Below are 57671 nucleotides of genomic sequence, written 5' to 3' on the forward strand. Positions count from 1 at the left end.
GCACCGTGGGGGAATTTGCCTGCGCCGCCGCGAATTGCTCCTGGTACTTACGGATCGTCTTCCGGTCAACGCCCGTAATCCGGGCGATCTCCCGCTGACGTTTGCCCGCTGCGACGAGCGTGGCGATGGTTGTTTGCAGATGCGGCTTCAAGACATTCACTCCAACAACCCCTCTTCTTCATTCGAGGGGTGCAAGGTAACGTCCTGCCAGACCGCGCCAGCATCATGCTCCGCGTGTCTCTAGGTGGGGGATTTTGAGGTGCCCACAGGTGGGGGAATTTGCCCGCCCATCGGGGGCGTGAACGCGCAGCGAAAGCAGCGTAAACTATAGGGCTAAGCAACGTGTGAGCCGGCCCTCGTGCCGGCAGGAAGTGAGAACAGCATGGCCCTGATGATTACCGACGAGTGCATCAATTGCGACGTGTGCGAGCCCGAGTGCCCGAACGACGCGATCTCGATGGGTCCGGAAATCTATGTGATCGACCCGAAGAAGTGCACCGAATGCGTCGGCCATTTCGATGAGCCGCAGTGCATCCAGGTGTGCCCGGTGGAGTGCATTCCCAAGAATCCGGAGCATGTCGAGTCGCCCGAGCAATTGATGCAGAAGTACCACGCGCTGACGGCGGCGAAGAACAACGCCTGAATCGCGGAATCCTCCAGCAAATAAAAAACGCGCCAACTGGCGCGTTTTTTATTTCATCTTGCCGTCTTCTTACGCGACGATAGCCTTCAACGCCTCGACGAGCGTATCGCACTCGGTATCGGTGCCGATCGAGATGCGCAGATGCTGGTTCACGCGCGGCGCGTTGAAATGGCGCACGAAGATCTCTTTTTCGCGCAGTTTGGCGGCAATTGCCACCGCGTCGTGCGCGGGATGCTTCGCAAACACGAAGTTCGCCGCCGAAGGCACCACCTCGAAGCCGAGCGCCGTGAGCGCGGCCGTCAGGCGCTCGCGGCTTGCGATCACGCGCACGCTCGTCGTCTTGAGCCACTCGGCGTCTTCGTAAGCGGCTGTCGCGGCGGCTTGCGCGAGGCGGTCGAGCGGGTACGAGTTGAAGCTGTCCTTCACGCGGTTGAGCGCATCGATGAGATCGGGGTGACCGAACGCGAACCCCACGCGCATGCCCGCGAGCGAACGCGATTTCGAAGTCGTGTGCACGACCAGCAGGTTCGGATAGCGGTCGATCAGCGCGATCGCCGATTCGGCGCCGAAATCCACATACGCTTCGTCGATCACCACGACAGATTCCGTATTCGCCGCGACCAGCCGCTCGATTTCCGCGAGCGGCAGCGCGTGCCCCGTGGGTGCATTCGGATTCGGGAAGATCACGCCGCCATTGGGCTGGCGGTAATCGTCGACGCGAATCGTGAACTGCTCCGTGAGCGGCACGTTGCGGTACTCGACCTCGTAGAGCCGCGCGTAGGTCGGGTAGAAGCTGTAGGTGATGTCGGGAAAGAGGATCGGCTTGTCGTGCTTGAGCAGCGCCTGGAACGCGTGAGCGAGCACCTCGTCCGAGCCGTTGCCGACGAAGACCTGCTCCGCGCGGATACCGTGATGCGCGGCCACGGCGGCGCGCAGGCGCTTCGCGACGGGGTCGGGATAGCGGCGCAGCGACTCGCCCGTCTCGCCGAGCTCGTGGCGGATCGCCTCGAGCACGCGCGGGGAGGGCGCATACGGATTCTCGTTGGTGTTGAGCTTGACCGGCTTTGCGAGCGCGGGCTGTTCGCCCGGCACGTAGGGCACGAGCCGGTTGACGATGTCACTCCAGTAACGACTCAAGACGCTCTCCTTGTTTCAACCGTTGCGATGCAGCTGCATCACCGCACGTTCGGCCTCGCCCTTCACGAAAATCGGCATCACCGCGAGCGCGCGTTCGATCGAGGCGTCGATCACTTCCTGCTCCTCGCGGCGCGGCGGCTTGAGCACGAAGTTCGCGACGTCGGGCTTCGCACCGGCGCGCGCGCCTTCGGGAATCAGGTCGCGCGGATGGCCGATGCCGATGCGCAAACGCCAGTACTGCTGCGTCGACAGATGCGCGGAAATGTCCTTCAGGCCGTTGTGGCCGCCGCTGCCGCCGCCGAGCTTGAGCTTGACGGTGCCGGGCGGCAGATCGAGTTCGTCATGCGCGACGAGGATCTGATCGGGCAGGATCTTGAAGAAGGCCGCGAGGGCGACGACCGATTGCCCCGAGCGGTTCATATAGGTCTGCGGTTCGAGCAGATGCACTTCCTCGCCGTACAGGCGCGCCTTCGCATAGTGGCCGTGGAAGCGCCGCTCGTCGCGCAGCGTCGTGCCGGCTTCGCGCGCGAGCTGGTCCACGAGCCAGAAGCCCGCGTTGTGGCGCGTCGCCGTGTATTCGGCGCCCGGATTGCCGAGCCCGACGATCAACCTGATCATTGTGGTGTTCCGCTTGCGTAAATCGTTGAACTGACCCGCAAGTGTACGAAAAAGTGCGAAAAAAAACCCGCCGGGGCGAACCGCGGCGGGTCACGTCGTCCGTTTCAGGGAAACGGATCGAGAGGATCGGCTCGTTGAAGCCGCTGCGATTACTCAGCAGCCGGTGCTTCTTCTTCGCCTTCAGCTGCCGCCTGGGCGCCAGCCGGCACGGGTGCCGACGCGACGACCGGGTTTTCGCTTTCCACGTGCGAGACGAGCGTCACGCCGGCGGGCAGCGTGATGTCCTTGGCGTGCAGCGACTGGCCAGCTTCGATCTTGGCGAGGTCGACTTCGAGGAATTCCGGCAGTTGGCCCGGCAGGCACTGGACTTCGATTTCAGCCAGAACGTGCGAGATGATCGCGCCGCCCAGCTTCACGGCCGGGTTGGTTTCCTGGTTCATGAAGTGCAGGGGCACCTTCGTGTGGATCTTCTTGCTCGGATCCACGCGCTGGAAGTCCACGTGCAGCACGAGCTGACGGAACGGGTGGTATTGCACGTCGCGCAGCAGAACTTGCTGCGACTTGCCGGCCACTTCGAGGTCGAGGATCGACGAGTGGAAGGCTTCCTTCTTCAGGGCGTGCCACAGCGCGTTGTGGTCGAGTTCGACCAGTTGCGGCTCGGCGCCGACACCGTACACGATGCCAGGGGTCTTGCCAGCATTGCGCAGGCGGCGGCTCGCACCCGTACCTTGCAGGTTACGCTCGAAAGCGATGACTTTCATTTGATTCTCCATTGCACTGCCCGCGACCAGGCAGTAAAACGGGGCCTTTTCAGCAGAATGCCTGCCTTTGGGCCCCCAGCGATGCAGCGCGAACCTTCGTCCGTTCGCGCCGATTACGTGCAAAAGCGCGGCATTCTTTCGAACACCGCGCCTTGCGCGTCAATTCTTCTTAGCTTTCCGCGAAGAGCGACATGACCGAGTCGCCGCGACGGATACGCGAGAACGTTTCGGCGAGAAGTCCTGCGCTCGTGAGCGAGCGGATCTTCGCGCACGAACGCGCTTCGGCGCCCAGCGGAATCGTGTCGGTCACAACCAGTTCGTCCAGAGCCGAAGCGGCGATACGCTCGCCTGCGCCACCCGAGAGAACCGGGTGCGTGGCGTAAGCGAACACCTTCTTCGCACCGCGTTCCTTCAGCACTTGCGCTGCCTTGCAGAGCGTGCCGGCGGTGTCGACCATGTCGTCCATGATCACGCAGGTGCGGCCTTCGACTTCACCGATGATGTTCATCACTTCGGCGACGTTCGCCTTCGGACGACGCTTGTCGATGATGGCGAGATCGCAATTCAGTTGCTTGGCGAGCGCACGGGCGCGCACCACGCCGCCGACGTCCGGCGAAACGACCAGCAGGTTCTCGTGATTCTGCTTGCGCAGATCGCCGAGCAACACGGGCGTTGCGTAGATGTTGTCGACGGGAATATCGAAGAAGCCCTGAATCTGGTCGGCGTGCAGATCCATCGTGATGATCCGCTCGACACCGGCGATTTCCAGCATGTTCGCCACGACCTTCGCCGAAATGGCGACGCGCGCCGAACGGGGGCGGCGGTCTTGACGGGCATAGCCGAAGTAGGGGATAGCTGCGGTGATCCGGCCTGCAGATGCGCGCTTGAGCGCATCGACCATGATCATCAGTTCCATCAGGTTGTCGTTGGTCGGCGCGCAGGTCGACTGAAGGACGAAGACGTCCTTGCCACGCACGTTTTCCTGGATTTCGACCTGGATTTCACCATCGGAAAAGCGGCTAACCATAGCCTTACCGAGGGGAATACCGAGGATCTTGACGACTTCCTGGGCAAGCGCGGGATTTGCGTTGCCAGTAAAAACCATCAGGCCGTCATGGCTGCTCATCATGCACCTGCTGCGGACTTTGGGGGGCGAGAGGAACTACTTAGGCGAACTGCTCTGGGTAACCCACAGAGCGAACTGCCTGGAATTTTTGGCAGGGGAGGAAGGACTCGAACCCTCGCATGCCGGAATCAAAATCCGGTGCCTTAACCAACTTGGCGACTCCCCTACACTCAACTTTGAGCCTGACTGATCGGTAGGACGATCAACCACGCAAAACTATGCCGCGAAAGCGAAGAGTGGATGCTTGTTCAGACTCGAGGCTACCGCGCTTCTCCAGTCCGGTTGTTCCGCAAGCAGTTTGGCTTGTGCCGATTCTGCTTCGGACCGACTGGCGAATGCTGCAAAAACGCTGGCACCCGATCCGGTCATCCGCGCTGGTGCGATGCTGTTCGAAACACTTTCAAACCATCGAAGCACCTGCGCTACTTCCGCGTATTTTCCTGCGACAACCGCTTGCATATCGTTATGACCGAAGCTATCTGGCCATCCCTGCTGCGTTGCTTGCTGTGCAAGAAAGACTGCTATTGTGCAGGTCTTTGTGTCCCTTGTCAACGATTTTTCTGAAAAAATCTCGGCAGTAGGAACATGAACCCGCGGCGTCACTACCAAAAAATGACGCGGGGGCAATTGTACAGCCTCCAATGCTTCTCCAACACCCTCCGCGAACGCATTTTTCCCGAACACGAAGAAGGGCACGTCCGCGCCCAGTTTGAGTGCGAGCGCCTGCAATTCTTCGCGCTGCAGGTTGAGTTTCCAGAGGCGGTTGAGCGCGAGCAGCGTCGTGGCCGCGTCGGAGCTGCCGCCGCCGAGACCCGCGCCCATCGGCAGGCGCTTTTCGATATCGATCTCGACACCCTCGCTCGTGCCCGTGTGCTCCTTGAGCAGCGTCGCGGCGCGCACGGTGAGGTCGTGCTCGGCAGGTACGCCTTCCACTTCCACGGTGCGCGTGATGCGGCCGTCCCGGCGGCGCGTGAAATGCAGCGTGTCACCCCAGTCGAGCAACTGGAACACGGTCTGCAGATCGTGATAGCCATTGGGACGGCGGCCCGTGATGTGCAGGAAGAGATTGAGTTTCGCGGGCGCGAGGCAGTCGCGCAGCGAGTCCTGGGTTTCGATCATGATGCTCTTGGGATGATGCCTGGATCCTGGCCGGCGCGTGCCGGCCAGGTATTGCTGATGAGAGACAGTAACCGGCCCGCTTACTGGTCGAGCACGAGCTTGATCTGAAGCGGCGGGACATCGCGCGTGAGATTGACGCGCTTCACGCCAGTGGCCGGCGCGTCCGCGTAGGCGACGTAATCGATGGTCCAGCCGTCCTGCTCGATCTGCGAAGGCCGCTGCGGATTCCGCGGGTCGGGTGTGGTGCGCGCGTGCGATGTGGGCGCAACCGAAGGCTGCAGCCAATAGCGCAGTCCTTCCACGGGCAGTTCGAAGCCGAGCGCCTGCTGCATGAGCGTACTCACGTTGTCAGCCGTGAGCGGCTGACGGTTAGGCAGCTCCAGCGTGGCTTGCGACGGCGCGGAAGTGACGAGCGCGAGCGTTTGGCCAAGCGGATTGAGCAGTTGCAGTGTCACCGTCGAATCGGTCTCGCGCCAGTCGAAGTTGCCGTACGCGTTGCGCTGCTGGCCGTTCTGGTCGACGTACTGCACGGCGAAGCGGCCATGATAGGCGCGGTTCGTCTGCGTACTGAGCGAGGTCGTGGCGTTCGAGGTGGACGGCTGGCGCGGCGGTTGTTGCGTGGCGCAGCCCGCGAGCACGAGGAGCGCAGCCGCCGCTGCGCCGAGCGACGCGCGCCGTGCAAAGCGGGCGGCGCGCGCGACGGGGAGGGCCTTGGGGGAAACCGAAGTGAAAAAATCTGCCATCAGAGATCGTTGACCTGGAGGCGCTTGAGCGTCTTCAGGAGCGTGTCGTTGTCGGGTTCGAGCTTGCGGGCCTCGCGCCAGGCAGCGCGTGCGCCGTCCTGGTCGCCGTTTTTCCAGAGCACTTCGCCCAGGTGCGCGCCAATTTCCGCGTTCGGCTGGAGGCTGTAGGCCTTGCGCAAGAGCTTGATCGCGTCGGCATTGTCGCCCATGCGGTACTTCACCCAGCCCACGCTGTCCATGATGAACGCGTCGTCCGGTGCGAGCGACGAAGCTTTTTCGACCAGTTTGTCGGCTTCCTGCAGGCGCTGGTTGCGGTCCGCGAGCGAGTATCCGAGCGCGTTGTAGGCCTGCGGATTGTCGGGCTGCGTCTTGATCAGCTTGCGCAACTGCGTTTCCATGATGTCGTAATGGCCGGTTTTTTCCGCTGCCATTGCGTAGTCATAGGTGAGGTCCGGGTCGTCCGGGAAGTCGGTGGTCGCCTTCGCAAGGCGTGCTTCTGCCTCCGGATAGCGCTTCGCGTCGAACAGGATCGCGGCGTCGGTGCGCGCGATCAGCGCCTGGTCGCGCGGATCGTCGGCCTGAATGCTCGCGAGCTGACGGCGTGCGTCGTCGGTCTTGCCTTCCTTGTCCAGGATCTGCGCGCGCGTGATCTGGGCCGGCACGTACTGCTGGCTGTTGGGCTGGATCTTGTCGAGCCACTTCTGCGCGCCGGCGTCGTCCTTCTGCTCGACCGACAGTTGCGCGAGGTAGATATAGGCCTGACCGGGGTCGGCGGCCGGATTCTTCTCGGCAACCTGCGCGTATTGCGTCAGATACTTCTGCGCAGCGTCGAACTTCTTCTGCTGCACGCTGATGAGCGCGAGCGCCATGAGCGGCATCAGGTCGGTCGCGTTGTCCTTGTGCAGGATCTCGAACTGCTTCTGCGCGTCGTCGAGGCGGTCGGCAGCGAGATAGGTTTGCGCAAGTGCAAGGCGGCCTTCACGCGACTTCGGGTTCTGCTGGACGTACTTTTCGATCGACGCAATGCCTTCGGCGCGCTCGTCCGGCCCCATCTGCGCGAGCATCAGCGCGGCGGGAAGGTAGTCGGGCTTGAGCGTGAGCGCCTGCTCGAACGACTTGCGCGCGCCGGGCACGTCGTCGGCGAGCAGTTGCTGGCGGCCGATCGCGAGCTGCGTCTCGGGACGGTTCATGTCGTCCTTGAGCAGCGCTTTGAGCACATTCAGGCCGCCCACGCGATTCGGGCCGCGCGAAAGCAGAAGCTGCAGCGAGAGGATGGCCTGGCCGCGGCTGTCGGCCGGGACTTTCGCCAGTTCGCGCGCAAGCAGCGGCTGGGCGTCGTCGGGCTTGCCGGCGAGCACGAGCAGCGAAGCGTCGAGTTGCGCCGCGCGCTCGGAGTCGGGGGCGTACTGCTGCCAGAGCTGGACCGCAGTCAGGGCGTCGGACGGGCTCTGCGCCGCGAGCGCGATTTCCGTTGCACGCTGCGCCATGCGCGGGTCGTGCGTGTCGCGCGCGAGCGCGAGATACGTTTGAAAGGCCGGGGCAGGCTGGTCGCGTTGCAGCGCGATTTCCGCGGCGAGCACCTGGAAGACGATCTGGCTCGACAGCGGAACGGCCGGCAGATCCTTCTTCTCGTCGGGCGAGGCGGGACCGAAAGCGTCCGGCATGGTGACGGAAGTGTCGTCCGTGTCGGGGGACGGATCCTGCGCATACGCGCTCGACGTGGTCAACGCCCAGGCGGCGAGAACCGCGGCGCCAACGAGGCGACGCGCGAAGGCTGCAGGCACGCGGGGCGTCGCGGGACGCTTCGCGAACAGCTTAACGAAAGACAGTTCCATGGAATTCCGTCGAATGTTTCGGTCGATTGTAACGCGCTGGCTACAATACGCGCACAACGCGCACACACGTTTACGCAAGTTGCAGACCAACCCGGACCAGCATCCGAATCAGGCCGCCAGACATGCCAGAGTTGCCAGAAGTTGAGGTTACCCGAAGGGGGATCGAACCGTGGGTCGCGGGCCGCCGCGTCGAGCGTGTGGAGGTGCGCAACCCCGCATTGCGCTGGCCCGTGCCGGCCACGCTCGCCCGTACGCTGCGCGGCCGCACGATCCGTTCCGTCGGGCGGCGCGGCAAATATCTGCTGTTCGAGGTCGATGAGGGCTGGTTCATCGTGCACCTGGGCATGACCGGCACGCTGCGCGTGCTGCGTAATCTGCCGAAGCCACCTGCCGCGGAAAAGCACGGTCACGTCGACTGGTTCTTCGACGACTTCACGCTGCGTTTTCGCGACCCGCGCCGGTTCGGCGCTGTGCTCTGGCATCCGCGCGAGGCCGGCGACGTGCTCGGCCATCCGCTGCTGGCGGGCCTCGGCATCGAGCCGTTCACGCCGGCCTTCGACGGCGCGCTGCTCTTTCGCGAGACCCGCGGCCGCAAGGTCTCCGTCAAGCAGGCGCTGCTCGCGGGCGATATCGTGGTGGGCGTTGGCAATATCTACGCATCGGAAAGTCTGTTCCGCGCCGGTATCCGGCCGACGACTCCGGCGGGCCGCGTTTCGCTTGCGCGCTACGAACTGCTCGCGGACGCCGTGCGCGCCGTGCTCGCCTCGGCCATCGAGAAGGGCGGCAGCACGCTGCGCGACTTCGTCGGCAGCAACGGCCAAAGCGGCTATTTTCAGCTCGAATACTTCGTTTATGACCGCGCGGGCCAACCCTGCCGCGTATGCGGCACGCCGATCAAGCAGATCGTGCAGGGCCAGCGTTCCACTTATTTCTGTCCGCGCTGCCAGCGCTGAGCGCCAGGCTTTTCCATGTACCGAACGTCATCTACTTCCGCGCCGCTACCGGCTGGCGCCTATCCCGCTGAACTGCTCACCGGTTTCGCGCCGCGCCTGATCGCCTGGCAGCGCGAGCATGGCCGTCACGACCTGCCGTGGCAGAACACGCGCGACCCGTACCGCATCTGGCTCTCGGAAATCATGCTGCAGCAGACCCAGGTCTCGACCGTGATTCCGTACTACACGCGCTTTCTCGAGCGCTTTCCCACCGTCGAAGCACTCGCCGCCGCGCCCGACGACGACGTGATGGCGCTCTGGGCCGGCCTCGGCTATTACTCGCGCGCGCGCAATCTGCACCGCTGCGCGCAGGTCGTCGCCGATACCCACGGCGGCAAGTTTCCGTCGACGGTCGAGGCGCTCGCGGAGCTGCCCGGCATCGGCCGCTCGACGGCGGCGGCGATCGCGTCGTTCGCGTTCGGCGCGCGCGAAACGATCCTGGACGGCAACGTGAAACGCGTGCTCGCGCGCGTGTTCGGCGTGGAAGGCTTTCCTGGCGAAAAGCGCGTGGAGAACGCGATGTGGACGCTCGCCGAAACGCTCGTGCCGGGTCCCAAAGCGAGCGACGCCGACGTGAGCGCATACACGCAAGGCTTGATGGATCTCGGCGCGACGCTGTGCGGGCGTGGCAAGCCCGATTGCGCGCGCTGCCCGTTCGCTGACGACTGCGTGGCGAAGACGACGGGACGTCAGCGCGAACTGCCCGCCGCGCGCCCGAAGAAGGCCGTGCCCACGCGGAGCACGTGCATGCTCGTGCTGCTCGACGGCGATGCAGTCATGCTGGAGAAGCGGCCGCCATCGGGTATCTGGGGCGGACTGTGGAGCCTACCTGAAGCCGCGGACGAAGCCGCGCTCGCCGAGCGCGCGCGAGACTTCGGCGTGACGCCAGAGCGCGCAGCGTCGAGTTCCGCGCTCATGCCGCTCACACATACGTTCACGCATTTCAAGCTCGACATCGAGCCGCGCGTGATCGAACTCAAGCGTAATGGCGCGCCGCTGGAAGCCAACGATGGACAGACCGCATGGGTGCCGCTTCGCAATATCGACGCGTATGGCGTGCCCGCGCCGGTGCGCAAGCTGCTCGATAGTTTGCGTGGACCGCTGATCTGAGTGAGCGAGCAAGCGGCATCAAGGCGGCATCAACGCTGCATCAAAGCAGCTGATGCTGCTGCATGTAGTGATGCACGATCTCGATACGCGCGCCGGCGTCGTTCAACTCCATGAGCTTCTGACGCGCGCGCAATGCGATTGGCAGCACTTCGGCCAGACGGTTCGATACCCATGAGGGATCGTCGAAGCGGAACGGCTCCGCAAACGGCAGGCTCGCGGGGTCGCGCTCGCGGATCGTCGCGATGATGCGCTCGAGCACTTCCGCACATGCGCCGAATTGCGCAAGCTGTTTGCCGCCTTCCAGTGGAATGTCTTCGGGGATCAGTTCGGCCATGCCCACGAGCAGGCCGTCGGCTTCGACGCGATGCGAGAGCAGGTGAAAGCGCTGTGTGCCGTGAGCCCGGATGTGCAGCATGCCGACGGTCTCGACGTCGCATTGCTCGATGAGCGCGAGGCAGCCAACGGATTCGGGTACTGCAGTCGTCTCGTCGGGCTGTGCGACTTCCGCGCCGCTTTTGAGCAGACACACGCCGAACGGCGTTTGCTCGCGCAGGCACTCGCTCGCCATGTCCAGGTATCGCGCTTCGAAGATCTTGAGCGGCAGCAGGCCGCCGGGGAACAGCACCGTATGCAGCGGGAACAACGGTAAATCGGCAAGCACGGCAGGAGACGAGGACATGGCGCAACGCTTTCGGTTAAGGGCCGCGCGATGCGCAGCCGGTTAGGCGATCAGCCGTGACGACTCTCCGACATCGAGAGGCGCGTCGCGGTGACGCACGATAACGTTCGACTCGCCGGCAAAGCGCGTAGCGAGCGTCTGGGCGATGTACACCGATCGATGTTGTCCGCCCGTGCAGCCAATCGCAACGGTGAGATAGCTGCGGTTATCGGCGCGAAAATGCGGCAGCCACTTCGCGACGAACGCATAGACATCGTCGATCATTTCGTGGACGGCCGCCTGCGCATTCAGAAAGTCGATCACGGGCTGATCGAGGCCGGTGAGCGGCCGCAGACGGGCGTCGTAATGCGGGTTCGGCAGCGTGCGTACATCGAACACGAGGTCCGCGTCGAGCGGCACGCCGCGCTTGAAGCCGAACGATTCGAACGTGAGCATGAGCGAGCCGCGCTCGCCTTCGACGAACACCTTCACCCACTGGCGCAGCGCGTTCGAACTCAGGTTGCTCGTATCGACCTGATGGCCGAATTCGGCGAGGTTCGAGACGAGTTCGCGCTCGTGCTCGATCGCTTCTTCGAGTGACTTGAGCATGCCCACGTTCGCGTCGTGCGCGGCGGAGCCCGAAAGTGGATGGCGGCGCCGCGTTTCCGAGAAGCGCTGGATGAGCGACTGCGTACTCGCGTTGAGGAAGAGCACGCGCACGTCGTGACGAAGCGCCAGGTCGCGGATCATCTCCGGCATGTCGTCGAACGACGAACTCGAGCGCGCATCGATAGCGACGGCGAGGCGTTCGTAGCCGTCGTCGCTCAGATATTGGGCGAGTTGCGGTAGAAAGCGCGGTGGCAGATTGTCGACGCAATAGTAGCCGACGTCTTCGAGCGCATTGAGCGCCACTGACTTGCCGGAACCCGAAATGCCGGTGATCAGGATGATACGCATGGGAGAGTCGATGAACCCGATTGGGTCATCATAGCATCCGATCCGCGCGCCTGTATTGGCTCTCCGGGCCGCAGGCGCTCGTTTCGAGGGCGCGCGCGCCTGGCCGGCCGCGCCTGGCCGGCCGTGCCTCGCGGCCCGCGCGGCTCGGGAGTCAGATCAGCTTGCCGGGAAACTGGCTGTCGGGGTCCTGCATCGCGAGACGCTGGCGGTCCATGAAGTCGCGCAGGGTGTCGATGCCGCGCAATTGCAGGATCGTGTTGCGAACGGCGGCCTCGACCAGCACGGCGAGGTTGCGGCCCGCGGCCACCTGGATCGTGACCTTGCTGATGGGCAGGCCCAGCACGTCGACGGTCTGGCTCTCCAGCGGCAGACGCTGGAACTCGCCGTCCGGGCGGCGTACGAGCTGCACGATGAGCTTGAGCTTCATCTTCCGGCGCACGGCCGTTTCACCGAAGATCGTCTTGATGTCGAGCAGACCGAGGCCGCGCACTTCGAGCAGGTTCTGCAACAGCGGCGGGCAACGGCCCTCGACGAAATCGGGGCCGAGGCGCACGAAGTCCACAGCGTCGTCGGCCACGAGACCATGCCCGCGGCTGATCAGCTCCAGACCCAGCTCGCTCTTGCCGAGACCCGAGTCGCCCGTGAGCAGCACGCCCATGCCGAGAATGTCGAGAAACACGCCGTGCAGCGTCGCGCGCGGCGCGAGTATGCGCGACATGTAGAGGCGCAGGCTGTCGATGACGGTGGCCGCCGACATCGGCGTGGTGAAGAGCGGCGTGGAAGAACGCGTGCAGCGCAGCACCAGTTCGGGCGGCGCGGTCATGCCGTCGGCGACCACGAGGAACGGCGGTTCCAATGCGATCAGCTCGGCCATGTGGCGCGAGCGGTCTTCGTCGGTCTGGCGCTGGTAGTAGTGGATTTCGGCGTCGCCGAGCACCTGGATGCGGTTCGGGTGAATGAGGTTCAAGTGGCCGACGAGGTCCGCGCTCGCCGTGGCCGTGGCCACCGTTTCGGTCGAAAAGCCGCGTTCCCAGCCTTCGTGCCCCGTCAGCCAGCTGAGTTTCAGCGTGGTGGCGTTGTCGTCGAAGATGCTTTGGGCGTTGATGCTGGAAGTGTCCATGAGTCGGTGACTCCGCGAGATGACTCGCTTAACGGCTGACTGAATTGCTGGCTAAATAAACCGCGCGACCTGAATGCGCTACCTGGATGGTTCACGGCTGCCGGCACCCGGCGCTTCACCCCTGCAGCGGGCGTCGAGCGCGCGCTTATCGGCCGCGCGAACCGCGCCCCGCAAGACGCCGCACATTACATCAAGGTTGCCACTGGGTGAGCAAGCGATGCAACGTTTCGCGGTCTTCTTCCGTATGGAGCCGCTCACGCGTTTCGCGATCCGACAACAGTTGTGCGATCTCTGACAGGATTTCAAGGTGCTGCTGCGTGGCCTGTTCGGGCACGAGCAGGAAGATGAGGAGCGAGACGGGCTGACCGTCTGGCGCTTCGAAGGCGATCGGCTCGGCGAGGCGCACGAAGGCGGCCTGCGGCTGCTTCAGGCCCTTGATGCGGCCGTGCGGGATCGCGACGCCTTCGCCGAGGCCCGTTGAGCCGAGGCGCTCGCGCGCGAAAAGATTGTCGGTAACCGTGCTGCGGGCGATGCCGTTCTGATTTTCGAAGATCAGGCCAGCCTGTTCGAAGACGCGTTTCTTGCTGGTGACGGACAGGCCGACGACGACGTTCTCGATGGGAAGTATTTTGGCTAAACGATTCATGTTGGCAGGCGAAAACGTGGCCTGAATGCTCCACACCCCGACAAGCTGCCCGCTTTGGCGCAAGCTCTGGATCTGGCGACGAAGCCCGGTGCCGGGACCGTGGGGACCTGTTTGGTGCGTTAGACCCCGTAATACGACTGGACCATTATAGAACAAGCGTCCACGCGGATGGTGCGATGCGCCACGCATGAGCGCAACCCTCGTTGCCCGGTTGCACCCAGCGGTAAAACCCTGCATTGCACGCATTCACGAAAAAGCCGCCCGGTTCGGGCGGCTTCGCTTCGAGGGGCGGAGGATGAACTATCGACTCCAGCCCCGGTTCATGGCGTGAATCGCCACATCGGACATTGTGGGATCACTGCGGCGGGATTTCGATGATGGGCGCAGGCTGGTGCTTGATCGCCTCATGTTGATGTCCCTGCACGCGGTCCTTGTGACGTACGACCTGGCGGTCCAGCTTGTCGACCACTAGATCGATGGCGGCGTACATGTCGCCGTTCGCGCTCTCCACAAATATGTCCTTGCCTTTCAGATGAAGGTTCACTTCGACCTTCTGTCTCTTATCCTTTTCCTTATGGTTGTCGACCGAGAGGACCACATTGCCATCGATTACCTGATCGAAATGTCTTAGCACCCTGTCCAGTTTGGTGATCACGTATTCTCGCAACGCTGGCGTTACTTCGAGATGGTGTCCACTGATCTTCAGATTCATAGTGCTTCTCCAGGCTAATGGCCGCGTGACGCGTGAAGTGCGGCAATGCCGGTCGACTGTCTGCCTGTGCGCGGCTCCCCGAAAGGCCTGCGACGGCGGGCTAACTCGGCCGGCCATGTCCGCCAACGGGCGTAGCGGCCGGAAAACGCCTGCTCCGAAAAAGCCGGAACAGGCTAAAGAGACTTGCGCAGATTGACTGCCGGAATCTTCAGTGCCTCGCGATACTTCGCAACGGTACGTCGCGCGACCACGAAGCCCTGTTCTGCCAGCAGTTCGGCTATGCGGCTGTCTGAAAGAGGAGATTTGGTGTTCTCGGCTCCTATGAGTTGCTTGATGAGGGCGCGGATGGCGGTGGACGATGCAGCGCCTCCGGTGTCAGTCGATACATGCGATCCGAAGAAGTACTTAAATTCAAGTGTCCCGAATGGAGTCAGCATGTATTTACCGGTTGTCACACGCGAGACAGTTGATTCGTGTAGGCCCAGCGTATCAGCAATCTCCCTCAAAACCAAGGGGCGCATGGCGATTTCGCCGTGCACGAAAAAGTTCTTCTGACGCTCGACGATAGCCTGCGCAACACGCAGGATCGTCTCGAAGCGCTGCTGGATATTCTTGATGAGCCAGCGCGCTTCCTGCAGCTGTTGGCGCAGCGAACCGCTGCCCGGATCGCCACGGTTGTTGCGCAGGATATTCGCGTAGAGATGGTTGATACGCAGCTTTGGCACCACCTCGGGGTTCAGTTCCGCATGCCAGTTCTGGCCGGTCTTCTTCACGATGATGTCCGGCACCACGTAATCGGCTTCGGCCTTGCCATACGACGCACCCGGGAACGGTTCGAGCGAACGGATCAGCGCATGCGCCTCACGCAGCTCGTCGTCGCCAGTTTTCAGTTGCTTGCGCAACCGCGTGAAGTCGCGCGCGGCGAGCAGTTCGAGATAGTTCGACACGATCTCGAGCGCGAGCGTGCGCGTGGGCGACGAATTGACGCGCAGCAGTTGCAGCTTGAGGCACTCGGAGGCCGAGCGCGCGCCCACGCCCGCGGGGTCGAAGCTATGCAGCAGCGCTAGCGCCGCATTGAATTCGTCGGCGTCGACTTCGAGTTCTTCGGGAATGTCGGCAAGAATTTCCTCGCAGGTTGCGCTGAGGTAGCCGTCTTCGTCGAGCGATTCGATGAGGAAGGTGATGAGCGCGCGGTCGCGCTGGCTCGCGTTCGTTTCGCGCAGCTGCGCCATGAGATGGTCGCGCAGCGTGGTGGTCGATTCGTGGATCTGCAGCGGCGGCAGGTCGTCGTCGTCGGAGGCGTTGCCCGAGCGGCCGTAATCGTCCAGGTTCCACTGGCTCGCGTCGCCGTTCGCATCGCCGCCAAGTCCGTCGTATTCGTCAACGCCTCGCGGCTCGCTCTCGCTGTTCTCGCCGCTGCCGTTGGACGCTGACGTGGAACTGTTCGCGCCCTGCATTGGCTCTACGCCGGAGGGCGTGGGCGGCTGCGCGATGACCGAGCCGTCCGCGGCCACGCGCAGTGGGCTCGCGATCCAGTCGTCCTCGTTCTCGAGCAGCGGGTTCTGCGAGATCGCCGTCGCGACCTCCTGCTGCAGTTCGAGCGTCGACAGCTGCAGCAGCCGGATGGACTGTTGCAGTTGTGGCGTGAGCGCAAGATGCTGCGAGAGGCGGAGTTGGAGGCTGGCTTTCATGGCGGTGTGCGGACCATTGTAAAGAGTTTGCCACGCGGACGAAACCACGGAGCATTCGCAAAAACGAGCGTGCGCCACGCCGGTGCGCGCCCGGAATTTGGTGCGCAAACAGGGACGTTCCCCGGCCTGCCATGCACCGTTTTGGGGGCAAAGCCGATGCCGCGGGGTTACACGGGGAAATGCGAAAGATGCGACGGGAAAAACGCGAAAGCGGATCGCGAGCGCCCGGGTGGGCGCTGCGGGACTGCGGTGAGCGGGCGCGCGAGGCGCGCCCGGGGGCTTACATGCGGAAGTGCTCGCCGAGATAGACGCGGCGTACGTTCTCGTTCTCGATGATCTCGCCGGGTGCGCCGGCCGCGAGCACGCTGCCGTCGCTGATGATGTACGCGTGATCGCAGATGCCGAGCGTCTCGCGCACGTTGTGGTCGGTGATCAGCACGCCGATGTTGCGCTGCTTCAGGAACTTCACGATCTTCTGGATTTCCAGCACGGCGATCGGATCGACGCCCGCGAACGGCTCGTCGAGCAGGATGAAGCTCGGATCGGTTGCGAGCGCGCGCGCGATTTCAACGCGCCGGCGTTCGCCGCCCGAGAGCGACAGCGCCGGATTCTCGCGCAGATGCGCGATCTGAAGCTCGTCGAGCAGCGCTTCGGTGCGCTCGGTGATGACGTCTTTCGACAGACGTTTGCCGTTGCCGTCCACCTGCAGTTCGAGCACCGCGCGGATGTTCTCCTCGACGGTGAGCTTGCGGAACACCGAAGCTTCCTGCGGCAGATACGAAAGACCGAGCGCCGCGCGCTTGTGGATGGGCAGAAGGCTGATGGACTGCCCGTCGAGGTCGATCTCGCCGGCGTCGAGCGGGACGAGACCCACGATCATGTAGAACGAGGTGGTCTTGCCGGCGCCGTTGGGGCCGAGCAGCCCGACCACTTCGCCGCTCTTCACGTCGAGCGACACGTCCTTGACGACGGTGCGCGAGCCATAGCGCTTCTTCAGGTTGCGCACGACGAGCGTGCTCGTCTTGCCGGCCAGCTGGCGGCCGTAGCTTTGGGTGGCGGTGGCGGTATTCACTGTGGCGGCGCTTCCTGCAGCTTGGTGGACGGCGTGAGGGCGGCCGGGGCGCCGGCGGGCGGCTGTGCGCCGGTAGTGGTGTTGCGCGGCGAGAGCATCGCGCGAACGCGGCCGCTGGGGTTGCCGGGACCTGCGACGTCCTTGCCGGAGCGTGCCGTGTAGAAGTCGTTCTGGCCGTCGTACGTGACGACGCTGCCGTGGACCTGATCCACCACCGTCGAGAGACCCTGCAGACGGCGCACCGTGGCGCGCGTCGTGAGCGTGGTGAGGTCCTGCTTGCCGTCGTAGTCGATGCGCTCGGCCGTGCCGTCGACGTATTCGTCGAGGCCTTCGCGCTTCTGGCGGAAGTAGGCGAGCTTGTCGGCGGGCGTGCCCGGCGCGACGGTGCCGGTCGCGAACTGGTAGCCCTGCGGGTCCTGCGTGACGACGAGCTTGTCGGCCTTGATGAGGATCGTGCCCTTGGTGGCGACCACGTGGCCCGTGAAGACGGTCTGCTGCTTCAGATCGTCATACGTCATGTTGTCCGCTTCGATATTGAGCGGCTTGTCCTTGTCGGCGCGCTCGGCGTGGGCCGCGGGCGCGAGGCCGGCGAACAGCAGCGCGCTGGCGAGCGCCATCAGCGCCGCGAAGCGTGCGCGGCGGGCGTCAGGCGAACGGCCGTTCAGTGGACGGGGAAGCGAATCGTTCATGCAATCGTGCCTTGCGTGGACGGCCCGGCGTTCAGGACGAGCCGCCGGAGTCAGCCGGGGCGATGGCTCCACGGACGTTGCCGAAGAGCTGGATGACCCGGGAGACATTGTTGTAGTTCATGCCGCTGGTGGCCGTCATGACCGACTGGCCGCGTCGAAGTTTAACCGGCTTTTCGGTCAGGATCACATCGTCGTTCACAAGCACTTTGAAATGCTCGGAATCAGCCTGCATTTCGGGGTCGCCGGCGCCAGCCGCGCGCAGAATGCGCGCGTTGTCGTACAGATTGACGATCGAGGCGTCGGCGTTGACCGTGCCGCGCAGCCCAGTAGCCGTGACGATCGGCTTGCCGGGCTGGAACGCACGCACGGCCGGATTCGTGAGGTCGCTGTTCTCGTCGTCCTCGTAGTGAACCATGTGCGTGGCCGTGAGCCGGTACTGCGTGGCGCCCGACTGGTCGAGCTCGGACACCGAGAAGTTGTCGGCGAAATAATCGGGCGAATGCGTGAGCGGACGCGGCGCCGCCTCCTTCTCGCGCGGCTGGACGGCCTGCAGCAGCCACCACGTGAAACCGGCGAGCGCGGCGACGCACACGAGCGGCACGAGCGAAGTGAGGCGGAACTTCTGGTGGTTCATCGCGGCATCCCGGCGAGCGGCGCGCAGGCCGCGGCGAGCAGGGCGTCGTAGCGGTTCTGCGCGCGCAGGATCAGGTCGGTGACTTCGCGCACGGCGCCGTGGCCACCGACCTTGTCGGACACCCAGTGGGCGCGCGAGAGCACGTCCGGATGGGCGTTCGCGGGCGCGGCCGCAAAGCCGCACTGGAGCATCACGCCGAGGTCGGGCCAGTCATCGCCCATGTAGCCGCACGCTTCGGGTGCAATGCCCGTTTGCGAGAGCAGCTCGGCGAACGCGACGCGCTTGTCTTCCACGCCTTGCCACAGGTGCGTGATCTTCAGTTCCTTCGCGCGCACGGCGACGATCTCCGAACGGCGCCCGGTGATGATGGCCGTGTCGATGCCGGCTTCGCGCAGGAGCTTCGCCCCGTGGCCGTCGAGCGAGTTGAACGCCTTCATCGTGTCGCCTGCGCCGGTGAAGAGCAGGCCGCCGTCGGTGAGCACACCGTCGATGTCGAAAATCATGAGGCGCACACGCGCGGCGCGCGCGGTTGCGTCGAGTGGGCTAGCCATCAGATCACCTTCTTGGAGAACAGGTCGTGCATGTTGAGGGCGCCGATCAGCGTGCCCTCGGCATCGACGACCAGCATCTGATTGATGCGATGGCGCTCCATCAGTTCCACAGCTTCGACAGCAAGTTGGTCCGGGCCGATGGTGCGCGGGCCTTTCGTCATGACCTGAGCGATCGGCAGAGCGCGGAAATCGCCCACGCGCTCGAGCACGCGGCGCAGGTCGCCGTCGGTGAAGATGCCTTGCACGTGGTCGTCGGCGTTGACGACCGCCGTCATGCCCATGCGCTTGGCCGTGAGCTGGAAGAGGGCGTCGCGCACGGTGACGTCGTCGCGCACCTTCGGGATTTCGTCGCCCGTGCGCATCACGTCGCGCACGTAGGTGAGCAGGCGCCGGCCGAGCGCGCCGCCCGGATGCGAGCGCGCGAAGTCGTCGGCGCCGAAGCCGCGTGCGTCGAGCACCGCGACCGCGAGCGCGTCGGAGAGCGCGAGCGCCGCCGTCGTGCTGGCGGTGGGCGCGAGGTTCAGCGGGCAGGCTTCCTTCTCCACGCCGGCGTCCAGATGCACGTCGGAGAGCTGGCCGAGCGTCGATTGCGGGCGATTGCCCGTCATGCCGATGAGCTTCGCGCCAATGCGCTTGACGAGCGGCAGGATCGCCACGAGTTCTTCGGATTCGCCGGAGTTCGACAGGCCGATGAAGACGTCGTCGGCCGTGACCATGCCGAGGTCGCCGTGGCTCGCTTCCGCCGGATGCACGAAGAACGCGGGGGTACCCGTGGAGGCCAGCGTAGCCGCGAGCTTGCGGGCAATATGGCCCGATTTGCCGATGCCGGAAACGACCACGCGTCCGCGGCAGCTGAGGATGAGGTCGACCGCGCCGACGAAGTTGTCGTCGAGCCGGTCGCGAAGCCCGCGCACGGCGTCCGCTTCGATGTCGAGCACGTTGCGAGCGAGCTTCAGCGCCCGATCGCCATTGATTTTCGCTATCATCCGCGGAGTATAGCAAAGGCGTCTGCGCGCCGCGCCAGCGCCCCCAGCGCCCAAACCCCGTGCGCGCACCGCCGGGCTTGCCCAGCCGTTTCTCCGTAGCCCTTCCCATTTAGCCCGTTATTAATGTAAACAGGCCCTAGCCGCCTTTGCGTCGATCATTGACACGGCGCGGGGCAGAAATTGCATCGCCGGTACCGCTGACGAACGAGGACGCTTCACACGATGATCTCCCCGCTGGAAATGACGCTGTTCCTGCTGCTCGCCTCGGTGGTTGGCGTCGTGCTGTTTCGTTATCTGAATTTGCCGCCGATGCTCGGCTACCTCACGGTGGGCATTCTCGTGGGCCCGCGCGCGCTCGGCATCGTGCCGGACACGCATGGCGCGCAAAACCTGGCCGAGTTCGGCGTCGTGTTCCTGATGTTCTCCATCGGCCTCGAGTTCTCGCTCTCGAAGCTGCGTGCCATGCGCCACGCGGTGTTCGGCCTCGGGCTTTCGCAGGTGCTCGGCACGATTCTCGTGGCGCTCCTGCTCGGGCTCGTGCTGGAGCCGTGGGTGCACATCACCTGGCAGGCCTGCGTGGCGCTGGGCGGCGCGCTCGCCATGTCGTCCACGGCCATTGTCAGCAAGATGCTGTCCGAGCGGCTCGAGATCGAATCGGAGCATGGCCGCAATATTCTGGGCGTGCTGCTGTTCCAGGATCTGGCCGTGGTCCCGCTGCTCATCGTGATCGCGGCGTTCGGCGGTTCGTCGGCTTCGCTCGTCGAGTCGCTCGGCACCGCCGCCGTGAAGATCGTGCTCGCGCTCGGCATCCTGCTCATCGTCGGGCAGAAGTTCATGACGCGCTGGTTCAACGTGGTCGCGCGCCGCCGCTCGCAGGAGCTGTTCGTGCTCAACGTGCTGCTCGTCACGCTGGGCGCCGCGTTCATCACCGACAAGTTCGGCCTCTCGCTCGCGCTCGGCGCCTTCATCGCGGGCATGCTGATCGCCGAGACGCCGTACAAGCATCAGGTGGAAGAGGACATCAAGCCGTTTCGCGACGTGCTGCTTGGCCTCTTCTTCGTGACCACGGGCATGCTGCTCAATCCGCACGTGATCTGGCAGCACCCGATCATGGTGGCGGCATTCTTCCTCGGGCCGGTCGTGATGAAGGCCGTGCTCATCACGGCGCTCACGCGTATTTTCGGCGCCTCGCCGGGCGTGGCCATGCGCACGGGCCTCGGACTCGCGCAGGCCGGCGAGTTCGGCTTCGTGCTGCTGAACCTCATTCTCGACAAGCATCTGGTCGACGCCACGCTGCTCCAGGCGATCCTCGCGGCCATGCTGCTGTCGATGCTCGCCGCGCCGTTCCTGATCCAGAACGCCGACCGGATCGTGCTGCGCCTCTCCTCGACGGAATGGATGCAGCAGTCGCTGATGATGACGCGCATCGCCACGCAAAGCATCAAGCAAAGCGGCCATGTGATCGTGTGCGGCTACGGCCGTGCGGGGCAGAACCTCGCGCGCATGCTCGAATATGAGGGCCTTTCGTACGTCGCACTCGACCTCGACCCCGATCGCGTCGCGGCGGCGGCGGCAGCGGGCGAGTCGGTGGTATTCGGCGACGCCGCGCGGCGCGAGTCGCTCGTCGCGGCGGGCATCCACCGTGCGGCTGCGGTGGCGATCACCTATGCCAATACGCAATCGGCGTTTCGCGTGCTCCATCACATTCACGAGCTGGAGCCTACGTTGCCCGTGATCGTGCGCACGGTGGACGACGCCGATCTCGAACGCCTGCTCGCCGCGGGCGCAACCGAGGTGATTCCGGAGATTGTGGAAGGCAGCCTGATGCTCGCCTCGCACATGCTGGTGCTGATGGGCGTGCCGATGCGGCGCGTGGTGCGCCGCGTGGAAGAGTTGCGCGACGAGCGCTACAGCCTCCTGCGCGGCTACTTCCACGGCACCGACGATGTGGGCGAGGACGGTCACGAGCAGGTGCGGCTACAATCCGTACCGGTCGACGAACGCGCCGACGCCGTGGGCCGCACGCTCGCGGAACTGGGCCTGTCCGAACTCGGCGTCGAGGTAACGGCGATCCGCCGCCACGGCATTCGCGGCGTGGAACCGGACCCATCGACCAAGCTGCGCGAGGCCGACATCGTCGTGCTGCGCGGTTTGCCCGAGCAGCTCGCGCTGGCCGAGGAGCGGCTTTCGCGGCATCGCAAGCCGGGCGCGGCCGGCGCGGGCGCGGCGGCGGCCTGATGCGCCGTCGTTGTCACCGTCGCCGCCGCAATAGCGAGACCGCCCAAGGGTTCCGCCCCGTTTAAATAGCTCTACCGTTCCTTATCCAGCCACTACCCGGAGAAATCATGTCCAACGCACCTGCGAACCCGAGCGCTGAAGCCGCCCAGTTCGTGAAAAGCCTGATCCGCACGGTGCCCGACTGGCCTCAGCCGGGAGTGCAGTTCCGCGATATCACGCCGCTCATCGGCCATCCGAAGGGCCTGCGCGTGCTGATCGACCTGTTCGTCGAGCGCTATGTCGATGCGAAGCTCGACTACGTCGCCGGGCTCGATGCGCGCGGTTTCATCATCGGGCCGATCGTTGCGTATGAGCTGAACGTGGGCTTCATTCCGATTCGCAAGATCGGCAAGCTGCCGTACAAGACCGTTTCCGAGACCTACAAGCTCGAATACGGCGAAGCGACCGTCGAGATTCATGAGGACGCCTGCGGCAAGGGCGACCGCGTCGTGATCGTCGACGACCTGATCGCCACCGGCGGCACCATGATGGCCGGCAAGCTGCTGCTCGAACGCCTCGGCGCGAGCGTGGTGGAGGGCGCCGCAATCATCGACCTCCCGGATCTGGGCGGCTCGAAGCTGCTCACCGATGCAGGCCTGCCGCTCTTCACCGTGACCGCCTTCGGCGGCCACTGACACCCGAACGCACACCGCCACGAGTCGATCTCATGCCGAATTTCGCGCTCTTTCTCGCCACCTCCATCGCCATCACGTTCGCGCCCGGTCCAGACAATCTCCAGGTGCTCGCGCGCGGCATTTCGCAGGGCCGCGCCGCCGGCCTCGTGGCCGCGCTCGGTTTCGCCGCGGGCGTGACGTTCCACACCACGCTCGCGGCACTCGGCGTGGCCGCCGTGCTGCGCTCTTCGCCGCTCGCGTTCCAGATCCTCAAGCTCGCCGGCGCCGCGTATCTCGTGTGGATCGGCGTGAAGGCGCTGCGCAGCCAGGGTCTCGCCGCCGCCGGCGACAGGCCGCGCCAGCCGCTCTCCGCGATCTTTCGTCAGAGCGTGCTCGGCAACATCATGAACCCGAAGGTGACGCTGTTCTTCGTCGTGTTCCTGCCGCAGTTCGTCGACCCGCATGGCGCGCAGCACGTGACGCTGCAGATGCTCGAGCTCGGCCTCGTGTTCATGGCTCAGACGGTCGTGGTGTTCTCCGTCTTCGGGCTGTGCGCGGGCACGATCGGCGGCTGGCTGAAGCGCCGGCCGCGCGCGGGTGTGTGGCTCGACCGCCTCGCCGGCATCACCTTCATCGCCATCGGCATTCGCGTCGCCCTGCGCGACTGATCTACGGAGTCCTGATCGATGACCTTGCCTTGCATTATCGACGCGCGGCGTTTCGATGCCGGCGTGCATCTGCCGTTTCACATCGGTGACGAGCGCGTGGGCTGGATACGCGAGAACGATGTGGCGCTGCTCGCACGCTGGCCCGACGTATTCGAAATCGACGGCGATGCGGATAGCGCCCGTGTGACGCTCGCCGCGCACTTCGATAGTGTCGATGCACGCAGCGCGGCCCTCGCCTCAGTGATCGGCGCACTTGCGGCGGAAGGGCACATTCCGGGCTGGCGCAACGAAACCTACGCGATCCGCAATGCCTTCGACGCGCCGCCGCTCGCCTTTATCGAACGCGCGGCCTCGCGCTTCTTCGGTACGATGACGTACGCGGTGCATCTGAACGGCGTCGTAGAATACGCAGATTCAGTGTCGCCCGGCGCGCCGCAATTGTGGATTGCGCGGCGCAGCGACACCAAGGCCACCGACCCCGGCATGCTGGACAACGTCGTGGCGGGCGGCATCGGGTGGGGCTTCGGCATCGAGGCCACGCTCGTGAAGGAATGCTGGGAAGAGGCGGGCATCCCCGAGGAGCTGGCGCGCAAGGCGCGCGCGGGCCGCACGGTGCACGTGCTGCAGTCGCTGCCCGAAGGCACGCAGGCCGAGCAGATCTTCATCTACGATCTCGTGCTCCCGGCCGACTTCGTGCCGCACAACCAGGACGGCGAGGTGGGCGAGCATCGCCTCGCGCGCATCGACGAAGCCGCGCGCTGGATCGAGGAGGGCGCAATGACGGTGGACGCGAGCCTCGCGACGCTCGACTGCCTGCTGCGCCGCCAATGGATTGACGAAGACGCGTGCGAGGGCATTGCCGCGATCTTCGAACCGCCGACGCTGTGAAAGGGCGCCGGTTCTTTTAGCAAAGCCCCAAAGCCCTTTTAGAAACACCAAGTCTTGACGGGAGTTACCAAGGTCATGTCGACCGATCACAGCTTCATCCTCAAACTGTCGTGCGCCGACCGGCCTGGCATCGTGCACGCCGTGTCGGGCTTTCTGTTCGAGCGCGGCAGCAATATTCTCGACTCGGCCCAGTTCGGCGACAGCCACACGGGCGAGTTCTTCATGCGCGTGCACTTCCAGCAAGTGGGCGGCGACCCGGGCCTCGACGGCCTGCGCAGCGCGTTCGAGCCGCTCGCGCAGGAGTTCGGCATGCGCTGGGAAATGCATGACGCGAACGTGAAGCCGCGCGTCGTCATCATGGTCTCGAAGATCGGCCATTGCCTGAACGACCTGCTGTTCCGCTATCGCACCGGCCAGCTGCCTATCGAGATTCCGGCGATCATCTCGAATCACAAGGACTTCTATCAGCTCGCCGCGAGCTACAACATTCCGTTCCATCACTTCCCGCTGCTCGGCGGCACCGAGGCCGACAAGGCGGCGCAGGAAGCGCGCGTGCTCGAAGTGGTGAACCGCGAAGGCGCCGATCTCGTCGTGCTCGCGCGCTACATGCAGATCCTCTCGCCGCAGCTGTGCAAGGCGCTCGAAGGCCGCGCGATCAACATCCATCATTCGTTCCTGCCGAGCTTCAAGGGCGCGAAGCCGTACTACCAGGCGTTCGATCGCGGCGTGAAGCTGATTGGCGCAACGGCGCACTATGTGACGTCCGATCTCGACGAAGGCCCGATCATCGAGCAGGAAGTCGAGCGCGTGGATCACAACATGACGCCGGACCAGCTCACCGCCATTGGCCGCGACGTGGAGTGCGTGACGCTCGCGCGCGCGGTGAAGTGGCACGTGGAGCATCGCATCGTGCTCAACGGGCACAAAACGGTCGTGTTCCGTTGATCTTTTATTGATCGCGTGCGACACCATGCCGTAGCGTGTTTCATGACACGCTACGGCTTTTCGAACTAATCTTATTGCTCTCCGGCGCGTTCGCATGCATGCGATTTTTCTTCTGCGCCAACTCACTCCCGCGGTACTACTCCTTAAGTTCTAGTGGCGCATCGTCGCGCACTCCCTGCGGAGAATAGTCCGCACCTTTCGTCTTTCCTACTCTTGTCACGTCAACTAAACGACAAGAGGGAAATTCATGAAAGCGGCCTTATCCCCGCAAGCGGAACCCGTCGCCGATAGCCGTGCCTGGCGCGTGCTGGGTTCGAGCACCTTCGCGTTCACGATCTGCTTCGCCGTCTGGATGATGTTCGCGATCCTCGGCATTCCGCTCAAAAAGCAGCTCCACCTCACCGATACCGAATTCGGCCTGATTGCCGCGATGCCCGTGCTCACCGGCTCGCTCGCACGCGTGCCGCTCGGCATCTGGACCGACCGCTTCGGCGGGCGCATCGTCTTCTTCATCACCATGCTCGCGACCGTCGTGCCGATCTGGCTCGTCTCGTATGCGACGCAACTCTGGCAATTCCTCACGCTGGGCCTGTTCGTGGGGTTCGCCGGCGCATCGTTCTCGGTGGGCACGCCCTATGTCGCGCGCTGGTTCCCGAAGTCTCGCCAGGGGCTCGCCATGGGCATCTTCGGCGCGGGCAATTCGGGCGCCGCGCTTAACAAGTTCGTGGCACCGGTGCTGATCGTCGCGGCCGGTACGTGGACCATCGTGCCGAAGGTCTACGCCGTCGCCATGCTCGCGACTGCGCTGCTGTTCCTGTTGTTCTCCGCGAGCAACCCCGCGCACCGCGTGGGCGGCACGGCGAGCGTGGCGAGCCAGATGCGCGTGCTCGCCGACCCGCGTGTGCTGCGCTACGCGCAGTACTACTCGGTGGTGTTCGGCGGCTATGTCGGCCTGTCGCTGTGGATGCCGCAGTACTACGTGAATCAGTATGGCTTCGGCATCGAGCAGGCTGCGTTTCTCGCGGCGTGCTTCTCGCTGCCCGGCGGCGTGCTGCGTGCGGTAGGCGGCTGGCTCTCCGACCGCTACGGCGCCTATCGCACGACGTGGGCCGTGATGTGGGTCGCGCTCGCGTGCTTCTTCCTGCTGAGCTATCCGCCGACCGACTTCACGATCCACAGCGCGCATGGCCCGCTCGGCCTGCATATCAGCACGGGGCCGGTGTTCTACACGGTGCTGATGTTCGTCGTCGGTATCGCGATGGCGGTAGGCAAGGCCTCGGTCTTCAAGTTCATCGGCGACGAGTACACCGACAACATCGGCGCCGTCTCCGGCGTCGTGGGGCTGGCGGGCGGCCTCGCGGGCTTCGTGCTGCCGATCCTGTTCGGCCTGCTCGTCGACCTCACGGGCGTGCGCACGACCTGCTTCATGTTGATGTTCGGCGCCACCATCGTAAGCCTGCTTTTCATGCACTTCTCGTTCCGCCCCGAAGCGCTCGCCCACGGCAGCGCGAAGCTTGCACGCAAGGTTCGCACCGCGACGCCGGCGCCGAAGGAAACCACGTACTCCGAATGATCCAACTTGCGCCGCGCGTGCGGCGCCTACTGTACGAGCACAATCATGTCCAAATATCTCCTGACCCAATGGGAGCCCGAGAACTCGAAGTTCTGGCAGGCTTCCGGCGAGCAGATCGCCACCCGTAACCTGTGGATTTCGATTCCCGCGCTGATGCTGGCGTTCGTGGTGTGGTCGCTGTGGAGCGTCACGGTCGTCAATCTCGACAAGGGCGGCTTTCACTTCACGAAGAACGAACTCTTCTGGCTCACGGCGCTGCCCGCGCTTTCGGGCGCCACGTTGCGCATCTTCTATTCGTTTCTCGTGCCGATTTTCGGCGGCCGCCGCTTCACGGCGATCTCCACGGCGAGCCTCCTGATTCCGGCCTTCGGCATGGGCTTCGCACTGCGCGATCCGTCCACCTCGTATTCGACGCTGCTCGTGCTCGCGCTGCTGTGCGGTCTGGGCGGCGCGAACTTCAGCTCGTCGATGGCGAACATCAGCTTCTTCTTTCCGAAGGCGCGCAAGGGTTTTGCCACCGGCCTCAATGCGGGCATCGGCAACCTTGGTGTTTCGCTCGTGCAGTTCGTCACCCCGATCGTCATCTCGACGGCCGTGTTCGCGGGCCTGCTCGGCGACGGCCAGACCTACGTGAAGGACGGCGTCGAGCACAGCATCTGGCTGCAGAACGCGGGCTTCGTGTGGATTCCGCTCATCGTCGCCTCTTCGTTTGCCGCATGGTTCGGCATGAACGACATCGCCGATGCGAAGGCCTCGTTCAGCGAGCAGGCCGTGATCTTCCGCCGCGCGCACAACTGGATCATGTGCTTCCTCTATGTCGGCACGTTCGGCTCGTTCATCGGTTTCTCGGCCGGCCTCGCGCTTCTCACGAAGGCGGAGTTTCCCGCCATCAACCCCACTGCATGGGCCTTCCTCGGGCCGCTCGCCGGCGCGCTCACGCGCCCCGTCGGCGGCTGGATCTCGGACAAGCTCGGCGGCGCGCGCGTCACACTCTGGACTTTCCTCGCGATGATCGTCGCGGTGATGGGCGTGATCGCGTTCCTGCCGGGCGGCGCGCTGGGCGGCGCACAGGGCAGCTTCGCGGGCTTCCTCGCGATGTTCGTCGTGCTGTTCGCGCTCACCGGCATCGGCAACGGCTCGACCTTCCGCATGATCCCCGTGATCTTCCTCACGCAGCATCAACGCGCCGCGAAGGGCAAGGGCGATGAGGCGAAGCGCAGCGCACTTGCCGAAGCGGGCAAGGAATCGGCGGCGGTGCTCGGCTTCGCGGGTGCAATGGGCGCATACGGCGGCTTCTTCATTCCGAAGAGCTTCGGCACGTCGCTCGACATGACCGGCTCACCGGTCGGCGCGCTCGTGTGCTTCATCGGCTTCTATGTGGTGTGCGCGGTGGTCACGTGGTTGTTCTACGCGCGCCGCAACGCGTCCATGCCTTGCTGATCGGATTAGTCCTTTGGGAGTAGTGCGGCGCATGGGGACTCATCCCATTGCGCTGCGTGAACTCTCCCCTTGATGAATGGGCAGGCAAGCGCCTGCTCGCCATACTCGGAACGATACGAGCGCCAGGCGCCACGCAGGCAACGCAAGCGGGCGGCGACAGGCGCGATCGATCGATTCCAGCAGCAGTCCCGGAGAACCTGATGAGTTATTTTCTGGACCGGTTGAAGTTCATGTCGCGCGTGAAGTCGACGTTTTCGAAGGGCCACGGCGCGGTGGTGAACGAGGACCGCAAGTGGGAAGACGGCTATCGCAGCCGCTGGCAGCACGACAAGATCGTGCGCTCCACCCACGGCGTGAACTGCACGGGCTCGTGCTCGTGGAAGGTTTACGTGAAGAACGGCCTGATCACGTGGGAAACGCAGCAGACCGACTATCCGCGCACGCGCGCCGACTTGCCCAATCACGAACCGCGCGGCTGCCCGCGTGGCGCCTCGTATAGCTGGTACGTCTATTCGGCGCAGCGCGTGAAGTATCCGATGATCCGCGGGCGCCTGATCGAGATGTGGCGCGAGGCGCGCCAGACGCTCGACCCGGTCAAGGCATGGGCTTCGATCGTCGAGGACCCGAAGAAGGCGGCGCACTACAAGAGCGCGCGCGGCCAGGGCGGCTTCGTACGCGCCGGGTGGGACACGGCCACCGAAATGATCGCGGCGGCCAACGCCTACACCATCGGCAAGTACGGTCCCGATCGCGTGGTGGGCTTCTCGCCGATTCCGGCAATGTCGATGGTCTCGTACGCCGCGGGCGCGCGTTATCTGAGCCTCATCGGCGGGGCGTGCCTCTCGTTCTACGACTGGTATTGCGACTTGCCGCCTTCCTCGCCGCAGGTGTGGGGCGAGCAGACCGACGTGCCCGAATCGGCCGACTGGTACAACTCCACGTACCTCATGGTGTGGGGCTCGAACGTACCGCAAACGCGCACGCCCGACGCCCACTTCTATACCGAGGTCCGCTACAAGGGCACGAAGACGGTGGCCGTGTCGGCCGACTTCGGCGAGATGGTGAAGTTCGGCGATATCTGGCTCGCGCCGAAGCAGGGTACCGACGCGGCGCTCGCGCTCGCGATGGGCCACGTGGTGCTCAAGGAGTTTCACGCAACGGCGAAGTCCGCGTACTTCCGCGACTACGTGAAGCAGTACACCGACATGCCGATGCTCGTCACGCTCGCGAAGCGCGACGGCTCGCTCGTGCCGGACCAGTTCCTGCGCGCGTCGCAACTCGCCGCGAATCTCGACGAGGCGAACAACCCGCAGTGGAAGACGCTCGCCATCGATTCGACCACAGGCGACATCGTCGCGCCGAACGGCTCGATCGGTTTCCGCTGGGGCGAAGGCGAGCACGACGGCGGCAAGAAGGTGGGCCGCTGGAACCTCGAAATGAAGGACGGCGGCAGCGGCCGCGAAATCGATCCGCGCCTTTCGCTCGTCGATCAGCATGACGAAGTGGTCGAGGTGGGCTTCCCGTACTTCGGCGGCGAACATGGCGCGCTGCTCGCGCGCCGCGTGCCCGTGAAGCGCGTGGCGCTGGCGGACGGCACGAGCGTGCTGGTCGCCACCGTCTACGACCTGCAGATGGCCAACTACGGCGTCGACCAGGGGCTGGGCGGCCCGAACGTCGCATCCTCGTATGACGACGACGTGCCCTGCACGCCCGCATGGCAGGAGAAGCACACCACGGTGCCGCGCAAGCTCGTGATCCAGGTGGCGCGTGAGTTTGCCGACAACGCCGACCGCACGCGCGGCAAGAGCATGGTGATCGTGGGCGCGGCGCTCAATCACTGGTACCACAACGACATGATCTACCGCGGCATCATCAATCTCCTGATGATGTGCGGCTGTATCGGCCAGAGCGGCGGTGGCTGGGCGCACTATGTGGGCCAGGAAAAGCTGCGTCCGCAATTCGGCTGGGCGCCGCTCGCGTTCGCGCTCGACTGGTCGCGCCCGCCGCGCCAGATGAACGGCACGTCGTTCTTCTACAACCACACGAGCCAGTGGCGTCACGAGAAGGTGAGCCTGGACGAGATTCTTGGCCCGGGCGCGGACCGCGAACGCTACAAGAACCTCTCTATGCTCGACCTCAATGCGAAGTCCGAGCGCATGGGTTGGCTGCCTTCGGCGCCGCAACTGGGCGCCAATCCGCTCGACGTGGTGGACGCCGCGCAGCGCGCGGGCGTGCCGCCGGTGCAATACACCGTCGATCAGCTGAAGTCGGGCGCATTGAACTTCGCCTGCGACGACCCCGACAACCCCGCGAACTTCCCGCGCAACATGTTCGTGTGGCGCTCGAACATTCTCGGTAGTTCGGGCAAGGGACACGAGTACTTCCTCAAGTACCTGCTCGGCACGCAGAACGCGCTCTTCGGCGATGAAGCCGATGCGATCAAGCCCTCCGAAGTGAACGTGCGCGAAGCGGCCGAAGGCAAGCTCGACCTGCTTACCGTCCTCGACTTCCGCATGAGCACCACGTGCCTGTACGGCGACATCGTGCTGCCTACGGCCACGTTCTACGAGAAGGACGACCTCAACACGTCGGACATGCATCCGTTCATCCATCCGCTGTCCGAAGCGGTGCAGCCGCTGTGGGAGAGCAAGACCGACTGGGAGATCTACAAGGCTATCGCGAAGAAGTTTTCGGAGATCGGCGGCGCGCATTTGGGCAAGCGCACGGACCTCGTGTGCACACCGCTCATGCACGACACACCGGGCGAACTCGGTCAGGCGTTCGAGCCGAAGGACTGGCGCCTTGGCGAATGCGATCTGATCCCGGGCAAGACCGCGCCTTCGATGACGCTCGTGGAGCGCGACTATCGCGAGATCTACAACAAGTTCACCTCCGTTGGGCCGTTGCTCGAAAAGCTGGGCAACGGCGGCAAGGGCATCAACTGGAACACGGTGCACGAGGTGGGCGAGTTCGCACAGCTCACGGGCATCCAGCAGAACCGCGGCGCGGCCGAGGGACGCCCGCGTCTGGAAACGGCCATCGACGCGGCCGAGATGATTCTCACCTTCGCGCCGGAAACCAACGGCCATGTAGCGGTGAAGGCATGGGACGCGCTCTCGAAGATCACGGGTCGCGATCACACGCATCTGGCCGAAGGCCGCGAGCACGACAAGATCCGCTTTCGCGACGTGCAGGCACAGCCGCGCAAGATCATCTCCGCGCCTACGTGGTCGGGCCTCGAATCGGAAGAGGTGAGCTACAACGCGGGCTACACGAACGTGCACGAGCTGATTCCATGGCGCACGCTCACGGGCCGTCAGCAGTTCTATCAGGATCACCGCTGGATGCTCGACTTCGGTGAGGGCCTGTGCAACTACAAGCCCGCCATCGACACGAAGACGACCTCGCCGATGCTCGGCGCGAAACCCAACGGCGAGCAAGAGCTCGTGCTGAACTGGATCACGCCGCACCAGAAGTGGGGTATCCACTCCACGTACACGGACAACCTGCGCATGCTCACGCTTTCGCGTGGCGGCCCGCACGTCTGGGTGTCGGAAGCCGAGGCGAAGGAAGCGGGGCTCGTCGATAACGACTGGGTCGAAGTGTTCAACGTGAACGGCACGCTCACCGCGCGCGTCGTGGTGAGCCAGCGCGTACCGCGCGGCATGTGCCTCATGTATCACGCGCAGGAAAAGATCATCAACGTTCCCGGCGCGGAAACGAGCGGCATGCGCGGCGGCATTCACAACTCGGTCACGCGCACGGTGCTCAAGCCCACGCACATGATCGGCGGCTACGCGCAACTGGCATATGGCTTCAACTACTACGGCACCGTCGGCAGCAATCGCGACGAGTACGTGATCGTGCGCAAGATGAAGAAGGTCGAGTGGCTGGAAGGCCCGATGAAGGAAGGAGCAGCATCATGAAAATCCGCGCCCAGGTGGCGATGGTCCTGAACCTCGACAAGTGCATCGGCTGCCATACGTGTTCCGTCACGTGCAAGAACGTGTGGACGTCGCGCGATGGCGTCGAGTACGCGTGGTTCAACAATGTCGAGACGAAGCCCGGCATCGGCTATCCGAAGGAATGGGAGAACCAGGAGAAGTGGAACGGCGGCTGGGTCCGCAACCCGAACGGCAAGCTCGAGCCGCGCCAGGGGCCGAAGCTCAAGGTGCTGGCCAACCTATTTGCCAACCCGAACCTGCCTGGTATCGACGACTACTACGAGCCGTTCACGTACGACTACGAGCATTTGCAGAAGGCGCGCCTCTCGCAGACGCCGCCAACCGCGCGCCCCGTGTCGGTCATCACCGGCAAGAAGATGGACAAGATCCATTGGGGTCCCAACTGGGAAGACGACCTGGGCGGCGAGTTCGCCTCGCGCAGTCGCGACAAGCTGTTCGAGAACGTGCAGAAGGAGATGTATTCGACCTTCGAGAATACCTTCATGATGTATCTGCCGCGCCTGTGCGAGCACTGCCTGAATCCGGCGTGCGTGGCGTCGTGCCCCTCGGGCTCGGTGTACAAGCGCGAAGACGACGGCATCGTGCTCGTCGACCAGGACAAGTGCCGAGGCTGGCGCATGTGCATCTCGGGTTGCCCGTACAAGAAGATGTACTTCAACTGGAAGAGCGGCAAGGCCGAGAAGTGCATCTTCTGCTATCCGCGTATCGAGGCGGGGCAGCCTACCGTCTGCTCGGAAACGTGCGTGGGCCGTATCCGCTATCTGGGCGTGATGCTGTACGACGCGGACCGCATCAGCGAGGCGGCATCGGTCGAATCGACGCAGGATCTGTATCAGTCGCAGCTCGACGTGTTCCTCGATCCGCACGATCCCGCCATCCAGGCCGAGGCGCGCCGCCAGGGTGTGCCGCAGAGCTGGCTCGACGCCGCCGTGCGTTCGCCCGTGTATCGCATGGCGGTCGAGTGGAAGATCGCGTTCCCGCTGCACCCCGAGTACCGCACGCTGCCGATGGTCTGGTACGTGCCGCCGCTTTCGCCGATCCAGTCGGCCGCCGACGCGGGCCATATCGGCATGGATGGCGTGATTCCCGACGTGGCGAGCCTGCGCATTCCTATGCGCTATCTCGCCAACCTGCTCACCGCCGGCGACGAAAAGCCCGTGATTTCGGCGCTCAGCCGCATGCTGGCGATGCGCGCTTACAAGCGCACCCAGGCTGTGGACGGCGTGAACGACAACGCGGTTCTCGCGAGCGCGGGCCTCACGCCCGAACAGGTCGAGGACATGTACCGCACCATGGCGATCGCGAACTACGAGGACCGCTTCGTCGTGCCGTCGTCGCACAAGGAAATGGTCGAGGACTCGTTCAACGAGAAGGGCAGTTGCGGCTTCTCGTTCGGCAACGGGTGTTCGGGCGGCGTCTCCGAGGGCTCGCTGTTCGGCTCGAAGGTCGAAGGCAGCGTGGTGTATGTCGATATGCCGAAGTCGCGTCGCAAGACGCCTTCTGAAGCTTGAGCGGGAGGACACCATCATGTCGATTTATCCGGTTCTCTCGGCGCTGCTCGATTATCCCGAGCAGCCCTTGCTCGACGCGCTCGACGAGATCGAAGCCGTGCTCGGAGCCCTGCCGAACGGCGCATTCGCCGTGCGCGAACTGGCACCGCTCATCGCGGCGCTGCGCGAGCAGTCGCTCGTCGAGTCGCAGGAAACGTACGTGGCCACGTTCGACCGCAATCGCCGCCACTCGCTGCATCTGTTCGAGCACGTGCACGGCGAGAGCCGCGCGCGCGGCCAGGCGATGGTCGATCTGCTCGACGAATACCGCAGCCATGGCCTCGACGTCGCGACGAGCGAGTTGCCCGACTACGTGCCGCTCTTTCTCGAAGTGCTCGGCCTGATTAGTGAGGATGAGGCGCGCGCGCTGCTTGGCGAGGCGATTCACGTGCTCGCAGCGCTTGGCAATCAGCTCGAGACGAGTGAAAGCCCCTACGCGGGCATCTTCACGGTGCTGTGCGAGCTGACCGACGTCGAGCCGCTGCCGCTCGTGGGCGCGCCCGTGCGCGACATGGACGAGGCGCTCGAACGCTTCGGCACCGGCGCCGACGGTGTGGAGCCGCTCGTGCACGCTTTCGGCGAGAGCAACTCACCGCAGGTCGTTCAATTCCACCCGCGAGCGCAGTTTGCCGCGGCCACCGCGACCACTTCGTCTGCGTGCGCAAAGGAATCGCCATGAACACGTTCAATCAGTTTTTGTTCGGCATCTACCCGTATATTGCCGCCGCCATCTTCCTGTTCGGCAGCCTCGCGCGCTTCGAGCGCGAACAGTACACGTGGAAGGCGGACAGCTCGCAGTTGCTTTATCGCGGGCATTTGCGGCTTGGCAATATCCTCTTTCACGTCGGCGTGCTCGGGCTTTTCTTCGGGCATCTGTTCGGTCTGCTCACGCCCGTCGCCGTGTGGGACTGGCTCGGCGTGCCGCACGCGGTCAAGCAGCTCGTGGCGATGGTCGCGGGCGGCGTGATGGGCTCGATGTGTCTGGTGGGCCTCGCGATCCTGCTGCACAGACGGCTTTCGAACGCACGCGTTTCGGCCGTGACGCGCGTGGGCGACAAGGTGCTGCTGTTGTGGCTGCTCGTCACGCTGCTGCTCGGGCTGAGCACCATCGGCGAATCGGCGAGCCACATGGACGGCGCGATGATGGTGCGGCTCATGACCTGGGCGCAGCACATCGTCACGTTCCGCGGCGACGCCGCGAGCCACGTGGCAGACGCGCCGCTCATCTTCCGCATGCACCTCTTCATGGGCATGACGCTGTTCGTGATCTTCCCGTTCACCCGGCTCGTGCACGTGTGGAGCGGGTTCGCTTCGATCACCTATCTCTCGCGCGCCTGGCAGCTCGTGCGCAGCCGCTAGCGGCCAACGTTTGCCTCTGGACGGCCGTGGGGATGGTCGTTCATTGCGGGGAGCGAGGCACACTCGCATTCCCCGCTTTTTTTCGCGATGCGCACGAGCAAGGGGCGGCGCAACGTGGTTCGCCGGGACTCTCCTGTGAGGCAGTCGGACTGTCGCATAGTGTCGCAGTTGGCCGCGCAGACCGCGACATAGCGCGCGATCGGCCGCGCTCCGTCAGATAATGTTGGGTATAGGCGCCGCCGTTTCGGCGCAGCCGATTTCCGGTCCCGGCCATGACTCCGTCTTCCGATTTCGCAACCGCATCTGCCGTATCTTCCGACGCGCAGGAAGCGCCGTTCCCGAAGCGGCTCTCCACGCGCATCGTTGTGCTTTCCACGGTCGCGCTCGCGCTCGTGCTCGCGATGATCAGCGGCACGCTCTGGCTTTCCTGGCAGCTCGAAGGCGGCGGCGCTGCGATCAACGACGCGGGCAGCCTGCGCATGCGCGCGAACGCGGTGGCGATTGCACTGTGGGAAGCCCGCACCGGGCAGCCCTCGCAAGTTGACGCCCAGATGCGGCAGCTCGACGACACGCTGCGCGAATTGCGCGACGGCGATCCGGCGCGGCCGCTCTTTCTTCCCTCCGATGCCGGCATCCACGCGCAGTTCGAACGCGTCGCGACCGCCTGGAACCAGACGCTCAAACCCGCGGCGCTGAACGACCTCGCTGTCAGCGGGGGCGAGCCCTTGAAGTACATCGGCCTGCTGCCGGGCTTCGTCGACGAGGCGAACCAGCTCGTCAGCCTGATCGAGCGCGAGAATGCGCGCAAGACCGCGTGGCTGCGCATTTCGCAGGTCGCGCTCGCGGCGCTGTCGTGCGTGGGCACGATGGCGATCGTCTATCTGCTCTACCAGTGGTTCGTGGCGCCCGTGCAGCGTTTGCAGGACGGGCTCGCGCGCATCGAGGCGCGGGAGTTCGACACGCGGCTGCCGGTCGAAACGTACGACGAATTCGGGCATCTCACGCAAGGCTTCAACCGCATGGTCGCGGAGCTGCAGGCGCTATACCAGGACCTGGCCGAGCGCGTGGACGCCAAGACCGCGCAACTGGCGGCGCAAAACCGCGAACTCGCCACGCTCTACGAGATGGCGGCGTTTCTCAACACGCCGGGCCCCGCGGAAAGCCTGTGCCACGATTTCCTCACGCGCGTGATGCGCGAATTCGACGCCGACGGCGGCACGGTGCGCGTCGTTTCGCCTGACGACGGCAATCTGCATCTGCTCGTCTCGGAAGGCATGCCCGAATCGATCACGCGCGCGGAGCAGTGCATGCCGGCGGCGGACTGTGCGTGCGGGGGCGCCACGGCCGAGGCGCCGGTCATATTCGGCCTGATGGCGCCGCCAGGCATGCGCGCGGCCGGCGGCGAGATTGGCGAAAGCGTCGAAAGCATCGAAAGCGGCCATGGCGGCGCTTTTACGCAGCGCTGCCTGAAGGCGGGCTTCGTGAGCGTCGCGGTGTCGGCCATCGTCGCGCAGAACGAGACGCTCGGCACGTTCTCGCTGCACTTCCGGCGCGAGCGGGAGATTCCGCCGTCGGGCGTCCAGTTGCTGCAGACGCTCGGCCGCCATCTCGGCGTCGCGCTCATGAACCGGCGGCTCGTGGCGCTCGGGCGCCAGCTCGCCGTGTCGGAAGAGCGCAATCTCGTCGCTCAGGGGCTGCACGACAGCATCGCGCAAGGCCTGAGCTTCCTGAAGATGCAAGTACACCTGCTCGATGGGGCGGCGCAGCAGGGCGACCTCGACGAGATTCGCGAGATCGTGCCGCTGCTCGCGGGCGGCGTGGAGGAAAGCTACGACGACGTGCGCGAACTGCTGCTGAATTTCCGCACGAAGCTCGGCCCGGGCAAGCTGCGGCTCGCCGTGGAGGACACCGTGGCGCGCTTTCGCCGCCAGTCGGACGCCGAGCTGACGCTCGATTATCGGGACGAAGACGGTCCGCCGCTGCCGCCCGACCAGCAGCTGCAGGTACTCTTCGTGTTGCAGGAGGCGCTCTCGAATGCGCGCAAGCATGCGGAAGCGCTGCACGTGCAGGTGAGCGTCGTGAACGCGCGCGACTTCCGCCTCACGGTCGAAGACGACGGCGTGGGCTACGATCCCGCCGATATCGCCTCGCGCGGCGAATCGCACGTGGGGTTTCACATCATGCATGAGCGCGCGAGACGTCTTGCCGCCGTGCTCACGCTGCAGAGCGCGCCGGGCCGCGGCGCGCGCGTCGAACTGGTGCTGCCCGCCGCGAGCCGCATGGCGGCGTAAATGGAGCCAATGAACCCGGCCGATGGCGTTACGATCAAAATCAGAAGACATCGCGACAAAACAACGATCCCCATGACCATACGCATCCTGCTCATCGACGACCACACGCTCTTTCGCTCGGGCGTGAGTGCGCTTCTGCAGCGCCAGCCCGACCTGGAAGTGGTCGGCGAGGCGTCGGACGGCGTGGAAGGCGTCAAGCGCGCGAAGCAGCACCTGCCCGACGTCATCCTGCTCGACCTGAACATGCCGGGCCTCTCGGGGCTCGAAACGCTGCAACTGCTGGTGGAGGACCTGCCGGACACGGCGGTCGTGATGCTCACTGTCTCCGAGGAAGCCGACGAACTTACCGCCGCGATGCGCGAGGGCGCGCGCGGCTTCCTGCTCAAGAGCATCGACGCCGACGCGCTGGTGGCGGCGATCCGCAAGGCCGCTAGCGGCCAGCCGGTCATTACCGAGCACATGACGGCGAAGCTCGTGGAGCAGATGCGCAAGCCTGCGCATTCGGCTGGCGCGACCGCCACAACTGGCGCCACAGGTGCTGCGCGCGCGAGTGCGGAGACGCTCACGGCGCGCGAGCGCGACATCGTGCGCGAGCTGGCGCGCGGCGCGAGCAACAAGGAGATTGCGCGTACGCTCGACCTGGCGGAGAGCACGGTGAAGATTCACGTGCGCAATATTTTGCGCAAGCTCAATCTCACGAGCCGCGTGCAGGTGGCGATCTACGCGATGGGCCACGACGGCATGGCCGACGTGCCCGGCGAGCCGCGCGGGCGCTGAGGGCCGCGCACGGGCTCGGAAGACAGCGGCTCAGACGAGCCGCAGATAGATCAGTTCGCGCTTGATATACGCGTAGAAAATCGGCGCGGCAATCACGCCTTGAATGCCGAATGCGGCCTCCATCACGAGCATGGCGACGAGCAGCTCCCACGTGCGCGCCTCGATCTGGCCGCCCACGATGCGCGCGTTCAGGAAGTATTCGAGCTTGTGGATCAGGATGAGGAACACGAGCGCCGTGACCGCCGCGGGCAGGCTCACGGTGAGCGCGATGGCGACGATCAGCGTGTTCGAGATCAGGTTGCCGATCACGGGCAACAGGCCTACGACGAAGGTCACCACGACCAGCATCTTCGCGAGCGGCAGCGGCGCGTGAAACACGGGCAGCGCGAGCAGGAGGAAGAGGCCGGTGAACACCGTGTTGATGGCCGAAATCTTCACCTGCGCGAACACGATGCGGCGGAACGCGTCGGCGAAACGGGACACGCGCGTAACGAACGCCGTGGAGAGCGGCAGCCGCGTGGCGTTCTTCTGCGCGCCGATGGCGATGATCGCGCCGATGATCATGCCGATCACGATATGCCCGAAGATGCGCGCGGCGTTCTTGCCGCCCTGGCCGAGCTGCGTGGCGTGCTCGTGCATGAGCGCGAGCGCCTTGAGCTTCATCTGGGCGACGTCCACGGGCAGATAGGCGGCGATGGACTCGGGAATGCGCCCGCGCGCCTGGTCGACGAACGTCATCATCTGCGCCATGACTTTCTGCACGCTCGGCACATCGCTTTCGAACTGCTCGATCACGCCGACGGTGAGCCCCGTGAGCACGCCCACTATCACGATAGAAACCAGCACCACGGAGAGCCAGCGGGCGCGGCTGCTCGACATGCGCCGCTCGATGAGCGGCGAAATGGTATGAACGAGCTGGAAGACGAGCATACCCGCGAGCAGCGCGCCGAGCAGGTTCAGGTGCAGCACCGCCAGCATGCCGGCGAGCGCGGCCACATAGCTGCCGATTTCCACTGCCGAAAGCTTCGGCAGGCTCATGTCGCTCGTGAGCCTGACCGGGCGTGGCCGCAGGTCGCGCACCTGTTTATCTTCGGTCGCTTCGTTGCGCTTGACCATGTTGGGTATTTTCCGTCTCCAAACTTCGGGGGCGCACGCGCCCCCGACCCGTTGTTGCTGCAGCTATTTCTACTGCTAAATTTCCGGCCCGGTTGTCAGTCCGCCTGGCGGGTTACTTGCCCGAGGCCGTGTCCAGCGCGGCGATCTGGCGCTTGAGCAGCGGCGCGAGATAGCGGCCCGTGAAGCTTGCCTTCGACTTCGCCACCTGTTCGGGCGTCCCCTGGGCCACGATCTGCCCACCGCCCGCGCCGCCTTCCGGTCCCATGTCCACGACCCAGTCGGCGGTTTTGATTACATCGAGATTATGCTCGATGATGACCACCGTGTTGCCCTGATCTCGAAGCCGATGAATCACTTCGAGCAAAAGCGCGATGTCGTGGAAGTGCAGACCCGTGGTCGGCTCGTCGAGTATATACAGCGTGCGGCCCGTGTCCCGCTTGGAAAGTTCGAGCGAAAGCTTCACGCGCTGCGCTTCGCCGCCCGAGAGCGTGGTGGCCGACTGGCCGAGGCGAATGTAGCCAAGGCCGACATCCAGCAGCGTCTTGAGCTTGCGCGCCACTACCGGCACCGCCTTGAAGAACTCGTAGGCGGCTTCCACCGTCATGTCGAGCACTTCGCTGATGTTCCGGCCCTTGTATTGAATCTCCAGCGTCTCGCGGTTGTAGCGCTTGCCGTGGCAGACGTCGCAGGGCACGTACACGTCGGGCAGGAAGTGCATTTCCACCTTGAGCACGCCGTCGCCCTGGCAGCTTTCGCAGCGCCCGCCCTTCACGTTGAACGAGAAGCGGCCCGACTCGTAGCCGCGTTCCTTGGCGGCCGGCACGCCGGCGAACAGTTCGCGGATAGGCGTGAAGAGGCCCGTGTAGGTGGCCGGGTTCGAGCGCGGCGTGCGCCCGATCGGCGACTGGTCGACGTTGATGACCTTGTCGAAGTGCTCGAGGCCCTCGATCGCCTCGAACGGCGCCGGTTCCGCCGACGATCCATACAGATGCTGCGACACGGCGTGATAGAGCGTGTCGTTGATGAGCGTGGACTTGCCCGAGCCCGAGACGCCCGTCACGCAGGTCAAAAGACCGACGGGCAGGTCGAGCGTCACGTGCTTGAGGTTGTTGCCGTGGGCCTCGACGATGCGCAGGCGGCGCTCGCCGGGCTCGATGCGCTCATCCGGATAGTCGATGCGGCGCGCGCCCGAGAGGTACTGGCCCGTCATCGAGGCCGGATCGTGCTCGACTTCCCCGGGCGTTCCCTGCGAAATCACCATGCCGCCGTGCTCGCCCGCGCCCGGACCCATGTCGACCACGTAGTCGGCCATGCGGATCATGTCCTCGTCGTGCTCGACGACGATCACCGAGTTGCCGAGGTCGCGCAGATGCTTGAGCGTGGAGATGAGGCGGTCGTTGTCCCGCTGGTGCAGGCCGATGGACGGCTCGTCGAGCACGTACATCACGCCCGTCAGGCCCGAGCCGATCTGCGAGGCGAGGCGGATGCGCTGCGCCTCGCCGCCGGAAAGCGTCTCGGCGCTGCGTTCGAGCGAGAGATAGTCGAGCCCGACGTTGTTCAGGAACATGAGGCGCGCGACGATTTCCTTGACCACCTTGTCGGCGATCTCGCGCTTTGCACCTTCGAGGTGCAGCGTCTGGAAGTAGCCGAGCGTGTCGCGCAGCGGCCAGCCGCTCACTTCATAAATGGCGCGCGCCTCTTCGCCCGCGCCGATGCGCACGAAGCGCGCTTCGCGGCGCAGACGCGTGCCTTCGCAGTGCGGGCAGGCCTGGTTGTTCTGGTACTTCGAAAGCTCCTCGCGCACGGCGGCCGAGTCGGTCTCGCGGTAGCGGCGCTCGAGGTTCGGGATGATCCCTTCGAATACGTGCTCGCGCACCGAAGTGCGGCCGCGCTCGTTGATGTACGAGAACGGAATCTCCTGTTTGCCCGAGCCGTAGAGCAGGATCTTGCGCACTTTCTCCGGCAGGTCCTCGAACGCGGTGTCGATATCGAAGTCGTAGAACGCCGCGAGGCTCTGCAGCATCTGGAAGTAGAACTGGTTGCGCCGGTCCCAGCCCTTCACGGCGCCCGCCGCGAGCGAGAGCGACGGGTGCGCGACCACGCGCTTCGGATCGAAGAACGTGATCTGGCCCAAACCGTCGCACTCGGGGCACGCGCCCATCGGGTTGTTGAACGAGAAGAGGCGCGGCTCCAGCTCCGGCAGCGAATACGAGCAGATCGGGCAGGCGAACTTGGAGCTGAAGAGGTGCTCGCGGTTCGTGTCCATTTCGAGCGCGATGGCGCGGCCGTCGGCCAGACGCAGCGCGGTTTCGAACGACTCCGCGAGGCGCTGCTTCATGTCGGGGCGCACCTTCAGGCGGTCCACCACCACGTCGATGGTGTGGCGCTCGCTCTTCTTGAGCTTGGGCAGCGACTCCACCTCGTAGATCTTCGCTTCCCCTTCGTTGGCCGTGCCGCCGCCCGAGCGCACCCGAAAGCGCACGAAACCCTGCGCCTGCATGTCGTCGAAAAGCTCGGCGTGCTCACCCTTGCGGTCCACGATCACGGGAGCCAGGATCATCAGCTTCGTTTCTTCGGGCAGGGCGAGCGCGGCATCCACCATCTGTGAGACGCTTTGCGACTCCAGCGGAATTTCGTGGTCCGGGCAGTAGGGCGTGCCGATGCGTGCGTAAAGCAGTCGCAGGTAGTCGTGGATCTCGGTGACGGTGCCGACGGTGGAGCGCGGATTGTGCGACGTGGCCTTCTGCTCGATGGAAATAGCCGGCGACAGACCCTCGATCAGGTCGACGTCGGGCTTCTCCATGAGCTGCAGGAACTGGCGCGCGTAGGCCGAGAGGCTTTCCACGTAACGGCGCTGGCCTTCCGCGTAGAGCGTGTCGAATGCCAGAGAGGACTTGCCCGAGCCGGAAAGCCCAGTGATCACCACGAGCTTGTGGCGCGGCAGGTCCAGATTGACGTTCTTCAGGTTGTGGGTTCGGGCCCCACGGATACGGATCTGTTCCATGAACCTGCGGGAGAAAGGGAAACCAAACCTGCTACTATAACGACTTTTCCAGACCGCCGTTACGGCTTGCTGACGGTCTTTGAAAGGGCCCGGAGCGGCAAGTGCAAGGGCCTCGAAAGAGGCGCGTCAGGGGGCGTCCCGGTCAACAAACGTGCGGGCACTTGCGGTCCAAACACATAACGCTCCGATGTCCTCCAATTCACCCGCTACATCCTCGCGCATGAGCGCGCCCGAGTTGCGCGCGACCGTCTCGCTGGCGGCGATCTTCGCGCTGCGCATGCTCGGTCTCTTCATGATCATGCCGGTGTTTTCGGTCTACGCGAAAACTATTCCCGGCGGCGACAACCTTCTGCTCGTCGGCATTGCGCTCGGCGCGTACGGCGTCACGCAGTCGCTCCTCTATATTTTCTACGGCTGGGTTTCGGACATGGTGGGCAGAAAGCCCGTCATCGCGGCTGGCCTCGTCATTTTCGCGATCGGCAGCTTCGTCGCGGCGGGCGCGCACGACATGACCTGGATTATCGTCGGGCGGGTGATCCAGGGCATGGGCGCGGTATCGTCGGCCGTGCTGGCGTTCATCGCCGACCTGACCGCCGAGGAGCACCGCACCAAGGCCATGGCGATGGTGGGGGGCTCGATCGGCATGTCGTTCGCCGTTGCCATCGTCGGCGCGCCGATCGTGTTCCACTGGGTCGGGATGAGCGGTTTGTTCACGCTGGTCGGGGTGTTCTCGATTCTCGCGGTGGGCGTGGTGATCTGGGTCGTGCCCGACGCGCCCAGCAAGCCCGTGCACGTGCGCGCCCCGTTCGCCGAGGTGCTGCACAACGTGGAGCTGCTGCGCCTGAACTTCGGCGTGCTCGTGCTGCACGCCACGCAAACGGCGCTTTTTCTCGTCGTGCCGCGCCTGCTCGTGGACGCGGGCCTGCCGGTTGCGTCGCACTGGATGATCTATCTGCCGGTCATGGGCCTCGCGTTCGTCATGATGGTGCCGGCCATCATCGTCGCGGAGAAGCGGGGCAAGATGAAGGCCGTGCTCGTCTCTGCGATCGGTCTTATCCTGATCGGCCAGCTTTTGCTCGGCTCGCTCGCGCATACACTTGTCATCGTGTCGGCCGTGCTGTTTGTGTACTTCCTCGGCTTCAACATCCTGGAGGCTTCGCAGCCTTCGCTCGTGTCGAAGCTCGCGCCGGGCAACCGCAAGGGGGCGGCCACGGGCGTGTACAACACCACGCAGTCGATCGGGCTTGCGCTCGGCGGCGTGGTGGGCGGATGGATACTCAAGCACGAAGGCGCGAGCGCGGTCTTTTACACATGCTCGGGGCTCGTCTTGTGCTGGCTTATAATCGCGGCCAATATGAAGGCGCCGCCCAAGCGGGCAGAAGCCAAGCGGGCTTGACCCAGGCGGGCCTGAGTTAGAACCAACGGTTCACAGCAACGCAATTCGCGGAGGCGGTGCGCGACCGGCGAAGGCGCATGAGACACATCAGGCGCTCGCCGGCGCGCACCGCGCGGCCGCTCCTCGCAACGGAATCAAACAGGAGAAATTCATGGCATCCGTGAACAAGGTGATCCTCGTCGGCAACCTCGGCGCCGAACCGGAAGTGCGCTATCTGCCGAGCGGCGACGCCGTGGCGAACATTCGCCTCGCCACGACCGACCGCTACAAGGACAAGGCGTCCGGCGAGTTCAAGGAAATGACCGAATGGCACCGCGTGTCGTTCTTCGGGCGCCTGGCCGAAATCGTCTCGGAGTACCTGAAGAAGGGCTCGTCGGTGTATATCGAAGGCCGCATCCGCACGCGCAAGTGGCAAGCGCAGGACGGCACCGACCGTTACTCGACGGAAATCGTCGCCGACCAGATGCAGATGCTGGGTGGCCGCAGCGGCGGCGCCTCGGCGGGCAGCGACATGGGTGACGACGGCGGCTACAGCCGTGAGCAATCCGCACCGCGCGGCGGCGGCCGTGCTTCGGGCGGTGGCGGCGCGCCGCGCTCGAGCGGTGGCGGTGCTGGCGGCGGCGCAAGCGGTGGCCGTTCGAACGCGCCGGCTGGCGGCGGCTTCGACGAGATGGACGACGATATTCCGTTCTAAAACGTCCGAACGCATTTGCAGGGCCTGAAGCCCCGCCTCGACCTTGCGGTCGAGGCGGGGCTTTTCATTTGTGCGTGCGGACCGAGCGAACCAGGCGAGTTGAGCGCCGACCCGCTGCGACGTTTTCGCACAGACAGTCGCTTCTGCGCCCTAAGCGACACGTTTTCTGATTTTTGTCACGGCAAAACTCCGGCCGGCGCGCGACCATTTAAAAGATGCATTAATTTTGCATCTTACAAGACTGCTCGCGCCGTCACCCCACAAGGAAAAGGAGAAAGCCGTGTTTTGCTATCAATGTGAACAGACCGACCGCACCCAGGCCACACCGGGGTGTGCCTCGGCCAAGGGCAACTGCGGCAAGGACGCCACGACTGCGGATCTGCAGGACCTGCTGATCTACGCGGCCAAGGGCATCGCACAGTATGGCGCGCTCGCGCGCGGCCTCGGCAGCCCCGATCGCGAAGCCGACCGCTTCATGCTCTATGCGCTGTTCACAACGCTCACCAACGTCAACTTCAACGCCAGCCGTTTCGTGGCGATGCTGCGCGAGGCCGCGCAACACCGCGATCGCGTGAAGTCGACCTGCGAGGCGCTCGCCCTCGCGCAAGGCGTCGCCGCTGCGCAGCCGGGCGGCGCAGCGCTCTGGCAACCGGGCAACGATCTCGCCGAACTGCAGGCGCAGGCCGCGCTCGTCGGCATCAGGGCCGGGCTCCCGAAGGTGGGCGAGGATGTCGTGGGCTTGCGCGCCCTCGTGCTCTACGGCCTGAAAGGCGTGTGTGCCTACGCCCATCACGCGCGCGTGCTCGGTTACGAGAGCGAAGAGGTCTACGCGGGCGTGGAGGCGGCGCTCGTGTTTCTCGCGAGCGAACCCACGCAGGCGGGCGATATCCTTGAACATGCGCTCGCGCTCGGCAACCTGAACCTCAAGGTCATGGAATTGCTCGATGCAGCGAACACGGGCCGCTTCGGCATGCCCGAACCCACTGCCGTGCGCGTGACGCCGGCGGCGGGCAAAGCCATCCTGGTCTCGGGCCACGACCTCGGCGATCTGGAGGCGCTGCTCGAAGCCACCCAGGGCACCGGCGTGCAGATCTACACGCACGGCGAGATGCTGCCCGCACATGCTTACCCGAAGCTCAAGGCTTATCCGCATCTGGCAGGCAACTACGGCGGCGCATGGCAGGACCAGCAATCGGACTTCGCGAACTTTCCCGGCCCGATCCTGATGACCTCCAACTGCCTGATCGAGCCGCTGCCGCAGTACCGCCAGCGCATCTTCACGACAGGGCCGGTAGGCTGGGCCGGTGTGCGCCATCTCGAGCATCACGCGTTCGCGCCGGTCGTGCAGGCCGCGCTCGCGCTGCCGGGCTACCGCGAAACGGTGCCGGAGGAAACCATCACCATCGGCTTTGCACGCAACACGGTGCTCGGCGTGGCCGACAAGGTGATCGACGCGGTGAAGGCCGGTCAGATCCGCCACTTCTTCCTGATCGGCGGCTGCGACGGCGCCGCGCCCGGCCGCAACTACTACACCGAGTTCGCCCAGGGCGCGCCCGACGACACCGTCGTCATGACGCTCGGCTGCAACAAGTACCGCTTCAACCGTCACCAGTTCGGCGACATCGGCGGCATTCCGCGCCTGCTCGATCTGGGCCAGTGCAACGACAGCTACTCGGCGATCCAGATCGCCATCGCGCTCTCGAAGGCCTTCGACTGTGGTGTGAACGATCTGCCGCTCACACTCGTGGTGTCGTGGTTCGAACAGAAGGCTGCTGCGGTGCTGCTCACGCTGCTTGCGCTCGGCCTGCGCAACATCCATCTCGGACCGACGTTGCCCGCCTTCCTCACGCCGAACGTCCTCGACATCCTCGTCAAGCAGTTCGGTATCTCGCCGATCGGCGAGGCGCAAGCGGACCTCGCCGCGGCGCTCGCACGCAAGGCCGCTTGAGCGCGGGTGAAAACGTCATGAGTTATCAAATCGAGCTCACCACACGCGACGGCCAGGCGTTCGGCTTCGCGTGCGAGCCGGGGCAGGACGTGTTGAGCGCGGCGGCGGCGGCGGATATCACGCTGCCCTCGCAGTGCCGGCGCGGCAGCTGCGGCGCGTGCCACGCCACCGTGACCGAAGGGGCGTACACGCTCGGCGATCACAGCGCGGACGCGTTGCCGTCCGGCGACCCGCACGCGGTTCTGCTGTGCCGCACGAAACCTTCGGCCGACTTGCGCGTCGCGGCGCCGTACGACGGCACGAAGGTGTTGCTGCAGCCGGTTGCCGCGCGTACGGCGCGCATTGCCGCGCTGGAAACGATCGCCGACGACACGCGCCGTCTCGAACTGCTGCTCGAAGCCGACCAAACGAGCGGCAGCGCCGCCGAATTCGAAGCGGGGCAGTTCGCGGAGCTGGAGTTGCCGGAGGGCGGCGTGAAGCGCCCGTTCTCGCTTTCCAACACGAGCAACTGGGAAGGGCGTCTCGAGTTCCTGATCCGGCTGCGGCCGCAAGGCGAGTTTTCGGCGTATCTGCGCGAGCGGGCGCAGCCGGACGACGTCCTCACCGTTCACGGTCCACAAGGCGGCTTCGGTCTGATCGCCGACAGTCTGCGCCCGCGCTGGTTCGTGGCGGGCGGCACGGGTCTCGCGCCCGTGCTCTCGATGCTGCGCCGCATGGCCGAATTCGGGGAAATGAACGATGCACGGCTCTTTTACGGCGTGAATCGCGAGAGCGAGCTTTTCCTGCTCGACGAACTGGACGCGCTTCGGGCGGTGCTGCCGCAACTGCACGTCGAGCTTTGCGTGCGTGAAGCGGGTGATGGCTGGCAAGGCTCGCACAGCACCCCCGTCGACGCGCTCGCCGCCGCGCTCGCGGAGGGTGGTGCAGCGCCCGACCTTTACGTTTGCGGTCCGCCCGCGATGGTGAGCGCCGCGCAGGCGGTGGCGGCGCGCGCACGCGTGCCGTCCGCGCAGTTCGTCAGCGAGCGCTTCACGGTTTGAGTGGCAATGCAGTCTGTAGTGTTTCTTCGTGTCTGATTGACCTCGCCTTCGGGCGGGGTTTTTTTTCGCGCATCGGGTGGCCATGCACGGCAACTCTGAGCGATCAATTTCAAAGATTGACATTCAGTCATTAACTGTCAAAATGTCCAACATCATGATGCCAACCCGCAAAACCCGTTCCGGCCATTCCACTGACGAAAACGCGCTGCTCCTGCGCGAAGGCGAGAAGATTGTCGCCGCGCTCGGCCAGACGCTCGCGCCGCTAGTCGAGGTGGTGCTGCACGACCTCACTCGGCCCGAGCACTCCGTCGTGGCGATCGCGAACAATTTGTCAGGACGGCAAGTCGGCGACGCCGCCACCGAAATGGGTCTCGCGCGCATCACCGACTCCGGTTTTCCCGAAGTCGTGGCCAACTATCCGAACCGCTTTCCCGACGGGCGTCCGGCCAAGAGCACATCCATCGGCCTCAAAAACAGCGCGGGCGAGTACGTCGCGGCCCTCTGCCTGAACATGGATGTGTCGCTGATCGGCGCGGTGACGGCGGGCCTCGGCCAGCTGATCCAGACCAGCACGGCTGCGCCCGTCGCCGAAACGCTCGCGCCGCGCGGCGTGGGCTGTGTGCGCGAGGCGCTCGAACGCTTCGCCGCCACGCGCAACACCACGCCCATCGGCATGACGCTCGCGCAGCGCCGCGAGGCCGTGCGCGAACTCGCGACAAACGGAATGCTGAACCTGCGACATGCGCTCGCCGACGTGGCCACCACGCTCGGCGTAGCGCGCTCGACCGTGTACACCTACCTGCCAGCCGAAGAACGACCATGAGCACTCTGCCTATTACCTTCGAAGACGTCGCCGCCGCCCACGAACGCCTGCGTGGCGTCGCGCACCGCACGCCGGTTCTGACTTCCAGCACCGCGAACGAGCGCACGGGCGCGCAGCTTTTCTTCAAATGCGAGAACCTGCAGCGCATGGGCGCGTTCAAGTTCCGCGGCGCCTATAACGCGATCGCGCAGTTCACGCCGGAGCAGAAGGCGGGCGGCGTGATCACGTTCTCGTCGGGCAACCACGCGCAGGCGATCGCGTTGTCGGCGCGTCTGCTCGGCGTGAAGGCCGTGATCGTCATGCCGCACGACGCGCCCGCGGTGAAGGTGGAGGCCACGCGCGGCTATGGCGGCGAGGTCGTCTTTTACGATCGCTATACCGAGGACCGCGAGGCACTCGGCAAACGGCTCGCGGCCGAGCGCGGCCTCACGCTCATTCCGCCGTACGACCACGCGCACGTGATGGCCGGGCAGGGCACAGCCGCCAAGGAGCTGTTCGAGGAAACGGGCGAGCTCGACTTGCTGCTCACGCCGCTTGGCGGCGGCGGGCTGCTCTCGGGCTGTGCGACCGCCGCGCATGCGCTCTCGCCCGCGTGCACGGTGATCGGCGTCGAGCCGGAGGCCGGCAACGACGGTCAGCGCAGCCTGCAGTCGGGTGAGATCGTCCACATCGACACGCCGAAGACGCTTGCCGACGGTGCGCAAACCCAGCATCTCGGCAACCTGACCTTTGCGGTGATCCGCGAGCGCGTGAGCGAGATCGTCACCGTGAGCGACGCGGAACTCGTCGATACGATGAAATTCTTCGCGAGCCGCATGAAGCTCGTGGTCGAACCCACCGGCTGCCTCGCTGCGGCGGCGGTGCTGCACGGCAAGGTGGACGTGCGCGGCAAGCGCGTGGGCGTGCTCATCTCCGGGGGCAACGTCGACCTGCTGCGCTTTGCCGAACTGGTTCAGGCCGCGGGCTAAAGCGCCTGAACTTAACTTAAGCGAGCAGTTCCGCGAGCGCCGCGCGCGCGTTCGTCACGTGCGCGGACTCGCCAGGCTGGCCCGGCAGCAAATGGAATTCGGCCGCAGGCAGCGCAGGCAAGCCGAATGAAGCCGGGCAGGGCAACAGTCCTTCGCCGATCGCCGACTCGTTCAGACACGAGATGCCCAGTCCCGCTTTGAGCGCGAGCTGCAGCCCGGCCACGCCCGAAGCCGAATGCGAAATCAGGTAGGGCATGCGCGCTTCATCGAGCAACCTCACGACGCGCCGCTGCAACTGGCAGGTCGCCGGCAGCAGCACGAGCGGCCAGGGCGGCGTGAGCGCGGGCCGCTCGCGCAGCGTTTGCGCCGCGCCCACCCACACCAGTTTTTCGCGCCGTATCGACGTGCTCTTGTGCGTGCTGCGGCCTTCCTCCATCAGCCGCAGCGATAACCCGATGTCGTAGGCGTTCTCGTCGGCGCTGCTGTCGATCACGGCGCTCGGCAGCACAGTCACATGCAGACGCAGGCGCGGATGCTGGTTCGCGAAGCGCCGGATGATCTCCGCGACGTCGTGCGGCCGGTAATAGTCCGTGATCGCAATGCGTACTTCGCCGTCGAGCGAGCGGCCGAGCATGTCGTCGAAGGCGGCGTCGCAAAGCGCGACGATACGGCGCGCGTGGTCGAGCAGTTTCACGCCCGCGGGCGTGGCGGACATGCCCTGCTTGCTGCGCACGAAAAGCGGCTGGCCTACGCGCTCTTCGAGCTTCTTGAGCTGTTCGCTCACCGACGACTGCGAGAGGAATACTCGCTCCGCCCCCGCGGAAACACTGCCCGCTTCTGTCACGGCGATAAACGTGCGCAACTGCGCGAGGTCGAAACCGCGTGCGCTCATGGTTTAGCCTGATCCTTTACGTTTCCTGCAATCTCATGGTTCGGAAATTCCGAATCATGAGATTGGAATTTCCCGCTTTTCCGATAGATGTTGCGCCTCTACGATGCCCTCAGTCAAACGATTTCTGGAGGTCATCATGGGACGCAGTACGACGCGGGGCGCGGCGCACCGCTGGAAAGTGCTCGCGGTAGGTGTGGCGGCGAACGCCAGTTTTGCGGCGGCGCTCGGCGGCATTCCCGCAACAGGCGTGTTGATCCGCTCGGATTACCGCATCGGCACGGGCGAACTGGGTGTCGTGCTCGGCATGCTGGGACTCGGCATCGTGCTGAGTGAGCTTCCGTGGGGACTCCTGACGGATCGATGGGGCGACCGGCGCGTGCTGCTCACGGGGCTCTCCACGACAGCACTTGCACTCGTCGCGATGGCGCTGTGGGGTTCACCGGCGGGCGCGCAAGCGCCCAGCGCGACGACGCTCGCGGTTGGCCTGCTCTCGCTCGGCCTGCTTGGAGGAAGCGTGAACGGCTCGAGCGGGCGCGCGGTGATGGCGTGGTTCGCCACTCACGAGCGGGGCCTGGCGATGAGCATCCGCCAAACCGCCGTGCCAACTGGCGGCGGGCTCGGCGCGCTCGTGCTGCCCGCGCTCGCCGAGCATGCGGGATTCGCGGCCGTGTACGGTGCGCTCGCTGCGATGTGCGTGGTCTCCACCGTGCTCACAATAGTCTGGCTGCACGAGCCCGCGCACGAGAGTGGCGCCGCGCATGCGCCGCTTGTCTCTCACGAATCGGGCGCGCAGGCGCAACGCGCAGTCTCGCCGCTGCACAGCGTAACCGTATGGCGCATGGTGACGGGCATTGGCGTGCTGTGCATTCCCCAGGTGGCCGTGCTTTCGTTCGCCAGTATTTTCCTGCATGACGTCGGCCATGCGGGTACGGCGGCCGTCAGCGCGACGCTTGCGGCAGTGCAGGGCGGTGCGGCGTTCATGCGTGTGTACGGCGGGCGTTGGACCGACCGGCATGGCGACCGGCGCATCTGGTTGCGCGGCTGTGCGGCGCTCACCGTCGCGCTGTTCGTTGTGCTTGCCGCGCTGACGGCTTTTGCATCGCCCACGCACCGCGCAAGCGCGGCGTTCGTGACGCTGCTTGCTGTGGTGATCGTGCTTGGCGGTATCGCCGCCTCCGCGTGGCATGGCGTTGCCTTCACCGAACTCGCGACGCTCGCGGGCAACGGTCGGGTGGGAACCGCGCTCGCGATGGGCAACACCGGTGCTTTCGTTGCGTTCTTCGTCGCGCCTTCGGCGATCCCGCTGTTGTTGTCGTGGTTCGGGTGGCCGGCGGTCTGGGTGGCGGCCGCGCTTTGCGCCGCGCTGGCATGGCCCGCATTCACGGCGCCTCGCGAGCGCAGCGATGCCGGGCGCGCTGGCGAGAGTCGACAACGCGCTCCGGCATAACTCATACACAAGCAGAAGATAAGCAATCATTTAACGTTTCAGAAATCTCCGATTTCGACGGCGGCGTTTCAATGGTCAGATGAACGACCTTGACGATGTTGTGGGTTGCCGGTGCGCTCGCGCGGCGCATCGCACCCACGCAAGTCCGCCTCGAAGGAGATTCAGCGTGAAGTTACGTGTCGTTCTCGCGGACGATCATCCATTCGTTCTGCTTGGCGTTCGCTCGGCGCTCCTCGCTGAAGACGATATCGAGGTCGTAGGGCAAGCGTGCAGCGCGCAAGCGTTATTGCAGACGCTCGAAACCGTCCCGTGCGACGTGGTGGTCACCGACCTCAACATGCCGCCTGTTTCCGGCGAGGCCGAGGACGGCCTGCGCCTCGTGCGGCGTTTGCGTCGCGACTGGCCTCATATCCCCGTGGTCGTGTTGACCGGCGTCGCGAATGCCGTCCTCCTGCGCGCGGTGGCGCACTCGGGCGTGGTCGCCATACTGCGTAAAACCGAGCGGATGGACGAACTCGCCGCCATCGTGCGCGGCGCCGCACAAGGTCGCGCCCATCTCAGTCCGGCCATCGAGCGCGAACTCGCGGCCGCCGCCTGCCCGCCCGACATGTGTGTGCCCCGTTTGACGCCGCGCGAATCGGAGGTGATCCGCAAATTCGCGAGCGGCAGTTCGATCACGGAAATCGCGCGCGCCCTCGGCCGCGACGTACGCACAGTGAGCAGCCAGAAGCGCGACGCCATGGCGAAGCTCGGCGTGAGCAACGACGCGGGACTCTTCGCCTTCGTCAGGGCACACGGACTTCTATGACCCCCCTTCCCGCGCCGCTCTCGGACGATGCCGCTGCGGCTACCGCTACCCAGCGCGCCAGCCGCGAGCACGAAAAACAGCACGCCGACGTCGCGGCACCGGTGCGCGTGATCATCGCCGACGATCATCCGCTCGTTGTGTATGCGCTGGAGGGCATGCTCGCCAACCATCCCAACGTGCAGATCGTCGCGCGTGCGCGCAGCGTGTCCGAGCTGTTCGAAGCCGCAGCGCAGCACGCGTTCGATCTCGTTCTGATGGACCTCTATATGGGCTTCCCCGGCGAACTGGACGGACCCGAGGCCATCCGCGTATTTCGCGCCGCGTTCCCGCAAAAGGCGGTGGTCGTGCTCACCATGGAAAGCGAGGCGACGGTGCTACGCAAGACCGTTGAGATGGAGGTGGCAGCGGTACTCAGCAAGCGTGATCGCATCGACCTGATCCCGGTTGCGATCATGTCGGCGATGGCACGCGAACAATACGTCGGGCCCGTCGTGCGCGACCTGCTCACGGAAGCGGCGCACGCCGCGCGGCGCGAAGAGGTCCACCGCATTCTCACGCGGCGTGAATTCGAGGTCATCACGCACTATTCGACCGGACTCGGCGTGACAGAAATCGCAGGTCTGCTCGGGCGCAGCGTCAAAACGATCAGCGCGCAAAAGTGCGCGGCGATGAAGAAGCTCGCGCTCAGCAACGATATCGAGCTCTATCGCCTGGCGGTCGAATGCGGGGTCACGCCGGGCGAGCACAACTGAGCGCTTCTTCCCACACGAGGTCTCCCATGCACGCTAGCCAGGCCATACGAAAAGACACACTTCGCACGGGCAAGCCGCTGCGCGTGATCGTTGCCGACGACCACGCGTGCATCCGGCTCGGCGTGGCCAGCCTGCTGCACGCAACGGGGCGAGGCCTCGTCGTCGGCGAAGCCAGCAACACGCTTGCGCTTGCCACGCAGCTCGATATGAGCGACTGCGACGTCGTCATTTCCGATCTTTGCATGCCGGGGCTCGACGGCGAATATGGCTCCCTCACCCTGCTGAGGCGCCTCGCGCAAACACGAGGCGCGCCAGCGGTCGTCGTGCTGAGCATGATGTCGACGCCGCGCGTTCTGACAGGTCTGATGCATTACGGCCTGAACGTCATCGTCGACAAGCGCGACGTCGCGCACGATCTCCTGCTCGCTGTTGCCGCCGCGCGCGAGCGCATGCAGTTTCTCTCAAGCCACGCTCGCGAAACGCTCGCGCGCACCGGCGCCGCGTGCGCCCCCTGCTCGGGTGTGCCGAGCGCGCGCGAATGGGAGGTGTTCCAGCTTTACGCGCAGGGTATGTCGGTGCGCCAGATTGCCCAGCGATTTCAGCGCAGCAACAAAACCATCAGCGCGCAAAAGCGCAGCACGATGCGCAAGCTGGGGCTCGTCACGGAGCGTGATCTGATCGACTTTGCCATGCAGGTGGGGCTGACCTGATTCATCCCCAGGTGGCGCGCCTCAATTTATTCGAGTGTTCGCAGGCATTTCTCTCACCGTGTCTTGCGCAATGCGCCAAGCGTTTTAAGAGTTCTCCTATCTGATTGCAGGAATCGTCTCTCCATAATTCCAAGCTCGACGCACGGTTTGTCAGATATTGCCGTCCCGGGAATGCGATCGAAGGGCGGCCAGGTCGGACCAGGGCTGTGGTGGAGTCCGGACACGGAGAGGAAAGAATGAAGCTCGGTAGGCGTTTGGCGGTCGAGGGTGCGGGTACTGCGTGGCTCGTGTTCGCGGGTTGCGCAGCCACGGCGCTCAACGCGAGCCCGCCCTCCCAGGGGCTCGACGTTCTCGAAATGGCCGCGGCATTCGGGCTCGCGCTAACGGTGGCGAACTATGCCGCTGCGCGCGCGGCGAGCGCCCACTTCAATCCCGCCGTCACGATTGGCTACGCGGTTTCCGGGCGCTTTCCGGTGCGCGACGCCGCGCCCTACCTCGCCGCGCAAACCATCGGGGCCATTCTCGGCGCGGCCTTGCTCGTACGCGTGGCGAGCGGGCGCCCGGGCTTTTCCGTTGCGGTGTCCGACCTAGGTAGCAACGGCTATGACGATCATTCGCCGACCGACTACGCCCTCGGCGCCGTGTTCCTCCTGGAAGTGGCTGCGACATTCGTGTTCGTCCTCTTCCATCTTCTGATGTCGAGCACGGCTGCACGCCGCAAGACCGCCGCGCTCGCCGTCGGAGCTTGCCTTGCCGCCATCTATCTCATCGCCATTCCAGTGAGCAACGGCGGCGCGAATCCGGCGCGATCGACCGGTCCGGCGCTGTTCGTCGGCGAGTGGGCGCTCGATCAGCTCTGGCTCTTCTGGGCGGCGCCGTTGCTGGGGGGCGCCGCAGCTGGCGTGGTGTACCGCCTCGTGAGCCGCCGCTCGCGCATTGTCCCCATGCCATCTCGCGACGGCGTTTGAAATCCAGTCTGCTGCGCGCCGATGAAGTCGATTCACTGCATGTTCCGTCTTCGCGCGCGTCCGGCGGCATCGTGGCGGGGGCGCGGACTTGCGTGCCGGCTCGCCTGCATGTTCGCGTACCTCGGCGCGCTCGTCGCGACATGCGTGCTCGCGTTTTCCGCCGCGACGGCAAGCGCTGCGACTTCGTCTGAGCGGACAAACGAAGGCGTCGAGCTTTCGCAGCAGGTCAGCACGGCGTTGCCGTCGCAGCTCGTCGTCGGCGTGGTGGAGGGGGGCTGGGCGCCGCTCGAAGTGCTCGACGGCGCCACGCTCACCGGCTTCAGCGCCGACTATCTGCGCCTTCTCGCCGGGGCCGGCGTCAAGCTTGAGCCACGCGCCTTCGCAGACATGCCAGCGTTGCTCGCCGCGGCCTGCGCAGGCGATATCGACATCGTGATGAGCCTCGCGCGCACGCCGTCGCGCGAGCGCTGTCTCGCTTTCACGATGCCGTACCTGAGCGGCACCACGGCATTTGTCACGCGTGCCGGGAATACCGCGCTCGCGACCCAGCCGGCGCGCCTCGCGCATGCGACGTTCGCAGTCGAGCGCGGCTACGCCCTCGAATCCGTATTGCGGGAGCGTTTCGCGCAGGCACGCTTCGAAACTTTTGCGAGCACGCAGGCAGCGCTGCGCGCCGTCGATCAGGGCAAGGCCGATGTCTATGCAGGCTTTTCGCCCGTGGCGCACTATCAGCTTGCGTTCAATGGATTCGGTCAGCTGCGCGTCGCCTTCGAGGAGCGCGGGCGCATGCGCGAGTTGCGTTATGCCGTGCCGGTCTCCAAATCGGTCCTGCGCGATCGGCTAGACCGTCTACTTGCTGGCATGCGGCCCGCCGCGGCAGCGGCCGAGCGGGCTCGCTGGTTTGTAGGCGGCGCGCCGGCAGAGGCGTCGCCGTCTGCGTTCAGCCTGAGCGTCGAAGAGCGCGCGTGGCTGCGCGCCGCGCCGCCGCTGAAAGTGGGCTACGACAGCGGCTGGCTCCCGTTCAGCTTCTCGAACAAGGCCGGCGAGCCGTCGGGTATGGCCGCCGACTATCTCCGCTATCTGGGGCGCACCCTTGGCGCTACCTTCGAGTTCGTGCCGATTTCTCCCTGGAGGAGCGCTGGGGCCGCATTGCAGCGTGGCGAGATCGCGCTTGCCGTGACCTCGGTGAGCGACGGCGTTTTCGGCTCCGGCGTGGTCTACACGGAGGCGTTCGAGCACTATCCGCTCGTCATGGTGGGGCGGCGCGACGAGGCGATGGCGCGCTCGCTTGCCGACTTCGCGGGCCGCCGCATCGTGCTGGCGCCGCACGTGCCGGAAATGCGCGAACCGCCGGGTACGCACGTCGTGCGCGCCGCAAGCCTCGACGCGGGGCTCACCATGGTCGCTCGCAACGAGGCCGATGTGCTGGTGGGCAACGCGGCCGCACTCGACGAGCCGCTCAGCGGCGCCTATCTCGACACGCTGAAGGTGCTGGGCGCGGCAGGCGCCGGCGATTCGACGGCGCTTGCCGTGCGCGGCGATCTTGCGCCGCTCGCAGGGCTCATCAATCGCGCGCTCGACGCGATGTCGCCCGTCGAACAGCAGCAGATCCGCAATCGCTGGACCGCCGCCGTCTCCACCCGGGCCGGCGGCTGGAGCGTGAACGCGCTGCGGCTGCTGCCGCTCCTGATCGTGTTCGGCGTGCTGCTTCTCGTCACGCTGCGCGCCTACGTGCTGCTCCAGCGCGAAATGCACAGACGGCGGCGCGCGGAGCAGGTCCTCGCGCGCCAGGTGGAACTGCAGGACACGATGACGGAAATGATCCCGTATCCGCTCTGCGCACGGGATCTCGAAAACCGCTACCTCGCGATCAATCGCGCCTACGAAGAATCGACGGGTCTCGCGCGCGCCCGCGTGCTTGGGCGCACGGGTTCGGCCGTGATGGCATGGGGGCCCGAAAACAGCCGCCGCATGGATGATCTCTACCGGCTCACGATCGTCGAGGGGGACAGCCAGCCCGTCGAACTGATCTTCGAGAACGCGGATGGGGAGGCTCGCCACGGCATTTTCTGGACGCGTGTGTGCCGCGACTCGCGGGGCGCGCCGTTCTGCGTACTCGGCACGTTGATCGACGTCACCGACATTCGCCGCGCGGAGTTGCGCGAACGCGAATCGGAGCGGCTGCTCTCGGAGGTGACGGGTTCGCTGCCCGCGATCGTGTTCCAGTTGCGACGCGCGCCCGATGGCCGCTACTCGTTTCCGTACATTGGCGGCGACACGCAGCGGCTCCTCGGCGACACCGTCGACGCGCTTCGCCGCGCTCGTTCGGTCGATCTCTCGCGGGTGGCGCGACATGATCGCGCGCGCCTTGCCTCGCAGCTCGAACGCTCCGCGCGGCGGTTCATGCCCGTGCACGCCGAGTTCCGCTTTCAAGGCGCGGCCGGATTCGTGTGGGTGCGCGCGGAGTTCGCGCCGCGCCGCGCGGAGGACGGCGCGATCGTCTGGAGCGGCTATGCGCTGGATGCGAACGTCGAGCACGCGCGTGCGGACGAACTCGAGCACGCACGCGATACCGCGGAGGCGGCTTCTCGGGCGAAGGACGATTTTCTCGCCATGATGAGCCACGAGATCCGCACGCCGATGAACGGCGTGCTGGGTCTCGTCGAAGTGCTCGAGCGCACGCCGCTGAACCCCGACCAGGCGCAAATGGTCGCCATGGTGCACGAATCGGCGGGGGCACTGCTGCAGATACTCGACGATCTGCTCGACTACTCGAAGATCCAGGCCGGCCATCTCGTGATCGACTCGCAGCCGTTCGACGTGCGCGAACTCGTCGACAACGCCGTCGGGCTGCTGGCCGCGCGTGCGCACGAGAAGGGGCTGAAAGTGCGCGTGGATGTGGAGCCGGAGGTCGCGGCGCTCTTGCGCGGCGACAGCGTGCGGCTACGGCAGATCCTC

At 65.1% G+C, this 57671-nt stretch carries 50 protein-coding genes and 1 tRNA gene (1 of these 51 running past the window's edge); 28 read left to right on the forward strand and 23 right to left on the reverse strand.

All coding sequences use genetic code 11. The features are described 5' to 3' along the window. Positions 1-160: helix-turn-helix domain-containing protein (locus tag E1N52_RS09395; RefSeq protein WP_165979410.1), on the reverse strand; the 160-nt coding region annotated here is incomplete at its 3' end. Positions 161-382: 222 nt separating this feature from the next. On the opposite strand from E1N52_RS09395, the gene E1N52_RS09405 reads away from it, so the two are divergent. Continuing rightward, positions 383-643: a YfhL family 4Fe-4S dicluster ferredoxin gene (locus E1N52_RS09405; protein ID WP_069264882.1), complete on the forward strand. Its 261-nt coding sequence runs from the start codon at positions 383-385 to the stop codon at positions 641-643. A 69-nt stretch (positions 644-712) separates the two neighbouring features. Here E1N52_RS09405 and hisC read toward each other — a convergent pair whose 3' ends face one another. The 8 genes from hisC to E1N52_RS09445 all read right to left on the reverse strand — a co-directional run bounded on the left by hisC (position 713) and on the right by E1N52_RS09445 (position 7982). Then, entirely contained in the window at positions 713-1780 is a 1068-nt protein-coding gene (gene hisC / locus E1N52_RS09410; protein ID WP_133182197.1) for a histidinol-phosphate transaminase, read from the reverse strand. A 15-nt stretch (positions 1781-1795) separates the two neighbouring features. Beyond that, positions 1796-2398 (reverse strand): aminoacyl-tRNA hydrolase, encoded by a 603-nt coding sequence (gene pth, locus E1N52_RS09415; RefSeq protein WP_133182199.1) that lies wholly within the window; start codon positions 2396-2398, stop codon positions 1796-1798. A 149-nt stretch (positions 2399-2547) separates the two neighbouring features. Further along, positions 2548-3159, reverse strand: a complete 612-nt coding sequence (locus E1N52_RS09420) for a 50S ribosomal protein L25/general stress protein Ctc (protein ID WP_133182201.1) — start codon at positions 3157-3159, stop codon at positions 2548-2550. A 169-nt stretch (positions 3160-3328) separates the two neighbouring features. After that, positions 3329-4285 (reverse strand): ribose-phosphate pyrophosphokinase, encoded by a 957-nt coding sequence (locus E1N52_RS09425; protein ID WP_069265235.1) that lies wholly within the window; start codon positions 4283-4285, stop codon positions 3329-3331. 89 nt (positions 4286-4374) lie between these two features. Further along, a tRNA-Gln gene (locus E1N52_RS09430) sits at positions 4375-4451 on the reverse strand. 50 nt (positions 4452-4501) lie between these two features. Beyond that, positions 4502-5404 (reverse strand): 4-(cytidine 5'-diphospho)-2-C-methyl-D-erythritol kinase, encoded by a 903-nt coding sequence (ispE, locus tag E1N52_RS09435; RefSeq protein WP_133182203.1) that lies wholly within the window; start codon positions 5402-5404, stop codon positions 4502-4504. A gap of 80 nt (positions 5405-5484) precedes the next feature. Then, a complete protein-coding gene (lolB, locus tag E1N52_RS09440) occupies positions 5485-6147 on the reverse strand; it encodes a lipoprotein insertase outer membrane protein LolB (RefSeq protein WP_133182205.1) in 663 nt (220 codons plus the stop codon). Further along, a complete protein-coding gene (locus E1N52_RS09445) occupies positions 6147-7982 on the reverse strand; it encodes a tetratricopeptide repeat protein (RefSeq protein ID WP_133182207.1) in 1836 nt (611 codons plus the stop codon). Before E1N52_RS09445 ends, lolB begins: the two co-directional genes overlap by 1 nt. A gap of 122 nt (positions 7983-8104) precedes the next feature. On the opposite strand from E1N52_RS09445, the gene mutM reads away from it, so the two are divergent. Beyond that, complete coding sequence (mutM, locus tag E1N52_RS09450) at positions 8105-8935, forward strand: bifunctional DNA-formamidopyrimidine glycosylase/DNA-(apurinic or apyrimidinic site) lyase (protein ID WP_133182209.1); 831 nt, start codon at positions 8105-8107, stop codon at positions 8933-8935. Between the two features lie 15 nt (positions 8936-8950). Continuing rightward, on the forward strand, positions 8951-10084 hold the full coding sequence (gene mutY / locus E1N52_RS09455) for an A/G-specific adenine glycosylase (protein ID WP_133182211.1): 1134 nt from the start codon (positions 8951-8953) through the stop codon (positions 10082-10084). 40 nt (positions 10085-10124) lie between these two features. On the opposite strand, the gene E1N52_RS09460 is transcribed toward mutY, so the two are convergent. The 11 genes from E1N52_RS09460 to kdsD all read right to left on the reverse strand — a co-directional run bounded on the left by E1N52_RS09460 (position 10125) and on the right by kdsD (position 19800). After that, complete coding sequence (locus tag E1N52_RS09460; protein WP_133182213.1) at positions 10125-10763, reverse strand: LON peptidase substrate-binding domain-containing protein; 639 nt, start codon at positions 10761-10763, stop codon at positions 10125-10127. A 42-nt stretch (positions 10764-10805) separates the two neighbouring features. Next, entirely contained in the window at positions 10806-11699 is an 894-nt protein-coding gene (gene rapZ, locus E1N52_RS09465) for an RNase adapter RapZ (protein ID WP_133182215.1), read from the reverse strand. Between the two features lie 151 nt (positions 11700-11850). Then, positions 11851-12819: an HPr(Ser) kinase/phosphatase gene (gene hprK, locus E1N52_RS09470; protein WP_028201859.1), complete on the reverse strand. Its 969-nt coding sequence runs from the start codon at positions 12817-12819 to the stop codon at positions 11851-11853. A gap of 190 nt (positions 12820-13009) precedes the next feature. Next, positions 13010-13465 carry a PTS IIA-like nitrogen regulatory protein PtsN gene (ptsN, locus tag E1N52_RS09475; RefSeq protein ID WP_028201860.1) on the reverse strand — a complete coding sequence of 152 codons (456 nt, stop codon included), beginning with the start codon at positions 13463-13465 and terminating at the stop codon, positions 13010-13012. A gap of 355 nt (positions 13466-13820) precedes the next feature. Beyond that, positions 13821-14177 carry a ribosome hibernation-promoting factor, HPF/YfiA family gene (gene hpf / locus E1N52_RS09480; RefSeq protein ID WP_028201861.1) on the reverse strand — a complete coding sequence of 119 codons (357 nt, stop codon included), beginning with the start codon at positions 14175-14177 and terminating at the stop codon, positions 13821-13823. Between the two features lie 173 nt (positions 14178-14350). After that, positions 14351-15868, reverse strand: a complete 1518-nt coding sequence (locus E1N52_RS09485; protein WP_133182217.1) for an RNA polymerase factor sigma-54 — start codon at positions 15866-15868, stop codon at positions 14351-14353. Between the two features lie 280 nt (positions 15869-16148). Then, complete coding sequence (gene lptB, locus E1N52_RS09490; protein WP_133182219.1) at positions 16149-16940, reverse strand: LPS export ABC transporter ATP-binding protein; 792 nt, start codon at positions 16938-16940, stop codon at positions 16149-16151. Continuing rightward, positions 16937-17629 carry a lipopolysaccharide transport periplasmic protein LptA gene (lptA, locus tag E1N52_RS09495; RefSeq protein WP_133182221.1) on the reverse strand — a complete coding sequence of 231 codons (693 nt, stop codon included), beginning with the start codon at positions 17627-17629 and terminating at the stop codon, positions 16937-16939. The genes lptB and lptA overlap by 4 nt, the downstream gene beginning before the upstream one ends. Before the next feature lie 31 nt (positions 17630-17660). Beyond that, a complete protein-coding gene (lptC, locus tag E1N52_RS09500; protein ID WP_133182223.1) occupies positions 17661-18263 on the reverse strand; it encodes an LPS export ABC transporter periplasmic protein LptC in 603 nt (200 codons plus the stop codon). Then, positions 18260-18814 carry a KdsC family phosphatase gene (locus E1N52_RS09505; RefSeq protein ID WP_069264851.1) on the reverse strand — a complete coding sequence of 185 codons (555 nt, stop codon included), beginning with the start codon at positions 18812-18814 and terminating at the stop codon, positions 18260-18262. Before E1N52_RS09505 ends, lptC begins: the two co-directional genes overlap by 4 nt. Further along, positions 18814-19800: an arabinose 5-phosphate isomerase KdsD gene (gene kdsD / locus E1N52_RS09510; RefSeq protein WP_133182224.1), complete on the reverse strand. Its 987-nt coding sequence runs from the start codon at positions 19798-19800 to the stop codon at positions 18814-18816. Before kdsD ends, E1N52_RS09505 begins: the two co-directional genes overlap by 1 nt. A 222-nt stretch (positions 19801-20022) precedes the next feature. On the opposite strand from kdsD, the gene E1N52_RS09515 reads away from it, so the two are divergent. The 13 genes from E1N52_RS09515 (at position 20023) to E1N52_RS09575 (ending at position 38147) form a co-directional block, all read left to right on the forward strand. Continuing rightward, complete coding sequence (locus E1N52_RS09515) at positions 20023-22038, forward strand: monovalent cation:proton antiporter family protein (RefSeq protein ID WP_133182226.1); 2016 nt, start codon at positions 20023-20025, stop codon at positions 22036-22038. A gap of 107 nt (positions 22039-22145) precedes the next feature. After that, on the forward strand, positions 22146-22712 hold the full coding sequence (locus E1N52_RS09520) for an adenine phosphoribosyltransferase (protein WP_133182228.1): 567 nt from the start codon (positions 22146-22148) through the stop codon (positions 22710-22712). A 32-nt stretch (positions 22713-22744) separates the two neighbouring features. Beyond that, the gene (locus E1N52_RS09525) at positions 22745-23359 is read left to right on the forward strand and encodes a LysE family translocator (RefSeq protein ID WP_133182230.1); all 615 of its coding nucleotides are present in this window, start codon (positions 22745-22747) and stop codon (positions 23357-23359) included. Positions 23360-23377: 18 nt separating this feature from the next. Then, complete coding sequence (locus E1N52_RS09530) at positions 23378-24247, forward strand: NUDIX hydrolase (RefSeq protein ID WP_133182232.1); 870 nt, start codon at positions 23378-23380, stop codon at positions 24245-24247. Between the two features lie 75 nt (positions 24248-24322). Further along, positions 24323-25192: a formyltetrahydrofolate deformylase gene (purU, locus tag E1N52_RS09535; RefSeq protein ID WP_133182234.1), complete on the forward strand. Its 870-nt coding sequence runs from the start codon at positions 24323-24325 to the stop codon at positions 25190-25192. A 247-nt stretch (positions 25193-25439) separates the two neighbouring features. Beyond that, positions 25440-26765: an MFS transporter gene (locus E1N52_RS09540; RefSeq protein WP_133182236.1), complete on the forward strand. Its 1326-nt coding sequence runs from the start codon at positions 25440-25442 to the stop codon at positions 26763-26765. 45 nt (positions 26766-26810) lie between these two features. Continuing rightward, positions 26811-28205, forward strand: coding sequence for a NarK family nitrate/nitrite MFS transporter (locus E1N52_RS09545; protein WP_133182238.1), 1395 nt, complete (start codon positions 26811-26813; stop codon positions 28203-28205). Positions 28206-28405: 200 nt separating this feature from the next. After that, positions 28406-32131, forward strand: a complete 3726-nt coding sequence (locus E1N52_RS09550) for a nitrate reductase subunit alpha (RefSeq protein ID WP_133182240.1) — start codon at positions 28406-28408, stop codon at positions 32129-32131. Beyond that, complete coding sequence (narH, locus tag E1N52_RS09555) at positions 32128-33681, forward strand: nitrate reductase subunit beta (RefSeq protein WP_133182242.1); 1554 nt, start codon at positions 32128-32130, stop codon at positions 33679-33681. The genes E1N52_RS09550 and narH overlap by 4 nt, the downstream gene beginning before the upstream one ends. Next, complete coding sequence (gene narJ, locus E1N52_RS09560; RefSeq protein ID WP_425468037.1) at positions 33671-34399, forward strand: nitrate reductase molybdenum cofactor assembly chaperone; 729 nt, start codon at positions 33671-33673, stop codon at positions 34397-34399. Before narH ends, narJ begins: the two co-directional genes overlap by 11 nt. Continuing rightward, the gene (gene narI / locus E1N52_RS09565) at positions 34396-35079 is read left to right on the forward strand and encodes a respiratory nitrate reductase subunit gamma (RefSeq protein ID WP_133182246.1); all 684 of its coding nucleotides are present in this window, start codon (positions 34396-34398) and stop codon (positions 35077-35079) included. Before narJ ends, narI begins: the two co-directional genes overlap by 4 nt. 272 nt (positions 35080-35351) lie before the next feature. Beyond that, positions 35352-37370 (forward strand): type IV pili methyl-accepting chemotaxis transducer N-terminal domain-containing protein, encoded by a 2019-nt coding sequence (locus E1N52_RS09570; RefSeq protein ID WP_133182248.1) that lies wholly within the window; start codon positions 35352-35354, stop codon positions 37368-37370. 72 nt (positions 37371-37442) lie between these two features. Next, entirely contained in the window at positions 37443-38147 is a 705-nt protein-coding gene (locus E1N52_RS09575; RefSeq protein WP_133182250.1) for a response regulator, read from the forward strand. Between the two features lie 30 nt (positions 38148-38177). Here E1N52_RS09575 and E1N52_RS09580 read toward each other — a convergent pair whose 3' ends face one another. Then, positions 38178-39263, reverse strand: a complete 1086-nt coding sequence (locus tag E1N52_RS09580) for an AI-2E family transporter (RefSeq protein WP_133182252.1) — start codon at positions 39261-39263, stop codon at positions 38178-38180. A gap of 112 nt (positions 39264-39375) precedes the next feature. Beyond that, positions 39376-42267, reverse strand: coding sequence for an excinuclease ABC subunit UvrA (gene uvrA, locus E1N52_RS09585; protein WP_133182254.1), 2892 nt, complete (start codon positions 42265-42267; stop codon positions 39376-39378). A gap of 187 nt (positions 42268-42454) precedes the next feature. Here uvrA and E1N52_RS09590 point away from each other — a divergent pair, with 187 nt between their 5' ends. From E1N52_RS09590 to E1N52_RS09615, 6 genes are all read left to right on the forward strand, one after another. Beyond that, on the forward strand, positions 42455-43663 hold the full coding sequence (locus E1N52_RS09590; protein WP_425468034.1) for an MFS transporter: 1209 nt from the start codon (positions 42455-42457) through the stop codon (positions 43661-43663). A 151-nt stretch (positions 43664-43814) separates the two neighbouring features. After that, entirely contained in the window at positions 43815-44357 is a 543-nt protein-coding gene (locus E1N52_RS09595; protein WP_133182256.1) for a single-stranded DNA-binding protein, read from the forward strand. A gap of 280 nt (positions 44358-44637) precedes the next feature. Further along, positions 44638-46305, forward strand: coding sequence for a hydroxylamine reductase (gene hcp / locus E1N52_RS09600; protein WP_133182258.1), 1668 nt, complete (start codon positions 44638-44640; stop codon positions 46303-46305). Between the two features lie 17 nt (positions 46306-46322). After that, entirely contained in the window at positions 46323-47345 is a 1023-nt protein-coding gene (locus tag E1N52_RS09605) for a 2Fe-2S iron-sulfur cluster binding domain-containing protein (protein ID WP_133182260.1), read from the forward strand. Positions 47346-47499: 154 nt separating this feature from the next. Continuing rightward, complete coding sequence (locus tag E1N52_RS09610; protein ID WP_205965597.1) at positions 47500-48168, forward strand: helix-turn-helix transcriptional regulator; 669 nt, start codon at positions 47500-47502, stop codon at positions 48166-48168. Next, positions 48165-49136 (forward strand): threo-3-hydroxy-L-aspartate ammonia-lyase, encoded by a 972-nt coding sequence (locus E1N52_RS09615; RefSeq protein WP_133182262.1) that lies wholly within the window; start codon positions 48165-48167, stop codon positions 49134-49136. Before E1N52_RS09610 ends, E1N52_RS09615 begins: the two co-directional genes overlap by 4 nt. 16 nt (positions 49137-49152) lie before the next feature. Here the strand turns inward: E1N52_RS09615 and E1N52_RS09620 are convergent, their stop codons facing one another. Next, entirely contained in the window at positions 49153-50028 is an 876-nt protein-coding gene (locus tag E1N52_RS09620) for a LysR family transcriptional regulator (RefSeq protein WP_133182264.1), read from the reverse strand. 136 nt (positions 50029-50164) lie between these two features. Between E1N52_RS09620 and E1N52_RS09625 the strand changes: the two genes are divergently transcribed. From E1N52_RS09625 to E1N52_RS09650, 6 genes are all read left to right on the forward strand, one after another. Beyond that, on the forward strand, positions 50165-51475 hold the full coding sequence (locus E1N52_RS09625; RefSeq protein ID WP_133182266.1) for an MFS transporter: 1311 nt from the start codon (positions 50165-50167) through the stop codon (positions 51473-51475). A gap of 166 nt (positions 51476-51641) precedes the next feature. After that, positions 51642-52283 carry a response regulator gene (locus E1N52_RS09630; protein ID WP_246089010.1) on the forward strand — a complete coding sequence of 214 codons (642 nt, stop codon included), beginning with the start codon at positions 51642-51644 and terminating at the stop codon, positions 52281-52283. Next, on the forward strand, positions 52280-53035 hold the full coding sequence (locus tag E1N52_RS09635) for a response regulator (RefSeq protein WP_133182269.1): 756 nt from the start codon (positions 52280-52282) through the stop codon (positions 53033-53035). The genes E1N52_RS09630 and E1N52_RS09635 overlap by 4 nt, the downstream gene beginning before the upstream one ends. A gap of 26 nt (positions 53036-53061) precedes the next feature. After that, entirely contained in the window at positions 53062-53745 is a 684-nt protein-coding gene (locus E1N52_RS09640) for a response regulator (protein ID WP_133182271.1), read from the forward strand. A 236-nt stretch (positions 53746-53981) separates the two neighbouring features. Next, a complete protein-coding gene (locus tag E1N52_RS09645) occupies positions 53982-54713 on the forward strand; it encodes an aquaporin (protein ID WP_133182273.1) in 732 nt (243 codons plus the stop codon). Between the two features lie 39 nt (positions 54714-54752). Then, positions 54753-57671 carry the 5' portion of an ATP-binding protein gene (locus E1N52_RS09650; RefSeq protein WP_165979354.1) on the forward strand. The gene runs 1677 nt beyond the window's last position, so 2919 of the gene's 4596 nt are visible here — the first part of the coding sequence; the start codon lies at positions 54753-54755; the stop codon falls past the right edge of the window.

Origin of the sequence: Paraburkholderia guartelaensis, from assembly GCF_004353905.1 — a bacterium.
GTDB classification, from domain to species: Bacteria; Pseudomonadota; Gammaproteobacteria; order Burkholderiales; family Burkholderiaceae; genus Paraburkholderia; species Paraburkholderia guartelaensis.

What these genes read in the sequence shown, in the direction of transcription:
- E1N52_RS09405 (WP_069264882.1), top strand. Translation starts at nt 383, where the DNA reads ATGGCCCTGATGATTACCGACGAGTGCATCAATTGCGACGTGTGCGAG.
- pth (WP_133182199.1), bottom strand. Translation starts at nt 2,398, where the DNA reads ATGATCAGGTTGATCGTCGGGCTCGGCAATCCGGGCGCCGAATACACG.
- E1N52_RS09420 (WP_133182201.1), bottom strand. Translation starts at nt 3,159, where the DNA reads ATGAAAGTCATCGCTTTCGAGCGTAACCTGCAAGGTACGGGTGCGAGC.
- E1N52_RS09425 (WP_069265235.1), bottom strand. Translation starts at nt 4,285, where the DNA reads ATGAGCAGCCATGACGGCCTGATGGTTTTTACTGGCAACGCAAATCCC.
- ispE (WP_133182203.1), bottom strand. Translation starts at nt 5,404, where the DNA reads ATGATCGAAACCCAGGACTCGCTGCGCGACTGCCTCGCGCCCGCGAAA.
- lolB (WP_133182205.1), bottom strand. Translation starts at nt 6,147, where the DNA reads ATGGCAGATTTTTTCACTTCGGTTTCCCCCAAGGCCCTCCCCGTCGCG.
- E1N52_RS09445 (WP_133182207.1), bottom strand. Translation starts at nt 7,982, where the DNA reads ATGGAACTGTCTTTCGTTAAGCTGTTCGCGAAGCGTCCCGCGACGCCC.
- mutM (WP_133182209.1), top strand. Translation starts at nt 8,105, where the DNA reads ATGCCAGAGTTGCCAGAAGTTGAGGTTACCCGAAGGGGGATCGAACCG.
- mutY (WP_133182211.1), top strand. Translation starts at nt 8,951, where the DNA reads ATGTACCGAACGTCATCTACTTCCGCGCCGCTACCGGCTGGCGCCTAT.
- E1N52_RS09460 (WP_133182213.1), bottom strand. Translation starts at nt 10,763, where the DNA reads ATGTCCTCGTCTCCTGCCGTGCTTGCCGATTTACCGTTGTTCCCGCTG.
- rapZ (WP_133182215.1), bottom strand. Translation starts at nt 11,699, where the DNA reads ATGCGTATCATCCTGATCACCGGCATTTCGGGTTCCGGCAAGTCAGTG.
- hprK (WP_028201859.1), bottom strand. Translation starts at nt 12,819, where the DNA reads ATGGACACTTCCAGCATCAACGCCCAAAGCATCTTCGACGACAACGCC.
- ptsN (WP_028201860.1), bottom strand. Translation starts at nt 13,465, where the DNA reads ATGAATCGTTTAGCCAAAATACTTCCCATCGAGAACGTCGTCGTCGGC.
- hpf (WP_028201861.1), bottom strand. Translation starts at nt 14,177, where the DNA reads ATGAATCTGAAGATCAGTGGACACCATCTCGAAGTAACGCCAGCGTTG.
- E1N52_RS09485 (WP_133182217.1), bottom strand. Translation starts at nt 15,868, where the DNA reads ATGAAAGCCAGCCTCCAACTCCGCCTCTCGCAGCATCTTGCGCTCACG.
- lptA (WP_133182221.1), bottom strand. Translation starts at nt 17,629, where the DNA reads ATGAACGATTCGCTTCCCCGTCCACTGAACGGCCGTTCGCCTGACGCC.
- lptC (WP_133182223.1), bottom strand. Translation starts at nt 18,263, where the DNA reads ATGAACCACCAGAAGTTCCGCCTCACTTCGCTCGTGCCGCTCGTGTGC.
- E1N52_RS09505 (WP_069264851.1), bottom strand. Translation starts at nt 18,814, where the DNA reads ATGGCTAGCCCACTCGACGCAACCGCGCGCGCCGCGCGTGTGCGCCTC.
- kdsD (WP_133182224.1), bottom strand. Translation starts at nt 19,800, where the DNA reads ATGATAGCGAAAATCAATGGCGATCGGGCGCTGAAGCTCGCTCGCAAC.
- E1N52_RS09515 (WP_133182226.1), top strand. Translation starts at nt 20,023, where the DNA reads ATGATCTCCCCGCTGGAAATGACGCTGTTCCTGCTGCTCGCCTCGGTG.
- E1N52_RS09520 (WP_133182228.1), top strand. Translation starts at nt 22,146, where the DNA reads ATGTCCAACGCACCTGCGAACCCGAGCGCTGAAGCCGCCCAGTTCGTG.
- E1N52_RS09525 (WP_133182230.1), top strand. Translation starts at nt 22,745, where the DNA reads ATGCCGAATTTCGCGCTCTTTCTCGCCACCTCCATCGCCATCACGTTC.
- E1N52_RS09530 (WP_133182232.1), top strand. Translation starts at nt 23,378, where the DNA reads ATGACCTTGCCTTGCATTATCGACGCGCGGCGTTTCGATGCCGGCGTG.
- purU (WP_133182234.1), top strand. Translation starts at nt 24,323, where the DNA reads ATGTCGACCGATCACAGCTTCATCCTCAAACTGTCGTGCGCCGACCGG.
- E1N52_RS09540 (WP_133182236.1), top strand. Translation starts at nt 25,440, where the DNA reads ATGAAAGCGGCCTTATCCCCGCAAGCGGAACCCGTCGCCGATAGCCGT.
- E1N52_RS09545 (WP_133182238.1), top strand. Translation starts at nt 26,811, where the DNA reads ATGTCCAAATATCTCCTGACCCAATGGGAGCCCGAGAACTCGAAGTTC.
- E1N52_RS09550 (WP_133182240.1), top strand. Translation starts at nt 28,406, where the DNA reads ATGAGTTATTTTCTGGACCGGTTGAAGTTCATGTCGCGCGTGAAGTCG.
- narH (WP_133182242.1), top strand. Translation starts at nt 32,128, where the DNA reads ATGAAAATCCGCGCCCAGGTGGCGATGGTCCTGAACCTCGACAAGTGC.
- narI (WP_133182246.1), top strand. Translation starts at nt 34,396, where the DNA reads ATGAACACGTTCAATCAGTTTTTGTTCGGCATCTACCCGTATATTGCC.
- E1N52_RS09570 (WP_133182248.1), top strand. Translation starts at nt 35,352, where the DNA reads ATGACTCCGTCTTCCGATTTCGCAACCGCATCTGCCGTATCTTCCGAC.
- E1N52_RS09575 (WP_133182250.1), top strand. Translation starts at nt 37,443, where the DNA reads ATGACCATACGCATCCTGCTCATCGACGACCACACGCTCTTTCGCTCG.
- E1N52_RS09580 (WP_133182252.1), bottom strand. Translation starts at nt 39,263, where the DNA reads ATGGTCAAGCGCAACGAAGCGACCGAAGATAAACAGGTGCGCGACCTG.
- uvrA (WP_133182254.1), bottom strand. Translation starts at nt 42,267, where the DNA reads ATGGAACAGATCCGTATCCGTGGGGCCCGAACCCACAACCTGAAGAAC.
- E1N52_RS09590 (WP_425468034.1), top strand. Translation starts at nt 42,455, where the DNA reads ATGTCCTCCAATTCACCCGCTACATCCTCGCGCATGAGCGCGCCCGAG.
- E1N52_RS09595 (WP_133182256.1), top strand. Translation starts at nt 43,815, where the DNA reads ATGGCATCCGTGAACAAGGTGATCCTCGTCGGCAACCTCGGCGCCGAA.
- E1N52_RS09605 (WP_133182260.1), top strand. Translation starts at nt 46,323, where the DNA reads ATGAGTTATCAAATCGAGCTCACCACACGCGACGGCCAGGCGTTCGGC.
- E1N52_RS09610 (WP_205965597.1), top strand. Translation starts at nt 47,500, where the DNA reads ATGATGCCAACCCGCAAAACCCGTTCCGGCCATTCCACTGACGAAAAC.
- E1N52_RS09615 (WP_133182262.1), top strand. Translation starts at nt 48,165, where the DNA reads ATGAGCACTCTGCCTATTACCTTCGAAGACGTCGCCGCCGCCCACGAA.
- E1N52_RS09620 (WP_133182264.1), bottom strand. Translation starts at nt 50,028, where the DNA reads ATGAGCGCACGCGGTTTCGACCTCGCGCAGTTGCGCACGTTTATCGCC.
- E1N52_RS09625 (WP_133182266.1), top strand. Translation starts at nt 50,165, where the DNA reads ATGGGACGCAGTACGACGCGGGGCGCGGCGCACCGCTGGAAAGTGCTC.
- E1N52_RS09635 (WP_133182269.1), top strand. Translation starts at nt 52,280, where the DNA reads ATGACCCCCCTTCCCGCGCCGCTCTCGGACGATGCCGCTGCGGCTACC.
- E1N52_RS09640 (WP_133182271.1), top strand. Translation starts at nt 53,062, where the DNA reads ATGCACGCTAGCCAGGCCATACGAAAAGACACACTTCGCACGGGCAAG.
- E1N52_RS09645 (WP_133182273.1), top strand. Translation starts at nt 53,982, where the DNA reads ATGAAGCTCGGTAGGCGTTTGGCGGTCGAGGGTGCGGGTACTGCGTGG.